This is a genomic window from Actinoplanes nipponensis (genome assembly GCF_016862275.1).
In the GTDB taxonomy this organism is placed as follows: Bacteria; Actinomycetota; Actinomycetes; order Mycobacteriales; family Micromonosporaceae; genus Actinoplanes; species Actinoplanes nipponensis.
The window spans coordinates 57,672-113,606 of the sequence record NZ_BOMQ01000031.1 but is presented as its reverse complement, the minus strand read 5'-3'; the positions used below and the strand labels follow the sequence as shown (position 1 = coordinate 113,606).

The window sequence follows — 55,935 nt, the reverse complement described above, 5'->3', positions numbered from 1 at the left end:
CGGCGCGGACCGCCGTACCGATGGCCCGCGCGGCGTCCGCGCCCGCCACCGTGGGATTTCCCGGGCCGGCCGAACCGCGGCCGACCACCGCGCCGGCGCCGGTCGCCACCACCGCGCGCGAGGCCGTCCCGCCGGCGTCCACGCCGAGCACCAGCTTCATGCGCCAGATCGAAACATAGAAACTTTTTGTTGACCAGAGACCACAGTGGTCGTAATTTTCATCGGCACAGGACATCGATGAAAACGAGGACCAGGTGACGGGTGAGAGCGGCGGGCTGCTGGTGCGGCTCCGCATCGAGGGACCCAGCATGCCGGAGGCGCTGGCGCGGATCGCCGAGACCATCCTGGCCGATCCGGAGACGGCCGCGCACGCGAGCATCGTGGACCTGGCCGAACGGTCCGGCACCTCGACGGCGACGGTCACCCGGTTCAGCCGGGCGCTCGGCTTCAAGGGCTACGCCAACCTGCGGGTCGCGGTCGCCACCGAGACCGGCCGGGCCGAGCAGGCCCGCTGGGAGACCGACATCAGCGGCGACATCCACCCCGGCGACCAGCTCGACAAGGTCCTCGACGTGATCACCGCGGCCGACAGCCGGGCCATCCAGGCGACCGCGTCCGGGCTGGACACCGCGGCGGTCGAGCGGGTCGCGGCGGCGATCGCCACCGCCGGGCGGGTGGAGATCTTCGGACTGGGCAGCAGCGGCACGGCCGGCAGCGAGATGGCCTTCCGGCTGGAACGCATCCGGGTCCCGGTGCGCTACCGCGCCGACACGCACACCGCGCTGACCAACGCCGCCCTGCTCGGACCCGGCGACGTGGCCATCGGCCTGTCGCACTCCGGGCGCACCCGGGAGGCGATCGAGACCCTCGCCGAGGCGGCCGACCACGGCGCCCTGACCGTCGCGGTGACCTCGTACGCCCGGTCGCCGCTGGCCGAGGTCGCCGACGTCGTGTTCGTGACCTCGGTGCACGAGACCACGTTCCGGCTGGCGGCGCTGTCCGCCCTGCACTCGCAGCTGCTGATCCTCGACCTCATCTACGTCGCCGTCGCCCAGCGCACCTACGAGCGGACCGCCGAGGCCCTCGAGCTGACCGTGCGGGCCGTCGACGCGCACCGGGTGCCCGAGCCGAACGCCAACCGCAAGCGACCACGGAGGGACAAGCCGCTGTGAGCATCACGAGCGCCGCCTACGCCGAGGCGGTCACCGAGGCCATCGGCCGGGTCGGCAGCACCCAACGGGACGCGGTGGCCCGGGCCGCCGACCTGCTGACCGCGACCCTGCAAGCCGGCGGGGTGATCCAGGCCTTCGGCTGCGGTCACTCCGAGGCGCTGGCGATGGAGATCGCCGGGCGCGCCGGCGGCCTGGTGCCGACCAACCGGATCGCCCTGCGCGACATCGTCCTGTACGGCGGCGAACCCGCGAGCGTGCTCACAGACCCGCAGCTGGAGCGCACGCCGGGCGTCGCGCACCGGCTCTACGAGCTGGCCCCGATCAAGCCCGACGACACGTTCGTCATCGCCAGCAACTCCGGCGTCAACGGCGCCGTCGTGGAGATGGCCCACCTGGTCAAGCAGCGGGGGCACGCGCTGATCGCGATCACCTCGGCGGACCACTCGGCGCGGGTCGACTCGCGGCACGCCAGCGGCCGCAAGCTGGGCGACCTGGCCGACGTCGTGCTCGACAACGGCGCACCGTACGGCGACGCCGCCCTGTCCTACGGCGACGGCGCGGTCGGCGCCGTCTCCTCGATCACCGCCGCCCTGCTGGCCCAGCAGATGGTCACCGAGGTGGTGGCCCGGCTGCTGCGGCTCGGCATCACCCCGCCGGTCTACCTCTCCGACAACGTGCCGGGCGGCCGGGAGCACAACCAGGAGCTCGAAGCGCGGTACGCCGGGCGCATCCGGCGTACCGCTTAGGGAAGGTCAGCTGATGAACCGATCCACCCTTGCCGAACCGTACCCCACCAGAAGAACTCTGTTGCGCACGGCGCTGACCGCCGGCGTCGCGGCGCCGCTGCTCGCCGGCTGCGTGACCGGCGGCGGCGGCGACGCCGACCCGGCCGCCGGCAACACCGGCGCCAGGACCGCCGACAACCCCCTGGGGGTCAAGGCGGAGACCCCGCTCGAGGTGGTGATCTTCAAGGGCGGGTACGGCGACGAGTACGCGAAGAACGCCGAGACGCTCTACACCCGCAAGCACCCCGGCGCGAAGATCGACCACCAGGGCGTGCAGAAGATCGGCGAGGCCCTCCAGCCGCGGTTCGTGGCCAACACCCCGCCCGACGTCGTCGACAACACCGGCGCCAGCCGGCTGGACATCGCCACCCTGGTCGCCGCCAGGCAGGTCGCCGACCTGGGCGCGCTGCTCGACGCGCCGTCCTTCGACGACCCCGCGGTGAAGCTGCGCGACACGCTGCTGTCCGGCGTGGTCGACGACGGCACGTTCGCCGGCGTGCCGCAGACGCTCAACTTCACCTACACCGTCTGGGGCCTCTGGTACTCCCGGTCGCTGTTCGCCGCCAAGGGCTGGTCGTACCCGAAGACCTGGGACGACATGCTCGCGCTGTGCGCCACCATCAAGGCCGCCGGCATCGCGCCGTGGACCTACCAGGGCAAGTACCCGGAGTACATCAACGACCCGCTGCTGAGCATGGCGGCCAAGACCGGCGGGCTCACGCTGGTCAAGGCCGTGGACAACCTGGAGCCCCACGCGTGGAAGGCGCCGGGGCTGATCGCCGCCGCCGAGGCCTTCGCGGAGCTCGCCGGCAAGGGCTACCTGATGGCCGGCTCCGAGGCGCTGTCGCACACCGAGGCGCAGGCCGCGTGGTCGAAGGGCAAGGCCGCCTTCATCCCGTGCGGCTCGTGGCTGGAGAGCGAGCAGAAGGGCGTCACCCCGCCCGCCTTCGACATGGTGATGGGCCCGGTGCCCGCCCGGACGGCCGGCGACCAGCTCAAGCCGACCGCGGTGCAGGCCGCCAGCAGCGAGTCGTTCCTGGTCCCGGCGAAGGCGAAGAACCCGGCCGGCGGCATGGAGTACCTGCGCATCCTGTTCTCCCAGCAGTCCGCGAAGGCGTTCGCCCAGTCGGCCGGCACGCTGCCCGCGGTGGCCGGCGCGACCGACGGGCTGACGCTGAGCAGCGGCCTCGGCTCGGTGCGCGACGCCGTCGCCGCCGCCGGCCCCGAGACCTTCACCTACCGCTTCCGCACCTGGTACGCCCCGCTGGCCAAGGCGCTCGACGACGCCACCGGCGAGCTGGTCAACAAGCGCCTCACCGCGGCCGGGTGGGCGCAGCGGGTCCAGAAGGCGGCGGACGCGGTCGCCCGGGACTCCACGGTGCAGAAGTACACCCGCTGATGCGGCACGGTCGGTGGCGGTTCCTGGCCGGCGCGCTGGTGCCCGCGCTGGTGCTGCACGTGCTCTTCGTGTTGTCGCCGTACGCGCAGGCCTTCTACCTGTCGCTGACCGACTGGACCGGGGTGGCCGGGGCGGCGCACTTCGTCGGGGCGGGCAACTACGCCCGCCTCGGCGGCGACTCGCTGTTCCTGGACGCGGTCCGCAACAACGCCGTGTTGCTGGCCGTGGTGCCGCTGGCCACCGTCGGGATCGGACTGTTCCTGGCCAGCATGATGCACCTCGGCGGACGCGGTGGCCGGCGGGGGATCGCGGGCTCCGGGGCGTACCAGATCGTCTACTTCTTCCCGCAGCTGCTGTCGCTGGTCGTCGTCGCGGTGCTGTGGGGCTTCGTCTACAACCCGAACACCGGGCTGCTGAACGGGGCGCTGCGCGCGGTGGGGCTGGGCGGGCTGGCCCGCAGCTGGCTGGCGTCGCCGGCGCTGGCGCTGGCCGCGGTGGCGGCGGTGCTGGTCTGGTCGTCGGTGGGCTTCTACGTGGTGCTGTTCAGCGCGGCGATCGACGGCATACCGAGGGAGCTGTTCGAGGCGGCGCTGCTGGACGGCGCCGGCGGCTGGGCCACCTTCCGCCGGGTGACGCTGCCGCTGGTCCGCGACTCGGTGCAGGTCGCGTTCGTGTACCTGGGCATCGCCGCGCTGGACGCCTTCGCCGTGGTGCAGGTGATGACGGTCGGCCCGGGCGGGCCGGACGGCGCGACCGAGGTGATCGGGCTGTCGCTCTACCGCAACGCCTTCCAGTACGGCAAGTTCGGCTACGCGTCGGCCATGGGGGTGGCCCTGTTCTTCGCCACCCTGACCCTGGCCGTGCTGGCGCTGCGGTCCGGCCGCCGGGACAGGCTGGAGCCGGCATGAACGCGGCCCCGCGCCGGCCCCGGCCGTCGGTCCGGACGTTCCCGGTGCACCTGGCCATGCTCGCCTGGGCGGTGGTGACCGCGCTGCCGCTGCTGTGGGCGGTGGTCAGCTCGGTCAAGACCGACGACGAGATCCTCAACGACCCGTGGTCGCTGCCCGCGTCGCCGCGGCTGGGCAACTGGTCGCGGGCCTGGACCGAGGCCAGCATCGGCCGCTACTTCCTCAACAGCGTGCTGGTGGTCGGGGGCGCCCTGGCGCTCACCATGCTGCTCGGCGCGCTGGTCGCGTACGCGCTGGCCCGCTACGAGTTCCGCGGCAACCGGTTCGTCTACTACACCTTCGTCGCGGCGATGTTCTTCCCGGTGTTCCTGGCGCTGGTGCCGCTGTTCTTCGTCGTGCAGCGGCTCGGGCTGCTGGGCACGTACCAGGGTCTGATCCTGGTCTATGCGGCGTATGCCGTGCCCTTCACGGTGTTCTTCCTGCACGCGTTCTTCCGCACGCTGCCCGCCGAGGTGGCGGAGGCGGCGTTCCTCGACGGCTGCTCGCACCTCGGCGTGTTCCGGGTCATGCTCCCGATGGCCCGGCCGGGCCTGGTGGCCGTCGGCATCTTCAATTTCCTCGGGCTCTGGAACCAGTACCTGCTCCCGCTGGTCCTCAATCCCGACCCGGACCGGTACGTCCTGGCGCAGGGTCTGGCCGCCCTGTCGGTCAGCCAGGGCTACCGCAGTGACTGGAGCGGTCTGTTCGCCGGCCTGACCATCGCCATGCTGCCGGTGCTGATCGCCTACGTCGCGTTCCAACGCCACATCCGCGCCGGTATGACCGCCGGCGCGGTCAAGTAGGTCCCCTTTCCCCCCATCCCGGAGGACCCCCATGTCCAAATTCCTAGGGTTGCTGGGTGTGACGACGCTACTGAGCGCCCTGGCCGTCGCCCACGCCTCCAGCGCATCCGCCGCCGACTGCGGCTACCTGTTCGACGACTTCTCCTACAGCTCGTCGAGCGACAGCGCGCTCACCGCGCACGGCTGGACGCCGCGCAGCTACGCCGGCGGCCCGGGTGTGCCGGGTGCGACCTGGTCGCCGGGCAGCATCACCTTCCCCACCGAGGGCGGGCAGAAGGTCATGCAGCTCACCGCCTCCACCGACGGCACGGGCGCCGGCACCAACCACGCCGAGCTCTACAGCTCGCAGAAGCGTTACCTGGAGGGCACGTACGCCAGCCGGGTCCGCTTCACCGACACCCCCACGGCCGGCAACGACGGCGACCACATCAACGAGACGTTCTTCACGATCAGCCCGCTCAACGGCGACCTCGACCCGACCTACAGCGAGCTGGACATCTCCGAGTACCTGCCCAACGGCGGGTGGGGCGAGACCGGCCCGATCAACTACCAGACGACCTGGTACACGTACCGCAACGAGCCGTGGTTCGCCGACAACGTGCACTCGGAGCAGCGCAGCAGCCTCGACGGCTGGCACGACCTGGTCGCGACGGTGGCGGACGGCCACGTGCGCTACTACATCGACGGCACGCTGGTGGGCGACCACTCGGGCAAGTTCTACCCGCGGCAGACGATGACCATCAACTGGAACCTGTGGTTCATCGACACGGCCGCGCACACCGGCGGGCGCAGCACCTACGTCGAGCAGGTGGACTGGGTGCTGTTCGCCAGGAACCAGGCGCTGAGCCCGGCCCAGGTGAGCTCGCGGGCGGCGGCGTACCGGTCGGCCGGCAGCGCTTTCGCCGACACAGTGGACACCTCGAGCGGCTGCTCCACACCGCCCACCACACCGCCCACCACGCCGCCGGTCACCCCGCCCACCTCCCCGCCCACGACACCGCCCTCCCAGGGCGACTGCAGCACGGCGCCGGAGTGGGCGTTCGCGACGGTCTACCAGGGTGGACAGACGGTCAAGCACGAGAAGAGCCGCTACGGCGACCCGGGCGGCCCCGCCTCGGGTGAGGGCAAGCACCTGTGGAAGGCCCGGTACTGGACGCAGGGCTCGGAACCGGGATGGACGCAGCAGTGGCAGGACCTCGGCCACTGCTGACCGGGGCACCGGGGGCGTCGCCGGCCGGTGGCGCCCCCGCTCAGGTGAGCCAGCTCCAGCACTGCCAGCCGATACCGGCCACCCCGGCCGTGGTCAGCAGCGCCAGGTACGCCACCACCAGCCGGACATCGCGCAGCACGCACTTCGACCGGCGCAGCCCCGCCCGCCGGGCCCGCAGGTAGCCGGCCAGTGCCAGGGCGGCGAAGGCGGCGACCGCCAGCGGCCCGGCCAGCCAGGCCAGGGCCGCCACGGTGGCGTACACGCACAGCCGCAGCGGATCGGCCGGAGGGCTGCTCATCGCCGCGCCACCGCCCGGGGCAGGCGCTGCGCGGCCAGCTGGGGCCACGCCTGCACGGCGCAGAACGGCGCGCACTGGTCCCGGTCGTCCTTGCGGGTGGCGACGTGCACGCAGCACTGCAGCAGGCGTTCCTCCACCATGGTGGCCATGTCCATGAACGGCTTGACGGTGATCCGCTTGACCCGTTCGGCCAGCATCCGGCGCAGCCGGGCCCGTCCCCCGGGCAGCGTGGAGGACGCCATCGCCGCGAGCGTGCCGATGCCGAGGTCGCAGTTGGCGCAGATGTCGCGCCACAGGTCGCCGACCCGCGGATGCGACAGCGACGACTGCTCCGACAGCAGACCGAGCAGCGAGTCGCGGACCGCCCGGCGCAGCTCCGCGGGCAGGTCGGAGTCGGCGATCCGGTTGGCGACGGCGTCGGGCGCCAGCTCCAGCAGCGCGAGCAGCCGGTCGTGGCCGACCAGGGCGGTCAGCGAACGCCACTCGCCGGCGTCGTCGCGCAGCAGGTAGCCGACCGAGCAGCAGTGCGGGTGCGAGCAGGGGAGCGCGGTCAGGTCCCGCCAGGTGACCAGGTCCCCGGTCTGCGGGCCGAGCCGGGCCAGCACCCCGGTGTGGGTGAGGCGCCGGCCGGCGTCGATCGCCGCGGAGCGGCCGGAGCCGAACTGCGGCTGGATCGACACGCCGCCGACGTACGGGGTGTCCAACGCCCGCTTGACCACCGCGCCGATCTCCTCGTCGTTGACGCCCAGCGCGGCCGTCATGGTCAGCGTGGTGAAGATCCCCCGCGCCGAGAGCCGCTCGACCGCCTGGTCCTTGACCCGCCGCAGGTCGGCGCCGCGGTGGTGGCGGTGTGCCCGCTCGCTGATCCCGTCGTACTGCAGGTAGACCTCGACCCGCTCGCGGTGGGCGGCCAGCAGGTCCAGCAGCGCGTCGTCGCGGGCGATCCGCAGCCCGTTGGTGTTGAGCAGGATCCGCACGACCTCGCGCGCGGCGACCGCGTCGAGCAGCTCGGCCAGGTACGGATACAGCGTCGGCTCGCCGCCGGAGAGCATCAGCACGTCGAGGCGCTGGTCCTCGCGGGCGAGCCGGGCGTCCAGGCTGGCCAGCACGTCGGCGAGCGGCACGACGCCGGTCAGCGACGGTGACGACTCGGCGAAGCAGGTGGGGCAGCGCAGGTTGCACGAGTCGGTGAGGTCGGTCAGCAGGATGCAGGTGTGCTGCGTCTGCATCTCCGGCAGCCCGTCGAGGTACGCCGCCGGCACCGGGGCGAAGTTGCCGGCGAGGTCCGGCCGGTGCTGCTTGGTCGGGGCGGTCCACCGCTCCAGGTACGACAGGATCTCCGGGTCCTCGTCGTACAGGGTGCGCACCAGCCCGTGCCGGGCGCAGCCGCGCTCGAGCCAGACCTGCCCGTCGCGCACCACGAGCCAGCCGGCGAGCCGGGCGACCCCGGCCAGCGGCCGCTGCGGGGACTCCTCGTGGCAGTGCGGGCAGAACGCGGTGACGTAGCGGTGGATGCGGTCGCCGCGCAGCGGCATGCCGGTGCCCATCGGTGCTCCCTGGATCGGTGGTGGCGGGCGGCCGGTCACGATGCCGAGATCGCGGCCACGCAGATCCCGAACCCGACGACCGGCAACACGATCAGGCCGGCGGCCCAACCGATGAACAGCCCGAGCCCGAGGCCGCGATCGCCCTTGACGATCAGCACCGTGCCGGCCGTGGTGACGGTGGCGAACAGCACCAGCTGGCCGAGCAGGCTGCCGCCGATGAACAGCTGGCCGAGCCCGTCGCCGGTGGCCCACAGCACGACGGCCAGCAGCCCGGCGACCAGCAGGTGGCCGAGCACGGCGAGCCCGACGCCGCTCCAGACGGCCCGGGCGCGGATCGGCCGCGGGGGCGGCGGCCCGGCCGGGATCACGCCGGCACCTGCGGCCGGCCGGCCGCGGGCCGCCGCCGCAGCGCCGCGACCCGCCCGGCCAGCAGGGGAGCGCAGGCCAGCAGGAACCACTGGGGCCGGGTGAGCCCCGCGGCCACCACCTCGTTGCCCCGGACGAACTCGACCGCGAACCGGAACCCGGCGTAGCCGGCCAGGTAGGCGGTGAACAGCGCGTCCGGGCGGGTGATCCGGTCGCGGGCCAGGACCAGCGCGGCCAGGGCGAGCAGATGGAAGGCGATCTCGTACGCGAAGGAGGGGTGCAGCGGCACGCCCGGGACCGCGTCCACGGTGACTCCCCAGTCGCCGCCGGTCGGGGTGCCGGGCAGCTCGGTGAGCAGGCAGCCGATCCGTCCCACGGCCATGCCGGCCGCCACCGCGGGCGCGAACAGGTCGCCGCTGGGCGCGGTGTACCCGCACAGCCGCTTGGCCACCAGCACGCCGACGTACGCGCCGGCCAGGCCGGAGAGGATGCTGCGGTTGCCGTACGCCCACTGCTCGGCGAGGGTGGCGTTCTGCCGCAGGTCCAGGTGCTGCAGCCAGGCGCCGAGCCGGCCGCCCAGGGCGCCGCCGACGAGCACCCCGGCCACCAGGTACCAGAGCCGTTCGTCGCGGCGGTCGCGCCGGCGTACCTCGGCGGCGAACACCAGCCCGCCGACCGCGAGGCCGAGCGCGACGAAGGCGTCATGCGTACCCGCAGGCATTTGCCCGATATGCACCGAATCAACATATCGCATGGACCGGGTAGCGTCGGCCGACGTGCGCCTACTGACCTTCAACGCGCTCATGCGGGGTGACGTCCGGCCGCGGCTGCACGCCCTCGGCGCCGTCCTCGAGCGGTCCGGCTACGACGTGGTGTGCCTGCAGGAGGTGCTGCTGCCCGCCCACGCCACCCTGCTCCACCGCCTGGCCCGGCACTACGGCCACCACGCCTGGTCCGGCGCCGGGCTGCTGCACGGCGGGCTGGTGCTGCTCTCCCGGTGGCCGATCCACGCCGCCCGCTTCAGGCGGTACCCGCGCACCGGCGCGGTCCGGCCGGAGTACCTCATGCGCAAGGGTGTGCAGCTCGCGGTCGTGGAGACGCCCGGCGGCCCGCTCGCCATCGTCAACACCCACCTGTCGGCCAACCGCGACGGCGACTGGTCACCGGCCGGTCGCCACACCCGGATCGCCCGCGCCGAGCTCGGCCACCTCGCGGGGGAGCTGGCGGCCCTGGACCCGGCGCTGCCGGTGGTGGCGGTGGGTGACTACAACCTGCCCCGGGACGCCGTCACGCTCACCGAGTTCCTGGCCGCCACCGGGCTCACCGACGCGCTGGCCGGGGACACCGCGCCGACGTACCGACCGACGCCCCGGTGGCCGGCGCCGCCCGCCCTCGACCACGTGCTGCTGCGGTCCGCGCCGGGGCGGGAGCTGATCGCGCGGGCGCGGATCGTGTGGCGGGATCCGGTGCCGCTGGCCGGTGGCCGACAGGGCTACCTGTCCGACCACTTCGCCGTGGAGGCGACCGTTTCTCACTGACATGCATCGGTGTCTTCCGCGAATCCCGGGTCACGACCGCCGCGGGAGCACCGCGAGGTGGAACTGGAGCGGTCTCCACCGTGAGAACGTCCGGGGCGACCACCGGGCCGCGGATTGCGACGCGCGTCCCCGACCCCGCCGCGCGCCGCCCGCCGGCCGCCCGCGGGCAACCCGGATCCCCTCCGGGTTTTGTCGTACCCGTCCGATACAAATACGTCCCGCTCGATCGTGAGGGAGGACTGGTGGTGACAGAGGACGGCGTCGCCTACGAGCGGCGCAGCGCAGTGCCCGTGATCATTCCGGTGCGGCCCCGGAAGCTGGCCGAGGTGCCCTTCGTGGAGCTCGCCGAGGGCCGGTTGCAGGGCGTGGTGTCCAGCCGTTCCGACCCCCGCCGCCTGTACGCCTCGTCGATCACCGCGCGCCGGCACGGGCTGAGCTGCCACACCAACAACAACCGGCCGTGCGGCTCGCTCGGCGGGGGACAGCCCTGCAAGCACATCGGCGCGCTGATCGACGCCGCGGTGGCGCGGTACGGTCTCGCCCGGGTGGCCCACCATCTCGAGGCCGACCTGCCCGAGGACGGGGCAGACCTCGGGTCCGGCCTGCGCCCCGGCACCGCGCCCGACCGGGCCGCCGAGGTGTTCAGCAGCTTCCTGCGCCACCTGGCCCACCTCGACCTGCCGCCGAGCACCGAGCCGCTGCCGGAGCTGCAGTGGTTCCCGGCGGCCGCGGCGGTGCGCTGATGCTCGCCGCGGCCCTGGGCGCCCGGCCCGCCGGGCTCGGCGAGGCGCTCGCCGCCGTCGACGGCCTGGACGACGCGCTCGGGCACGGCCTCGCCCACCTCGACCAGGCGCGGGCCGCCCGGCTGGAGCCGCTGGCCGCCGCCTGCGCGGGCTCCCCGCTGGCCGGCCGGGTCGCCGACGCGGTCGCCGGGATCGTCGCGGGCACGGTGACCGACGATCACCTGACCGCGCTGGCCGGCGCCCGTTCGGCCCTGCTCGGCGCGGCCCACGACGCCCTGCTCGCCGAGGCGGACGCCGCCCTCGGCCGGGCCCGCGAGCCGTGGTCCGCCGCGACCGTCCCGGCCCGGCCGGGTCACCTGCCGGCCGCCGGCCGCTCGTGGCTGCGCGAGCTGGCGCTCACCGGCTGGCGCCGGGCCGGCGCCGAGCTGGTGGGCAGCGGCGGGCGCACGGTGCAGGCGCTGATCGCCGAGCCGGCCGCCCGGCGCCTGGCCGTCCTGCTCGAGGGGTTCGCCGCCGAGCTGCGGGCGGCCGCGCCGGTGGCTCCGGCGGCCCGCATCCCGGCCCGCCGCTGGGCCGACCTGTGGGCCCGCGCGCTGCTGCTGGGCCGGGGCGGCCTCGCCACCGCCGGGACCGTCGACGCCGACGGCCGGCTGCTGCTCCTCGGGGCCGACCTGCACGAGCATCCGACAGTCGTCCACGCGCAGGTGCACGGCCTGCTGGAGTCCCCCGGCCGCGGCGTGCGCCTGGTCCGCACGGCGGTGGCGGCCGCCAAGGTGGACGCCGTCAGCGGCCCGTCCGTCTGGCGCCGGCTCGCCGCGTTTCCGGTGCTGCGGGCCGCGCTGGCCCGCCATCGGGCGATCGAGGTGTCCGGCCTGCCGCTCACCCCGGGCGGGGACCTGATCTGGCAGGAGTCCCGGGCCGCCCTCGGCGGGCCGGCCGACCCTTTCGTGACCGCCCGGGTGCGGCTGGCCGCGGCCGTCGCCGCGGCCCCGCCCCCGCTCGACCGGCATCCGGTGGCGATCGCCGAGCCGGTGCTGCTGGAGGGGTACGCGGCCGGGCAGTCCACCTTCGACCTCGGCGGCGCCGAAATCGCGGTGGATCTCGACCGGTTGCCCGCGGCCGGCCCGCTCACCCCGGCGCTGGTCGCCGCCTCCACGTCCTGCCTCGGGCTGCTGCGCTGGGACGCCGGCTGCTGGGCGGTGCAGCCGCTCGCCGTGCGGGCCGCGGCCGGCCGGCGGCCGGTCACCGCGCACACCGGCGACTGGGCGCTCGGCCCCACCGGGGCGAGGGCCGCCGGGGCGGAGGCGGCCGCGGGGACGGTGGTCGACGTCCTGCGCGAGCGCGCCGGAAGGCTGCTCCGACAGTGAGCCCGACCCGGAACAGGCGACAGGTCCTCTACTGGCGCCTCCTGGCCCGGTTGTTCGACCCCGAGGAGCACGCGGCGCTGGAATCGGCGAGCGTGGCCGTCGTCGACGATCTCGGGCTGCCACCGCCGCTGCTCGACCCGATGGTCTCGGTCGACACCGTGGTGCAACGGTTCCCGCGGCTCGACTCCGCGCTCGACGGCCTCCTGACCACCACGGAGGACGACCGCGCGGGCGAGGCGCGCCGGGCGGTGCTGGCCGCCAAGCTGCTGCTCAACGTCTTCGCCACCGGATCCGGGGAGGTGACCGCCGCGCAGCTCGCCCGGTGGCAGGCGGACGCGGGCCGCTTCGAGCGGGCGCTCGGCTGCGCGCCCGGGCAGCTGCGCGGGCGCGCCGCCGGCGCGGCGGCCGCGGCGGGCGGCGGCGCGCCGGCGGACGACCTCGCCGCCGTCCTCGCCGGGCTCGAGGGCGACCTGGTCCGGCGGATGCGGCTGCGGGAGGTCCTGGCCGATCCCCGGCTCGCCCGGCGGCTCCGGCCCGGCCTGGCGCTGATCGAGCAGCTGCTGCGGGACAAGGACAACCTGGACGGCGTCGCCCTGGCCAACGCCAGGGCGCTGATCCGCCGGTTCGTCGACGACGTGGCCGAGGCGCTGCGCGGCCAGGTGGCCCGGGCCGCCCGCGGCCCGGCCGACCGGTCCGTGCCGCCCCGGCGGGCGTTCCGCGACCTCGACATCGACCGCACCGTCTGGCACAACCTGCCCCACTGGAGCCCCGCGGACGGCCGGCTCCACGTCGACCGGCTCTTCTACAAGCCCACCGCGAGGCGGGTGCCGCCGGCCCGCCTGATCGTGGTGGCCGACCAGTCCGGTTCGATGGTCGACTCGCTGGTCAACTGCACGATCCTGGCCTCCGTCTTCGCCGGGCTGCCCCGGGTGGACGTGCACCTGATCGCCTACGACACCCGGGCGCTGGACCTCACCCCGTGGGTGCACGACCCGTTGGAGGTGCTGCTGCGCACCAGCCTCGGCGGCGGCAACGACGGGCCGGTCGCGCTGGCCGTGGCCCGGCGGAAGATCACCGATCCGCGGCGCACGGCGCTCGTCTGGATCTCGGACTTCTACGAGTACGACCGCTCGGCGCCGCTGTTCGCCGGCCTGCAGGCCGTGCATCGCTCGGGGGTGCGTCTCATCCCGGTCGGCTCGGTCACCAGTTCCGGCGCCCGGAGCGTCAATCCCTGGTTCCGCCGCCGTTTCGAGGAGCTGGGCGTCCCCGTGCTCTCCGGCCACCTCAGCAAGCTCGTCGCCGAGCTGAAGTCCTTCGTCGCCTGACGGTTCGAGGAGATCCCGCCATGAGTGAGATGCTGCGCGCCCCCGCCGAGGTCGAGTACGCCGCCGAGCTGGACTGGCTCGAGTCCGTCGACGACGGGCCGAAGCCGTTCTCCTGGCGGCTCAGCCCGAAGATGGTGCGCCTGTTCGTGCTCGGCTCGGACCGCGCCGACGGCCTCGACCGGCCGGTCCGGCCGAAGTGGTTCGGCGACCGCGGCATCGTCGAACGCGCCGTCGTCACGCTCGCCTCCGACCGCGGCCTGCTGCTCGTCGGCGACCCCGGCACGGGCAAGAGCTGGCTGGCCGAGCTGCTCGCCGCCGCCATCAGCCGCACCTCCACGCTGGTGGTGCAGGGCACCGCCGGCACCACCGAGGACCACGTCAGGTACTCGTGGAACGTCTCGATGGTCATCGCCCACGGCCAGTCCCGCGCGTCGATGATCCCGTCGCCGATCATGACCGCGATGCGGGAGGGCGTCATCGGCCGCTTCGAGGAGCTGACCCGGACCACCGTCGACGTGCAGGACGCGCTGATCTCCATCCTCTCGGAGAAGTACGTCGCCGTCCCGGAGCTGGACGAGGACAACATCGTCTTCGCCCGGCCCGGCTTCTCCATCATCGCCACCGCGAACAGCCGCGACCGGGGCGTCCACGACCTGTCCTCGGCGCTCCAGCGACGCTTCAACTTCGTGCGCATCCCCACGGTGACCAACCGGCGGAGCGAGGCGGAGATCGTCCGGTTCCGCACCACGGACCTGCTGCGCCGGCACCGCATCGCCCTGGAGGTGCCGCCCACGCTGCTCGACGTCCTGCTGCAGAGCTTCGCCGACCTGCGGGCCGCGGCCGCCGCGGCGACCGGCGACGACGAGCGGCTGGAGTCGGCGCTGTCCACCGCCGAGCAGATCGGCGTGCTCGAGGACGCCGTCCTGCACGGCAGCTTCTTCGGCGCCGGCACCGGCGCGCTGAGCGCGGAGACGCTGGCCGGGTCGCTGGTCGGCGCGCTCGCCCGGCGCAGCCCCGAAGACCTGGCGATCCTCAACAAGTACTGGCACGGGGTCGTCGAACCGCGCAGCCGGGACCGCGGCGGCGACTGGACCGGCTTCCTGGAGGGCGGTCGCCGGGCGATCGCCGCGTTGTCGTGAGTGGCCCGTTCGCCGCTCTACGGGCCCAGCTGCTCGCCGCGGCGGAGGCGCTCACCGGCGGCCCGGCGGGGCTGCCGGAGATCCTCGCCGGGATGGTGGACGACGTCGACCACGTCCTGCGCGAGCCCGTGGAGATCTTCCCGGTCTGCCATCACTCGCCGGCCTCCGCGCTCGCCCTGGTGCGCCGGCTCCGCGCGCGCCCACCGAAGGTGATCTACCTGGAGCTGGGCGAGGACCTGGCGCCGTTGCTCACCGAGCTGCGCCACTGCCGGCTGCCGGTGGCGCTGCAGGCCTTCGCCGCCGAGCCCGACGGCCTGCCCGCGGCGGCGGCGCCGCTCAGCCTCGTCGTGCCGCTCACCGAGGCCTCGGCGGAATACCAGGCGATCGCGTACGCGCTGGCGGACCCGGGGGTGGAGCTGGTGCTGGTCGACCGCTCCACCGACCACGTCTTCCAGGGCCGGCCCGAGCCGGACCGGCCCGGCGAGGCGGTGGGCGTGGAGATCGGCGGGCTCCGGCCGCGCCTCGCCGAGCTGGAGGAGCACCTGCTGCGCCACGGCCGGGTGCGGCACTGGTCGGAGTGGTGGGACCAGTACGTCGAGCAGCCGCTGGCCGGCGCCGACCACGCGACGTACCGGCAGGTCATGGTGCTGATCGGCAGCCTGTTCCGGCGACTCGCCCCGCCCGGCACGCGGCGGCACGCGACCGACGAGGACCGTGAGCGCCACATGTGGACGCGGATCCGCGCACACCTCGACGCCACCGGCGCCGACCGCGCCGACTGCCTCTACGTCTGCGGCGCCTTCCACGCCGCCAGCCGCCTGCCCGAGGCGGGCTCGCACCCGGCGGCGCCCGGCGTCACGATCACCGCGCGCACCGCCACCCGGTGGCGGTACGGGCTCGTCCCGGCCAGCCACTCCGCGATCGAGGCGCAGTTCGGGCTGGCGCCCGGCTCGGTTTCCCTGGCGGCGGCGACCTGGGAGCGGACCCTCCGCAGGACGGGGCTCACGCCGTTCACCCCGGCGGGACGACGGGCCGTCCGCCGGCGGCTCCCCGAGGCGCCGGCACCGCCCGCCACCGCGGCCGCGACGGTCACCGACCAGCTCACCGGCTACCTGCGCCGGCCGGCCGCGCCGGACGGGCTCGACGAGGAGGAGCTGCGCGGCTGGTGCGTGCAGCTGGTCCGGCTGGCCCGGCGTAACGGGTATCCGGCCGGCACGGCCGACGCCATCGCCGTGTTCGAGACCTCGGTCCTGCTGGCCGGCCTGCGCGGACGGGCCCGGCCCACCCCGTACGACTTCCAGGATGCGGCGGTCACCTGCGTCGAGAAGGAACGGGTGCCGGGACGCCGCGACGTACGCCGGCTCTGCGAGATCCTGCTCGGCGGCGACCGGACCGGCCAGGTCGGTTACGCCGCCCTGCCCCCGCTGGCCCGCGACGTCCACGACCGGCTCGCCCCGCTCGGGTTCGACCTCGAACGGCGCGCCGTGCAGCGCGCGCTGCTCGACCTCACGGCCCGGCCCGAGCTCGCCGCCTGCTCCGACCTGCTCTGGATGCTCCGCTACCTCCTGCCCGACCGGGTCGTACGCCCGATCACGGGCTCGCGCCGGCTGGGCGCGGCGTCCCTCCGGGAGAGCTGGGACCTCGACCTGGGCCGCCACCAGCGCGCCGTCATCGAGCTGGGCTACGAGGGCGTCACCGTCGAGCAGGTTCTCGAGCAGCGCCTGCGCCGCGCCGTCCGGCAGCCCGGGGCCACCGCCGCGACCGCGCTGCGGGCGGTCGAACACTCCCTGCTGTTCCTACGCAGTCCCCGGCTCACCGACGATCTCGGCGCGCGCGCCGTCGAGCTGCTGGCCGCCGAGCGCACGGTCGACGACGCCTCCACGGTGCTGCGGCGCCTCCGGCGACTGCTGGCCCACCACCGGGCGACCGCACCGGCCCTGCCGGCCTGGTGCGAGCGGTTCGTGGCCGAGGGGTACGCCCACTACTGCACGCTGCTGCCCACCGCCTTCGCCGGGGAGGAGACCGGGGCGCGGCAGGTCGGCGCGATGCTCGGCTTCCTGTTCACCCTGGAGGGCCTGGCGCCCGCGTTCGGCTGCGACCGTACCCAGCTGGAGCTGGCCGTGCGGCAGTCGCACCCGCGCGACCCGGTGAAGATCGCCCTGCTCTGGGCGGCCCGCCACCAGCTGGGCCTGCTGCCCCTGGCCGACCTGCGCGCCCGCGTCGACGACCTGCTCGGCAACCCGCTGGTGCTGCCCGCCGTCCCGCAGTACGTCAGCGGCTTCGTCCTGGCGCTGGAGCCGGTCCCCCGGCTGGCGCCGTTCGTCGTCGAGATGCTGTCGCAGGCGTTCGCCCGGCTGCCGGACCCGGTCCTGCTGCCCTGGCTGCCGCGGCTGATCGCCACGCTGCGCACCCACGCCGCGGAGCTGGTCCCGGTGGTCACCCGGGAAGCGGGACGGACCTTCCCGGCCACCCTGGCCGAGCTGGACGTGTGGACGGCGCCGTGGCACGCGCGAGCGGAGCCGGGCGCCGCCCGCACCACAGCCGGCTCCGGTGCCGCGGCCGCCGGCGCCCTGCTGGCGGCTCATCCGGCGGCCACCGACGCGGTGGCGGCGCTGCTCGGGTGCGCGGGGGAGTGGTCGCCGCGGGGCGAGCGGTGCTCATGACCGGCGCGCTGCCGCACCCGGGTGCCCGGCAGCCGGGGCATTTGCTATCGTTTCCTGCGTCGCCGGGGCATCGCGCCGGAGGGACAAGCGGACGTAGCGCAGCTGGTAGCGCATCACCTTGCCAAGGTGAGGGTCGCGGGTTCGAATCCCGTCGTCCGCTCTCTGTGGGGGCGGCTCCCTCGGCACCCCGGTCAGAAGGTGGCGATCGGGTTGACCGGGCTGCCGGACGCGCCGGCGAAACGGACCGGCGCGACGGCGAGGTGGAAGTCCCACTGGCCCAGCTCGGCCGCCGTCGTCGCGCACGCCTCCAGGTCGCAGTTGTCGAGCAGCCACAGTCCCATCGCGACGAGGCTGACCGCGTGAACCGGCATCAGCACGTCCGGGTATCCCGACGGCTGGACGTCCTGCGGGGTGTCGGCGCCGATCAGGGCGACCTCCCGGTCCCGCAGCCACGGCAGGCAGGACGCGTGCCAGCCGGCCTGGGTGAAACCGCCGGCCGCGCCGTTGTCGTGCCGGAAGCGGCCGTAGCCGGTCCGCAGGAGCACCGCGTCGCCGGAGCGCACCCGCACGCCCTGGCGACGCTCGGCCTCCTCGAGATCGTCGGGGAACACACCTTGCCCCGGCTCCAGCCACGGCACCCCGCGGACCCCCGCGACGTCCAGCAGGACACCCCGCGTGACGATGCCGTTCGCCGCCGCCGTGACGGCCGCCCACGCCGACCCCGTCGCGGCGTCGACCGACGAGTGCGACCGCCCGTTGTAGGTCGTGCCGTCCCAGAACAGGTGGCACGGCGAGTCGACGTGGGTGACGGTGTTGCCGTGGAACGTGATGCCGATCCGCTCGGTCGAGAAGCCCCAGCGCCGGTCGGCGTGGAAGGCGGCCACCGGCATGTTCTCGGCGCCGGGCATGTCGGCGGCACACGGGCACGTCGTCGTCGACCGCTCCATGTCCTCCGGCGCGGCGACCTCCCACGCGCACGACACACTCCGGCCGTGGCGCACGGAGCGCGCCGCCGCCAGCCGGACGTCGTCGGTGATGTGGTTCAGGGTCCCGAGCTCGTCCTCGTCGCCCCACCGCCCCCAGTTCGACAACGTGTCGAAGTAGCCGAGCACGTCGTCCTGGGTGGGCAGCGACCGCCGTGTTGTCATCCCAGCATCGACTCCTCCGGGCCCGCGGTACGGGGCACCGCGGGAAGGGTATCCGCCGACGCGGTCCGGGTCCGGCCACCACACCGCCACGCCCACGGTGACGTCAGCACTCCAGCCGGGGATCGTCAGGGCGGTGAAGGACCAGCCGTGGTCGCGGCGCCCTTTTGCTCCGCGGGCGGCTGAGGTGCGCTGCTGGGCCGTGTCGTCAAAGGGTCATAGCCACTGCAGCAGTGCGGCGATGGTGATGGTGGCCTGGAACGACGTGCTGAGATCCGAGCGTTCCGGGATGGTGTGGGCGATACCGCGGCGGCGCAGGTATGGCGGCCATGACCTGCTCGGAGGGGGTGCAGTCGTTGACATTGCCGCCGGAGAGCACGAACGCCAGGACCCGGCCGGCGCCGTCGCCGGCCAGGTGAATCTTGGTGGTCGGTCCGCCACGGGATCGTCCGAGGGCGTGATCCGGTTCATCCGTTTCCGGCTGCCCCTTTTTGCGCCCGCGGCGTGCTGGTGGGCCCGCACAATTGTGGAGTCGACCGAGACCAGCCAGTCGATATCAGCGTTCGCGTCCGCGGCGGCGTGGGCGGCGGCGAGCGTCGTGGCGAACGTGCCGTCGCGGCCCACCTGCGGAAACGGGTGTAGATCCCTTGAGGACACGGCTAGGCCGGCGGTAGGCCGTACCCCTGAACCGCCGCCATGAGCAGAGCCGTCAGCACCGGTTTGCCGGCCTCACTGACGTACGCGATGAGGCGTTGGAATCGCCCGCTTATCCGGGCGTCATCGGGCTCGGCCGCCTGCGCCTCGCGCTGCAGGTCGGCCAGCAGCCCGCCCAGTTTCTCCCGGTCGTGCGCATCCAGCCCGGAGTGGGGCAGCTCGCTGAGCACGCTGTCGGTGAATCGCTCGATGGCGCCCCGGTGGACCACCATCTCCTGGGTGCCGCCGGAGCTGCCGACGTTCACCTGGCCCTGATTGTTGGGGATGGAGACGGATATGGAGCTCTCCGGACGCCGCACATAGTCACTCACAGATCCTCCGTACAACTCTCTGCAGTCAATGCCTTGGGGGGTCAGCCGAACGCCCGAGGCAGGCGGCCGGCGGGGCCGATGCGGCCGGGGGTAGTCCGGCGGCACGGCGCCGGAGGCCGGGTATGCCGGTCGTTCCGGACGGACCACCCCGTCGCGGCCGGCGACCAGTCCCTTGCGGCGGAGGTAGTCCAGGGCCTCGCGCAACTCCTCGGCCGAGAAGGGATCACCCTCGAAGTGGCCGTCCATGAACAGCCCCCGTCCTGCCGCATGCTGCGGCTGCCGGTACAGCCACCGCACGATCTGGTCGCGGGCGGCCGCCGCGCGCAGGACGGGTTCCTGCCGGCGCCGGCGCCGGTTCACCACGTCCCGGCGGCCCTTGTCCGTGAGGCCGACGGTCAGGCCGTGGGCCGCCTCGAGGTGAGGAAAGCTCTCCAGTCGACCATCGTCGCAGAGGGCCCGGACGGCCTTCGGCCAGGAGCCGTCGCGGGCGTGCTCGGGCTGTCTCTCCGCGAGGAAGTCGTCGAGACGGGACGCTTCGGGCGGCGGCTCGGTCAGGAAGTCCAGCAGCTCGTCGTCCCGGCTCGGCTCGCCGTGGCGGGTGAGGAGGCAAGGGGGACCGGGGCGAGGGTTGCCGGCCGGGTGCCGGTCGTGGAGCCAGTCGAGGAAGAGGATCTGCATCCTGTCCGTGTCCATGGCATCCCCCTTTCGCTCGCCCCACTGGGGCAGCGACGCGGAGCCCTTGGCGCCGGGCCCGCAGAAATCAGCGTCTTACACCGCCGGGCGCCGCGCAAGCGTGGCGGAACGCGCCATCCGGCCCGAGTGCTCGGCGAGGGGCACGGCCGAGGCCGGTCGAGCAGCCCGGGTGCGGCGGCCGGACCGCCGCACCCGGTGGCCGCGGTCAGGCCGAGCTGCAGGCCGGGCCCAGCGCGCCGGCCGTACCGGTGCCCTGGAAGCCGAACTCCGTGGCCTGGCCGGCGCCCAGCTTGCCGTTGTAGGAGACGTTCGAGAACCGGACCGCGCCGCCGGAACCGGTCCGGTCGGCGTTCCAGGAGCTGGTGACGGCGGCGCCCGCGGGCAGGGTCAGGCCGACGGTCCAGCCGTTGATCGGCGACGAGCCGGCGGTGACCTTCACGGTGGCCACGAACCCGCCGGCCCACTGATTGACCGACACCGTCGCGGAGCAGCCGGCGCCCGGCGCCGGGGAGCTCGGCGGCGGGTCGGTCGGCCCGGGCGCGCTGGGGGACGGCGCGCTGGGGGACGGGGCGCTGGGTGACGGGGCGCTGGGTGACGGCGAGGGCGGGGTGGAGGTCGGCGGGGTCGAGGTGAGCACCGGGGTCGTCCAGTCCCGCCACTCCGCCAGGTTGCCGGCCGCCCGGCTGGAGATCCGCATCGCGCCGGCGGCGGTGCCCGTCCGCAGCAGGAACTTCTGGATGTTCTGCTGCAGCGGGGTCCGCCACTCGGGCCGGTTCGCGCAGTGGGTGCCGTCCTGGACGTCGGACCAGTAGGTGATGTCGGCGCCGGCGCCGAGGGCCCGGTAGACCTCGGCCCCGCCCAGCGCCGCCACGCTCGCCGACCTCGGGCCCAGGTTCGCGATGTGCGGGTTGTCCATGATGAACAGCCCGCGCGGCGCGACCATCGCCACCATCTCGTGCGTGTCCACCGGCAGCCGGGCCGGGCTGCCGGTGAACGGGCCGAAGGCGTCGCCGAGCCACGGCTGCTCACCGTAGGCGCTGCTCAGGCTCTGCGCGCCCTCGCCGGGGATGCCGCGGAAGATGGGCACCCCGGCGCTGCCCGACTCGATCGGCATGGTCAGGGCGATGCGCTGGTCGAACGCGCCGATCACGAACGCGCCCTTGCCGAAGCGGGAGCACCCGGTGACGCCGGTCGCGTCCGCCCGCAGGATGCCGCCGCCGGACTGCTCGATGACGTCGATGATCCGGCTGACCCCCCAGGCCCAGGCCATGAGCAGGCCGGTGCTGCTGGACGAGCCGTACACGCTGTAGAACGCGCCCTGCTTGGCGGAGCGCGGCGTGCCCTCCTTGCCGACCGCGTACGGGTCGTAGTTGATGACCGCCGCGCCGGCGGCCTTGATGGCGGCCGTGTCGGCGCCGAATCCGCCGAGGACCACGACGGCCGGGAACGGCCCGGTGCCGGCGGGCAGTTCGACCTTGGCGGAGAAGGAGGCGCTCTTGCCGTTGTGCGACACGTTCACGGTGATGCCGGTGCTGGAGACCGTGCCCGTGACCCCGGCCGGCTTGGCGGGCTTCTCGCCGTAGACGAACTTCTCCGCCAGCCTCTTGATTTCCTCCCGCCGGCACGGCCAGTCGGCGGTGGACGAGATGCGCGTGCCGTTCAGTCTCGTGAAGGGGTCGGGGAGCTTGGCGACGGACGGCAGCGAGCCCGCGTCGGGCAGGCTCGGGACGGCGCAGCCGGCTCCCTCGTCCTCCACGCCGGCGGCCTGGACGGCGGCCTCGGCGGGCGGGGCGGCCGGGAGCAGGGTCGCCACGCCGGCGACCGTGAGCGCCGCTATCGCCAACGCGGCGATCGTCGAGCGGATGTCAGAGCGGCCCGGGCTGGTGGTCACGAGGCCCTCCTTCCAGGGGATGGCGGAGCGGCGACCCTCGGCCGAGGGCCGGAAGTTTCGGGGGTACGGCGATGGAATCGCTCCCATGGTGGCCGGCTCCAGTGTCGGGTAGCCCATCGACCAAAGTCAATCTGACCAGGGGTGCGGTGACCGAAACTTCCGGCCGCCCGGCCCGGCCCGGCGCTCGGGGACACGTCGTGTCGTACCCGGCGCGTAATCTCTCGGCATGGCTGATGCTGAGGACGTCCGTCGCCTGGCGCTGGCCCTGCCGCACACCGTGGAGATCGAGAGCGACGGCTTCGACTTCCGGGTGGCGGGCAAGGGATTCGTCTGGTCCTATCCCGAGCGCCACCCCGGCAGGCCCCGGGTGATCCGCACCGACATCGCGGTGCTGTTCGTGGGCGACGAGGCGGAGAAGCAGGCGCTCCTGCTCGGCGAGCCGGAGGTGTTCTTCACCGCGCCCGGCTACGACGGCCTGCCCCTGGTGATGCTGCGCCTGGCGGAGGTCACCGTCGAGCGGCTGAGCGAGCTGATCACCGACGCGTGGCGCATGCGCGTGCCCGAGGAGCAGGCCGACGAGGTCGCCGCCGTCCGGGATTAGGGGGAAGCCGCCGGCGGGCGCTACGACCCGAAGGCCAGTTCCACCGGGCTCGAATAGTTGTCGACGGCGTTCAACGTGCGCACCGAGAACACGTGGCCACCACCGGCCGGCGCGTCGACGACCGCCGACGTGCTGCCCACCTCGGCGACCCGCTGCCCGTCCAGGCGCACCTCGTAGCCGGCGGTCGGCGGCGCCACGAACGGCGACTGGGCGGCCGGCGCGATCCACGACAGCCGCACCAGCCCGGCCGCCGGGACGTCCGCACGCAGGCCGCTGGGCGCCGCCGGCACCTCGTCCCCGCGCCAGATCTGGCCCAGCGACCGGAACGCCGACGCCGACACGTTGCCGGCCGCGTCCACCGCGCGCACTTCGAACACGTACACCCTCGGCGGCAGGGTCCCGCCGGTCGAGTAGACGTACCGCGGCTCGGTGACCGTCGCGCGCAGCTGGCCGCTCTCGTACACCTCGTACCGGACCGGGCCGTGGTCGTCGGCCGACGCCGCCCAGGTGAGCGTGAGCCCCGCGGAGATGTCGAAGGCCAGCGGCCCGGGCCGCCCGGGCGCCGTGTGGTCGGCCGGCGTGCCGGCGCAGTCGGCCCCGTTGAGCGTGCAGTTCTCCGGGGTGCCCAGCCCGCTGGCCACCCAGCCGAACGTCGTCGAGGACCCCGGCGCCAGGCGGGCGTTCCACGACTCGTTGGTGACGGCGTAGTGGTCCCCGGTCCGGGTGAACACGCCGCTGTACGAGCTGGTGACGCTGGTGCCGGCGGCCAGGTCGAACTCGACCCGCCAGCCGTCGACGACGGCCGCGGAGTCGTTGCGGACGGTGATGCTGCCGACGTAGCCGGACGGCCACTGGCCCAGGCGGGTGAAGACGGCCACCGCGGAGGCGGGCGCCGGGGCCGCGGCGACGGCGGCGGTGGGTGCGAGGACGGCGCCGGCGCTGAGCAGGAGCGTCGCGGCGATCCGGGCGGGAGACGTCATATCGACGAAGTTATATGGATGACGACCGCGACCGAAAGGGAATCCCGTATATCGGCTCACGCTCCGGGTGCCGGTGCGGCGCGATGTGGTTCGGTGGGGGCGCCCGCGGCTACGGGGCCCCCACCGGTATCCGGCGTCACCCCAGATCCTGGGAGGCCCCGTCGGAGCGGAACACGCCGGTGTTCCTGCCTCACCATTGAACGAGACGCGCTATCCCGCCCGGATCCGCAGGACGACGTATCTTGCGTACGCCCCCGGCCGGCTCGGGGCGAGCGTGCCGGTGATTGTTGCCGGATCCATCGGCATCAACGCAGAAGCGTTGCGGGGGCTTTCGGACTGCGAGACTGACGGGTGCCCGCATCGGGCCGGCGAGCGGCTACTCGTCGGGATGACGCGACGCGGGCATGACGACACCCCAGATCCAGAGTCCATCCCGGCGTCGATGTGCGGGCGGGAGAGGGGCTCGACGAAAGGCCCACAGCGCGCGTGCGGCGTGGACCCGTCCGAAATGGACCGCTGGAGGAACCGCTGGGAACGGGCCCGGGCGGAATACCAGGTCCAAGGCCTGGCCCGGAGGGGCGCTCCCGCTGCCGAGCAGATCCGCGTCATGATCGGCGTTTCCTCTCCCCTCCTGAGGGGCGCATTGGCCATCGCGATGACTGAGCAGGGCATTGCTGTGGTCGGGCTGCCGACGAACGTGATCGAGGCGGCGTCCGGCGCGGCGGCGCTGGATCCCGCCGTCCTGGTCGCCGACCTGCGTACCCCGGCCGATCTGCGAGGCCTGCTGACCTTCGCGACCATGTGCCCGGGTTGCGCGATCGTCGCCGTGACCGGGTCGGAGACGCCGGCCTGGCTGGGCACCCGTTCGCACCTGTTCGGGGGGCTCGTCTCCGCCGACTCCCACCCGATCGAGCTGGCGGCCGGCATTCGGTCCGCGGCGGCACGCCGGCGGCGTGCCGGGCGCCCAACGGCGGAGGTTCGGGTCGTCGAGATCCGGCCTGCCGAGGCCGTGGAGGCCGCCGGGGCTGCCCGGGCCGCGACCTCCACGGGCGACTTCGCCGAGGCCAGTCGTCAATGGCGTCGCGCGCTGGACCTGACATCGCATGACATGACCGAGCGCACGACGATGCTGCAGCACGCCGCTGAAGCCGCGTACCGGCACGGCGATTACCCGCGGGCGCTCGCGCTGCTCACCGAACTGGCCGACCGACCCGACAACCCGAGCCAGTGTGACGTGCATCTGCGCCGAGCCCGCTGCCTGGCGGCCGCCGGGCGCGCGATGCTCGCCGAGGCGGAGTACGAGCTGGCCATGGACGCCTGCGATGTCACGCCGCAACACCGAGCTGCGGCGACGGCTCATCTGGCCGAGCTCCTCCTGTACCTGGGCCGGTACGCCGACGCGAACACGAAGGCCCGCGTCGCCCTCGACCTTGTCACGCGTTCCGCGTCAACCACCGATCTGGTCCGAGCCAGCGCGGCGTTCGGATACAGTTCGGCCTTCCTCGGCGACCCGTACGTCGGTTTGAGCGTGGTTCGGCGGGCTGTGGCTCTCGCCGAGCGCTCCGGGCACCCCGACGATCTCGGTGTGGCCTACCTGCACCTGGCCGAGCTGCTGGCCGGGCCGCTCAACAACGTCGAGGAGGGCGTGCTGGCCGCCCGCCGTGGCGCCGATCAGTTGTCCAGGCTGGGAGCCGGCCCCACTTATCAGGCACGCCTTCTCGCCGTGGCCGGCAACTGCCTGTTCCGCGTCGGACAATGGGCCGAGGCCGAGGAGGTCCTGGAAGCGGCGATGCGGCTGCGTCCGTCCGGCGCCGACACTGTCGAGCTGCTGCTCGCCCGGTGCCGGCTCTCGGTCGGCGTCGGCGACGCGGCTGCCGCCAACCGCGACCTCGACGCGGTCGCGACCATCACCGCGAACGAAGGCGCCCGGCATGTCATGCCGATGCTCACCCTCCGGGCCGGCCTGGCCATCTGGCAGGGCGACTTCAAGGGCGCCCGGGACACCGTCCAGCGAGCCCTCCTCGATGCCGGCGCCGACGACTTGATCATTCTCGGCGTGTTGGCGTGGCACGGTCTGCGCGCCGAGGCGGCGGCGAGCGCTGCCGGCGAGCCGGTGGCCCCTTGGGCGGTCCGCCGCCTCGGCGCTGTCGTGTCGCGGATAGCCGACGGCGTCAGCAACGCTGCCCTGCCCGTCCGACAGATCATCGACGCTTACCTCGCCCTCTGTCGCGCGGAGACGAGCAGGATCGACCAACGCCACGATCCTGAACCCTGGGCCAAGGCGGCCACCGCGTGGGACCGCCGTCATCAGCCCTATCCTGCGGCGTATGCGCGGCTCCGCTATGCCGAGGCCACTCTCCGTCGCAGTTCCAGCCGGATCTCCGGGACACGGGCCCTGCGTCAGGCGCACGCGACAGCAATGGCGATGGGGGCCCGGCCCTTCGCCGCCGAGATCGGGGAGGTCGCCCGGCGGTACCAGGTGACGCTGGGCGATGACGCCAACGCGACGCTGCACCCGATTTCCGGGTGCGGTCGTGGCGGCGAGCTGGGCATCCTCACCCAGCGGGAGCGTGAGGTATTGGCCGCGGTGGCCGAGGGGCTCACCAACCGGGAGATCGGCGAACGCCTGTTCATCAGCGAACGCACGGTCGGCGTCCATGTCGGCCACATCTTCGACAAGCTTCAGGTCCGCACCCGGGTCCAGGCCAGCCGGATGTACCTCACCGCGGCCTGACCGTGGCGGCGGGACGTTGCAAACGTATCCGCAAACGGTCAACCCGGCCCGTCTCTGGCTATGCTGGCGCCGTCGACCGCCCACCCCGGGCGGCCGCGGGCAGCGAGGGAGTGGCGCGGGTGCGCACGACCGTCCATGACGTCGCGAGCGCGGCCGGCGTCTCGGTCTCCACGGTTTCCCGGGCGCTCACCGGCGGCCGGGTCAGCCCGGCCACGCGCGAGACGGTGCTGCGGGCCGCGGAGCGCCTCGGGTACCGGCCCAACCGGGCGGCGCAGGGGCTCATCACCGGCCGGACCGGCAACCTCGGGCTGATCGTCCCGGACCTGCGCAACCCGTTCTTCGCCGACGTCGCCAAGGGCGTGACCGCCCGGGCCCGGTCGGTCGACCACGGCGTGTTCATCAGCGACACCGACGAGGACGTGGCCGCCGAGCTGGAGGCCGTCGCCTCGCTGGGCCGCAACACCGACGGTCTGCTGCTCTGTTCGCCGCGCGCCGGCGACGCCGAGTTGCTGGAGGTGGCGGACCCCGCCGCGACGGTGCTGGTGCACCGGCGGGTGCCCGGCATGCTGTCCGTGGTGGCCGACATCGCCGACGGCACCCGGCAGGCGATCGGGCACCTGCGGGCGCTCGGGCACCGGCGCGTCGCCTTCGTCGCCGGGCCCGAGGACTCCTGGGCCGGGCGGCAGCGGCTGGCCGGGCTGGCCGGCGACGACACCGAGATCGTGCGGGTGGGTCCCGTGGCGCCCTCGTTCCAGGGCGGGGTGCTGGCCGGGGACCTGGTGCTGGCCGGCCCGGCCACGGCGGTGCTGGCGTACAACGACCTGGTCGCCGTCGGTCTGCTGCACCGCCTGGCCGCCCGCGGTGTCGCGGTGCCGGAGCGGATGAGCGTGGTCGGCTACGACGACATCAGCCTGGCCCTGATGAGCCATCCGCCGCTGACCACGGTCACGGTGCCCAAGGAGCGGGCCGGGGTGGCCGCCCTGGAGCTGCTGCTGCGCCGCATCGGCGGCGCGGGCGGACCGGGCCGCCCGGAGGCCGCGCCCCGGGAGGCCGGGATCACCCTGCCGACGAGCCTGGTCGTCCGGGCCTCCACCGGGGTCGCGCCGTCCTGACCGGTGGCCTCAGGTCACGGCGCCGAGCTGCCACGGCACGAACTCGTCGCGGCCCAGGTCCAGTTCCTCGCTCACGGTGGGCCGCCCGGACGCCACGTCCAGCACGGCCCGCAGGATCTCGTCGCCCACGTCCTCGATGGTGGCCGTGCCGTCGGCGATGCCGCCCGCGTTGAGATCCATGTCGTCGCGCATGCGCTCGTACATCGTGGTGTTCGTCGCGATCTTGATGCACGGGACGGGCTTGGTGCCCAGCACCGACCCGCGCCCGGTGGTGAAACAGACGACGGTGGCGCCGCCGGCCACCAGCCCGGTCACCGAGACCGGGTCGTAGCCGGGGGTGTCCATGAAGGTCAGCCCGGCGGCGGTCACCCGCTCGGCGTACTCGTAGACCGCGGTCAGCTCGGCGGTGCCGCCCTTGGCCACGGCGCCCAGCGACTTCTCCAGGATGGTGGTCAGGCCGCCGGCCTTGTTGCCCGGCGACGGGTTGTTGTCCAGGGTGCCGCCGCCCGCGCGGACGTACCGGTGCCACCACTCGATGCGCTCGAGCAGCCGCCGGCCGACCTCCTCGCTGACCGCGCGGCGGGTCAGCAGATGCTCCGCGCCGAAGATCTCGGGCGTCTCGGCCAGGACGGTGGTCGCTCCCTGAGCGACCAGCAGATCGGAGGTACGGCCCAGAGCGGGATTGGCCGTGATCCCGGAGTACCCGTCGGAGCCGCCGCAGTTGAGCCCCAGCACCAGCGCCGACGCCGGTACGGTCTGCCGCCGCCGTTGCGCCACCCGGGCCAGCAGCCCCTGCACCGCGGCGACCCCGGCCCGCACGGTCGCCCGGATGCCGCCCTGCTCCTGGATGACCAGCTGCTCGACCAGCGTGTCGGCCGGGCGCTCGCCGCCGGCCACGCTGTCCACGCCGATCATCTCGCAGCCCAGGCCCAGCACCAGGATCGCGCCGATGTTGGGGTGCGCGGCGTACCCGTGCAGGGTGCGCCGCAGCAGCCGGCCGCCGTCGCTGGCCGGCACCAGCCCGCAGCCGGAGTCGTGGGTGAGCGCGACGACGCCGTCCACGCCCGGGAAGGCGGCCAGCGCCGGACCGCGGAACTGGTCGGCGATCATCCGGGCCGTCGACGCGGCGCAGTTGACCGAGGTGACGATGCCGACGTAGTTGCGGGTGCCGACCGAGCCGTTCGCGCGGACGTAGCCGGCAAACGTGCGGAGGTCGCCGGCCGGCGCGATCCGCACGCGGGCCGTGCCGAACTCGTACGCGTGGTCGACGGACTCCATCGCCAGGTTGTGTGTGTGCACGTGGTCGCCGGGCCGGACGGCGGTCGTCGTCCGGCCGATCGTCTGGCCGTACTTGAGCACGCGCGCGCCCGGCGGCAGCCCGCGGAGGGCGACCTTGTGGCCCTGCGGGACGGTCGCGGTCACGGTCAGCCGGTCGTCGCCGTGCCGCAGCTCCAGGCCGGGCGCCAGCTCCCGCAGCGCCACCGCGACGTCGTCGCCGGGGGCCAGCAGCAGCGCGTGGTCGGTGAGCGGGGCAGGGTCGCGATCAGCCATGGGGATGCTTTCCTCGCCGGGCACTGAAAATTTGCGGGAACGTTTCCAGGCGGTATCATCGCACGCAGTCGATGCGTCGTCCACCGGCGCCGGGCGAGGGGTGAGGACCGTGCACGAGATCCTGCGGCAGTTGGGTGAGCACGCGCTCGTGCCCGTGGTGGTGCTCGACGATCCGGCCGCCGCCCTCCCGCTGGGCCAGGCGCTGGTCGACGGCGGGCTGCCCGTCGCCGAGGTCACGCTGCGCACCCCCGAGGCCCTCAAGGGCATCCAGGAGCTGGCCGGGCACGGCGGCCTGCTGGTGGGCGCCGGCACCGTGCTGACCCCGGACCAGGTCGACCTGGCCGTCGCGGCCGGCGCCCGGTACGTCGTCTCGCCCGGCCTGTCCCGCGCCGTCGTCGAGCGCTGCCGGTCGGTCGGCGTACCGGCACTGCCCGGCGCGGTGACCGCGACCGAGGTCCAGGCGGCCGTCGAGCTCGGCCTCGAGGCCGTGAAGTTCTTCCCGGCCGCCACCTCCGGCGGTCCCGCGGCCGTCGCCGCGCTGGCCGCGCCGTTCGCGGCGATGCGCTTCGTCCCCACCGGCGGCATCGACGCGGGCAACGTCGCCGACTATCTCGCGCTGCCGGCCGTGCTCGCGGTCGGCGGCTCCTGGATGGTGCCGCGCGCGGCGGTCCGCGCCGGCGACTTCGCCCGCGTCCGCGAGCTGACCAGCCAGGCCGTCGCCGCCACCCGCGGACGTTGAGAGAGGTCCACCATGCCGGTTCTGCCGCTCAGGCCCGCCGAGTCCTGCCGCTACGACGCGGTGAGCCTGGGTGAGGTGATGCTGCGCCTCGACCCGGGGGAGGGGCGCGTCCGCACGGCCCGCTCCTTCCGCGCCTCCGAGGGCGGCGGCGAGTACAACGTCGCCCGGGGGCTGCGGCGCGTCTTCGGGCTGCGCACCGCCGTCGTCACCGCGCTGGCCGACAACGAGGTGGGCCGGCTCGTCGAGGACTGCATGCTGACCGGCGGGGTCGACACCAGCTACGTGCGGTGGATCCCGTACGACGGGGTGGGCCGCGCCGTCCGCAACGGGCTCAACTTCACCGAGCGGGGCTTCGGCGTCCGCGGCGCGGTCGGCGTCTCGGACCGCGGCCACACGGCGGCGTCGCAGCTGCGGGCGCAGGACGTCGACTGGGACCACCTGTTCGGCGAGGTCGGCGTCCGCTGGCTGCACACCGGGGGGATCTTCGCCGCCCTGTCGGACACCGCCGCGGAGACCACCCTGGCCGCCGTCCACGCCGCCCGCCGCCACGGCACCGTCGTCTCGTACGACCTGAACTACCGCCCCAGCCTGTGGAAGGCGGTCGGCGGCACCGCCCGGGCCCGCGAGGTCAATTCCGGCATCGCCCCGCACGTCGACGTGATGATCGGCAACGAGGAGGACTTCACCGCCTGCCTCGGCTTCGCGGTGGAGGGGGTCGGCGAGGACCTGCGCGACCTGCGCAGCGCGTCCTTCGCCCAGATGATCAGCAAGGTGGCGGCCGAGTATCCGCGCCTGCGGGTCATCGCGACCACCCTGCGCGGGGTGCGCTCGGCCACCCGCAACGACTGGGGAGCGCTGGCCTGGTCGGCGCCGACCGGCGTGCTGGAGGCGACCCACCGGGCCGACCTGGAGATCCTGGACCGGGTCGGCGGCGGCGACTCGTTCGCCGCCGGGCTGATCTTCGGCATCCTGCAGGGCGCGACGCTCGCGGAGGCGGTCGAGTACGGCGCCGCCCACGGGGCGCTCGCCATGACCACCCCCGGGGACACGTCGATGGCCACCAAGGCGGAGGTGCTCGCGCTGGCGGCGGGTGGGGGAGCCCGCGTCCAGCGCTGAGGTCCCGCCGGTGCGCTGACGGTGCATGACCGTGACCACACTCACCGCTACGATCGTCGGGGGTCCGGGGCTACCGAAGGGCATGCGATGGCCAGTATGACCACGTGGACCGGCTGGGAAGCCAATGCGCTGCGCAAGGCGCTCCGGATGAGCGTGACCGAGTTCGCGGAACATCTCGGCGCGGCGCGGCGCACGGTGGCTAAGTGGAGCAGCCGAGGCCGCGAGATCCAGATGCGCCCGGAAATGCAGGCCGCGCTGGACACGGTGCTGGCACGGGCATCGGCCGAGGTCCGCGAACGCTTCGAGCAACTCCGGTCTGCAGACACCGGCGATGCGCCGGCATCCCACCGCGAAGCCCGCGCGGTGTCGGACATCACCTCCGTGGTCGCAACCGGCGAAGGGCACCGCGGCGAGCCTGATCAGGAGGGTGGCATGCAACGGAGGGAGTTTCTCACGGATGCGGCCTCAGGGTGCGCCGCGGTTGTCCCGGCCGTCGCACGCCTGCTCGATGCCCTGCTGGCCACAGGTCGTGTTCCGGTCGAATCGGACGCACCGCCGTCGCTGCGGGATCTGGCTGTGCGGGTCGCCGCTGTGAAACGTGACTACCAGGCCTGCCGGTACCACAGTGCCCGTGAACAACTGGTCAGTCTCTTACCGCTTGCCGCCGCGGCTCGGCTTCACCTGACCGGCGATGGACTGTCCGACCTCGAAGTGCTCTGCGCCGACATGTATCACGTGGTGGCCAGCCTGCTACTCAAAAGCGGCGATCGGGCGATGGCGCTGGTGGCGGCCGAACGCAGCACCCGGTCCGGGTTGGACAGCGCAGATCCCGTCGCGGTCTGCGCCAGCGCGCGCATCATGACCCACGCCCTGATGGAGAACGGTCACAACCGCCAGTCGGTGGCGTTGGCGCAGACGGCCGCCGCCAACGTGGAGCAGGCCACGCGGCTCGGTTCCGTGGACGCCGTGGCCGTCTACGGGGCGCTACTGCTGCGAGGCTCGATCGCGGCGGCGCGGGCCGAAGATCGATTCGCGGCCTGGTCGATGCTGAACGAGGCTGAGCGCGCCGCCGCCCGGCTGGGCCGTGACGGCAACGACCGGTGGACCGGCTTCGGCCCGAACAATGTGTTGCAGCATCGGGTTGCCGTGGCTCTCGCTCTCGGCGACGCCGGCAAGGCGATCACCTTTGCGCGGCAGGTGCAGATTGACAAGATTCTTCTCACCGAGCGGAAGGCGTCACTGTTCGTCGACGTGGCGCAGGCGTACACGCGATGGGGTCGCCACGAGGAGAGCCTGTCGGCCTTGCGGACCGCGTACGGGATCGCCCCGGAAGAGATCCGTTCCCGCCCGGCGGTGCACCGCATCGTTACGGACCTGGCTGCCCTGTCCCGGGGTCACACCCGTAGCCAGGTCATCGACTTCGCCGCCGGCGCAGGAGTCAGCTGGTGAGTGACGGCCATCTCCGGATAGTCGTGTGCGGTGCGGGACCCGCTACCGACGTCCACCGGCTGATCGAGATCGCTCACCAGCATTCGTGGACGGCGGCGGTGACGGCGACGGCGACGGCACTGCCCCTGCTCGACGTTCCCATGATCGAGCACCTGACCGGCAACCCGGTGCGTACGTCCTACCGCACCTCCGGGCGGCGAGTGGTGCCACCGGTGAACGCCGTGATCATCGCTCCGGCCACCTACAACACGATCATCAAGCTGGCCCTCGGGATCGCCGACACCTACCCGTTGACCTCGGCCGCCGAGCTGGTCGGACGCGGCATCCCCACCGTGATCGTGCCGTACGTCAACGCCGCACTGGCGGCCCGCCTGCCCTTCCAGCGCGCCATCGTGGATCTGCGCGCCGAGGGTGTCCGCGTGCTGTGCGGCCCGCGCGACGACTGGGAACCCCACCCGCCGGGCGCCGGCCTCGAAGCGCGGCGGACCTTTCCTTGGCTGAAGGCGTTCCAGCTCGCACAGCGGGCCGCCAGCCGCCAGGTGCACCCTTAGCGCACCGGCAGGGACATGCTGGGACATCCCCGGCCGTCATGGATACGGGTTAGCTCTCAGCATGCGATGCCCTCACCTGACGCAGAGCCCGATAGCCGGCAACCGCGACGTCCTTCGGCACCTGGCCGAACAGGTCGCCGACTGCCTCGCCGATCGCGGCTACGCATTCGTCGAAGAAGACCGGATCGAGGGACTGGCAGCGACGCTGGGATCTTTCCTCGCGTCGGCCGGCATCCCGATCAACCCGCCTGACGCGCCGGTCGGTACCCCGGGCGTCGGCTGTCCATGAATGCGGTTCACGGCCGTCGACCGCTCACCCGCCCGCGAGCAAACCGGCAATCAGGTCCTGCAGCGGCTCCAGCAGCTCGTCCTCGCCCGCCGACGCCAGCGGCTCCATCGCGGCCGCGGAGCGCAGCAGGGCGATCCCGAGCGCGGCGGACAGCGCGATCTGGGCGCGCAGCAGCACCTGCTCGGCGCCGGGGCCGTCCGGCGGCCGGCCGGCGCTGGCGGCCAGGCGTTCGGCGAACGAGCGCAGGATGCCCAGCCGGATCTCGTCGGCGCGCTCGTCGCCGGAGGAGCGCAGAAGCAGCAGCAACAGGCTGGGATGCCGGCCCGTGTGCGGGCCGGCGAGCTGCCGGGCGATGGCGTGCGGCACCTCGTCGAGGGGCACATCCGCCGACACCGTCCGGCCGAGCTCGTCGTCGGCGCCCGTGAGGCACGCCTCGAACAGGCCCTCCTTCGACGAGAAGTAGCGGTTGATCAGGGCGACGTTCACCCCGGCCTCGTCGGCGATCTCCCGCACCGTGGTGGCGGAGTAGCCCTGGCTCGCGAACCGGCGCCGGGCGGCGTCGAGCAGCAGCTGCCGGGTGCCGGCCGCGTCCCGGCGCCGAGGGGTGAGTGTCGTCATGGCTTCCTTCCGTTGCGTCACCAGCCTAGCCGCGCCCGGTGTGACGTAAACAATCGTTGACTTTCGGGTCGGGCGGCCGATACTAAGTCAGCAAGCGTTTACATCAGCGTTCCTCTCAAGGTCGGGATCCCATGACGCAAACGATCGAGGAGTCGCGCCCCGCGGCCTCCGCCTCCCCGCAGCGCCACGGCGCCGGCGCCACCCTGCTGGTGGTCTACCTCTCGCTGGGCGGCCTGGCCTTCGCGGTGCTCCAGTCGCTGGTGGCTCCGGCGCTGTCCACGATCGGGCGGGAGCTGGGCGCCTCGACCGCGGACGCGAGCTGGGTGATCACGGCGTACCTGCTGTCGGCGTCGGTGCTGACGCCGATCCTCGGCCGCCTCGGCGACATGGTCGGCAAGCGCCGGGTGCTCATCGCCGTGCTGGCCATCCTGGCCGGCGGCACCTTGCTGGCCGCGCTGGCGCCGAACCTGGTCGTGCTGATCGTGGCGCGGGCGCTGCAGGGCGCGGCCGGGGCGATCCTGCCGCTGTCGATCGGCATCGTGCGCGACGAGCTGCCGCACGAGCGGGTCGGCGTCACCGTCGGCCTGCTGTCGGCGATCTTCGGCGTCGGCGCCGGGGTCGGCATCGTGGCCGCGGGCCCGATCGTCGAGCACCTGTCCTGGCACTGGCTGTTCTGGCTGCCGCTGGTGCTGGTCGTCGTCGCGCTGCTCGGGTCGATCTTCGGCATCAAGGAGTCGCCGGTCCGCACGCCGGGACGCCTGGACGTGCTGGGCGCGGGCATCCTGGCGGTGGGGCTGGTGGCGCTGCTGCTGGCGGTCAGCAAGGGCCAGGCCTGGGGCTGGGGCGAGGCGCGGACCGTCGGCCTGCTGGTGCTCGGCGTCGTGACGCTGATCGTCTTCGTGCTGGTCGAGCTGCGGGTGCGCGAGCCGCTGATCGACATGCGCCTGATGAAGGTGCGCGGCGTGTGGGCCACCGACCTGGTCGCGCTCATCCTCGGCTTCGCCATGTTCGGCACGTTCCTGCTGGTGCCGACGCTGCTGCAGCTGCCCGCGGCGACCGGCTACGGCTTCGGCAAGTCGGTCTCCCAGGCGGGCCTGTTCCTGCTGCCCACGGTCGCCATGATGGTCGTCTTCGGCCCGCTGGCCGGCCTGCTGGACCGCCGGTACGGCCCGAAGGCGCCGATGCTGATCGGCGCGGTCCTGGTGGTGGTCGCGTTCGCGCTGCCCGCCCTCGGCCACGGCGCGATCTGGCCGGTGCTGGCCTCCGGCGTGCTGACCGGCGCGGGGATCGGCTTCGCGTTCGCCGCCATGTCCAACGCGATCATCGAGAGCGTGCCGGCGGCGCAGACCGGGGAGGCGACCGGGGTCAACGCCATCGCCCGGACCATCGGCAGCAGCATCGGCACGGCGGTCGTGGCGGCCGTGATCTCGTCGCACAGCACCCCGCGGGGACTGCCCACCGACGACGCGTTCACCTACGGCTTCTGGGTCTGCGCGGCGGTCGCCGTGCTGGCCGTCGCGGCCTCGCTCGCCCTGCCCTCGGCCCGGGCCGCCGCGAAAAGCCGCCGGCGCTGACCCCGGCCGTTCCGCCACGGGGCCGCGGACACCTGACCGGTGACCGCAGCCCCGTCTTCATATGGATGTGCTTGAATATCTGGGAGCGCTCCCAACTCCCGAGGTAGGCCATGAAGAGACGACTCACCATCCTCGGCGCCGCCGTTCTGGCCGCCGCCGCCTCCGTTCTGTTCTTCGTCGGTCCCGCCTACGCGGCGACCGGCTTGCACGTCAGCGGCCGTGACATCGTCGAGGCGGGCGGCCAGCCCTTCGTCATGCGTGGCGTCAACCACGAGCACACCTGGTTCGCCGGCGAGACCGACTCCTTCGCCGACATCAAGGCCAAGGGGGCCAACACCGTACGCGTCGTGCTCAGCGGCGGGCGCTGGACGGCCAACAGCGCGAGCGACGTCGCCGCGGTGATCGCCCTGTGCAAGCAGAACAGGCTGATCTGTGTGCTGGAGGACCACGACACCACCGGGTACGGCGAGGACGGCGCCGCCGTCACCCTGGACCAGGCGGTCAACTACTGGATCGGTCTCAAGAGCGTGCTGGTGGGCCAGGAGGACTACGTCGTCATCAACATCGGCAACGAGCCGATCGGCAACACCGACCCGGGCCAGTGGACCGCCGCGACCGCCGCCGCGATCCAGAAGATGCGCAGCAACGGCTTCGAGCACCTGCTCATGGTCGACGCGCCGAACTGGGGCCAGGACTGGACCTACGTCATGCGCGACAACGCGCAGACCGTGCTGGACGCCGACACCCGGCACAACACCGTGCTCTCCATCCACATGTACGCGGTCTTCAACACGGCCGCGTCGATCACGTCCTACCTGGACACCTTCCGGAGCAAGGGCTGGCCGCTGGTCATCGGCGAGTTCGGCTGGCAGTTCGCCGCGGGCGAGGTGGACGACCAGACCCTGATGGCCGAGGCGGTCCGCCGGGGCATCGGCTACCTGGGCTGGTCCTGGGCCGGCAACAACGACCCGGTCCTGGACATGACGGTCGGCTTCGACCCGAACCGGCTGACCACCTGGGGGGAGCGGGTGTTCAACGGCCCCAACGGCATCCGGGCCACCGCGCGGGAGGCCGCGATCTTCGGCGGCGGCGCGACGACCCCGCCGACGAGCACCCCGCCGACGAGCACTCCGCCGACGAGCACTCCGCCGACGAGCACTCCGCCGACGAGCACCCCGCCCTCGACGCCGCCGCCGGCCGGGGGCGGGTGCACGGCCACGTACGCGGTCACCGGGCAGTGGTCCGGTGGCTTCCAGGGTGAGGTGCGGGTGAGCGCCGGCGCCACCGCCGTCAAGGGCTGGACGGTGACCCTGGCCTTCCCGAACGGGCAGACCGTCACCCAGGCGTGGAACGCGACGGTGACCGGCGGCGGATCCACCGTGACCGCACGCAACGTGAGCTACAACGGCAGCATCGCGGCCGGCGCCGGCACGACGTTCGGCTTCCTCGGGTCGTGGACCGGTGCCAACGGCGTACCGGCGCTGACCTGCTCGGCGACCTGACCGGGTCCGGGCCGGGCGCCGTGCGCGGCGCCCGGCCCGCAGATCACGAGCAGTGCTTGTCGACGGGCGCGAGCCACTGCTTGAGGGTGGGGCCCAGCGTCGTGTTCACGTCCTGCTGAGTCTTGATCTTGCTGAAGGTGCGGGCGTCGGCGGCCTTGGCCGCCAGCTGGTCGGCGGCCTTCTTGCCGTCGGCCCGCATCACCGGGTCGGTGCTGGCCTGGGTGACCGCGCTGATGGCGGTGGCGAACGCGGTCAGTGACTTCTTCACCTGCTGCTGATCCGGCTTCTCGTCGCCCGCGTGCTCGCGGGTGGCGACCAGCTTGGTCAGCGCCTCGGCGTACGGGGCCATGTGCCGGCTGTAGACCTGGCCGAGGGCTTCGCACGCGGACCGGGCCGACGCCTCGGCGCTGCGCTGCGCCGCGGGTGGCGCCGACGCGGCGCCGACGCCCACCCCGGGCTCGCCGGGGGCGGGGTTGGTCGCGGTGCCGCACGCGGCCGCCGAGAGCAGCACGCCGCTGATGATGAGGGCCTGCACGGCCTGACGCATCGGTTCCTCCTGCTGAGCATGGCGGTCGGGGGCGGGAGCGTTCCTGGGAGCGCTCCCATGACCGTCCTGCACCATACGTCGCGGCTTTGCGCCCGTCTAGAGACGCTCCTCGATTCCCTGGATGTCGCCATCCGGGCGGCACCCGGCTATGTGCGGGTTGCCCGGCGGGCCGGCCGGCCAGTGGTGCTCGTCGGGCACGAGGCGCCGGGCGGCGACTGCCCGGCGGTGCTGGCCGACAACCGGACCGGGGTCCGGCAGGCCGTCGCGCACCTCGCCGGGCACGGCGGCGAACGGCGGCGGCGTGGCCGTCGCCAAGGCCCTCATCCGGGCCGGGATGCTCGCGACCGCCTTCGTGCTGGGCACCGGCCGCGACGCCGTCGGCCTGCTCGGCCGGCTGGCCGAGGCGGGCTACGAACTGGCGATCGAGCTGCTGGGGTCGCACGACCGCGATCCCCGCGGGCTGGCCTGGATGGGGCGCACCCGGGCGCTCGGCGGCTTCGACCCCCACGAGGGGCACGACCGGGTGCGCGAGGCCATCACGGCGGCCGTCACCCAGCCGTTCACCGTCGACGGGCGCCGGGTCGAGGTCGGCCTGAGCATCGGTGTGGCCCTGTCCACCGACGGCTCCGCCGACCCCGACCATCTGCTCCGGGAGGCCGACGCGGCGATGTACCGCGAGAAGGCGGCCGCCCGGCGGCGCTGAGCGGGGTCAGCCGGCGCTGCACACCGTGCCGTTGAGCGTGAACGCCTGCGGCAGCACGTTCGGTCCGCTGTAGCCGGCGACGAAGCCCGCGGTCGCCGTGGCCCCCGGGGCCAGCGTGGCGTTCGGTTCGCCGGTCACCTTGACGTCGCGCCCGGTCTGCGTCCAGGTCCCGCTCCAGCCGCTCTGCACGGTCTGCCAGCCCGTCGGCCAGGTGAACGTCAGGGTCCAGTCGGTGAGCGGGACGGTCCCGTTGTTGGTGATCTCGACGGCGCCGACGAAGCCGTTGCCCCAGTCGCTGGTGTCGCTGAGCCGTACCGCGCAGGTGCTGGTGGCCGGGGCGGTGGTGGAGAAGGTCAGCGGCGACGACGACCACGACACCCGGCCCGCGGTGTCCCGGGCCAGCACGGTGACGGTGTAGCGGGTGCCCGGGCGCAGGTTGCGGACCGTGAGCAAGGTTCCGGCGGTCTCGCCGAGCTGCTCGCTGATCACTCCGTTGCTGCGGTACACCTCGTACTTGGCGATGGGGTCGCGGCCGGGCCGGGCGGCCGGCCAGGAGATCGTCGCGGTGCGGTCGGTGACGGCGCCCGCGACGGGCAGGCCGGGCGCGGTGGGAGCGCCGCCGCCGGCCCGGGCCGGGTGCAGGGTCACCAGGGTCAGCGAATACGGCGCCAGCGTCTGCTCCGCCGCGGTCCCCGCCGGGGCCGTGACCGGCGTCCCCCCGTTGCCCAGCGAGATCACCGTCGGCGCGGCGCCGGTGGCCGGCTCGTAGCCCTGGTAGTCCAGGGTGGCCGTCCGCTCGTTGTCGGGGTCCCGGTTGATCAGCAGCACCTGCAGGTCGCCGTTCGGCCGGCGGGCCGCGTGCGCCGCCACCAGCGGGTCGTCGGTGCCGGCGCCGACCAGCTGGTCACCGGGGTGGACGAACGACGACATCATCGTCAGCGCGTGGTACGGGGCGAACGGCGTGTTCAGCGGCGGCTCGCACACCGACCCGTCCGCCGTGCAGTTGCCGCTGGAGAGCATGCCGTAGTCACCGTAGTCGCGCTGACCGGCGACGGTGGAGACGGTGCCGATGCCGTTGTGGACGTTCCACCACTGCACGGTGAAGACGCCGTTCTCCAGCAGGTCGCTGTAGGCGTCGGCGAGGAACAGGGCGCCGGGCTGGGTGTTCGGTCCGACCCCGACGTTGGTCTCGGTCAGGCTGATCGTGATGCGGCCGGCGCCGGGGCCGGCGTACTGGTCGATCTGCCGGCGCAGCAGGTACATCGCGTCGTCGACGTGGCTGGTCCGGGTCAGCGACTCGGCGGCCGACCCGCCGCCGGGGTACCAGTGCACGTCGACGAAGTCGATGTGGGCCCCGGCGCGGGTGAGCACCTCCTTGTTCCAGGTGCCGGCGTCGCCCTCGCCGACCAGGCCGTCGGGCCAGTTGCCGGGCATGGTGAGCACCGCGCCGATCTTGATGTCCGGGTCGACGGCCCGCATCGCGTCGGCGAAGGCGACCACGCCCGCGGCGTACGCGGCCGGGCTCTTGTCGGCGTGGTCGTCGGCCTCCCACGCCGCGCCGTAGTGGCCGTTGCCGTAGTTCTCGTTGCCGATCGTCCAGTACTTCGCCCGGTAGCCCTTGTCCTTGGCGTGCCGCACCCAGCCGGCCGCCTCCTCGGCGGTGCCCGTGCCGTAGTTCGCGATGATCATCGGCTCGGCGCCGACCCGCGCGGCCGAGGCCATGAACGTGTCGAAGTCGGTGTTCGGGGCGACGTAGCCGCCGGGCGCGGTGTGGTCGCGCCAGTGGTAGATGTCGGCGTACGAGCCGCCGGGGTAGCGCAGCATCCGCACGCCGGCCGCCTTGAGCAGGTCGGAGGTCTGGGCGGTGCCGAGGTTGGTGTCCCAGATGGCGTCGTTGACGCCCAGGGCGGTGCCGGGGACGGTGGCCAGGCCGGCGCGGGCGTTCACGGTCACGGCGACGGGGGTGGCGGCGGCGGAGGCGGTGGGTGCGGCGATGACAGGGCTGGGCGCGGCGAAGCTGACCAGCGCACCGGCGCCGAGCAACAGCGCACCCCGGGCGACCCGGTGGAAGATCGCGGACGGCATGGCCTCTCCAATCGAGGAGAACGGGTGAGTGGGAGCGCTCCCATACTCGGCTGGGCAGTGAGCGGTGTCAATCTCTCCCGACGCCCCGGAAGAACTATGTTTACGAACGGTCGGTCTTTTTATAGGGTGTGGCCATGACGCACGACGGCCGGCTCATCCGCGGGGAGCGCACCCGGGCCGCCGTGCTCGACCAGGCCCTGCTGCTCACCACCGTCGCCGGGCTCGGCGGCCTGTCGCTCAGCCAGGTCGCCGACGCCCTGGGCGTCAGCAAGTCCGGCCTGTTCGCGCACTGGCGGTCCAAGGAGGCGCTGCAGCTCGCGGTCATCGACCACGCCCGGGCCCAGTGGACCGACCGGATCATCCGCCCCGCGCTGCAGGCGCCGCGCGGACTGCGCCGGTTGTGGGCCGTGCACGACACCCGCCTCGGCTTCTACGAGGCCGAGGTCCTGCCCGGCGGCTGCTTCTTCGCCAACGCCCACTTCGAGTTCAACGCCCGCCCCGGCGTGATCCGCGACCGGCTGGCCGCGGAGCTGACCGACTGGATGACGTTCCTGACCGGCGTGGCCGCCGACGCGGTCACGCTCGGCGAGCTGCGCGCCGGCGCCGTCGCCGAGGACATCGCCTACCAGACCGAGTCCCTGGGCGTGTGCGCCGTGATGCAGGCGCCCGTGCTGGGCCGGGCGCCGACCTTCCGCCGTGCCCGCCGCGCCCTGCTCGACCACCTGCGCCCGCTCGCCACCGACCCGACGATCCTCCCGGAGCCGACATGACCACCGTGACCGAAGCCGCGCCGTACGGCGACGTCGTGCCCATGCCCGTGCACTTCGACGACCTGGACGCCATGGGCGTGCTGCACAACGCCCGCTACGCGGTGCTGGTGGAGCGGGCGGTGGTGCACTGGTGGGCCGAGCGCGGCGTCTCCTTCTCGGGCGGCCGGCCCACCACCCCGGACGCCTTCAACGTGGTCCGCGAGTACGCGATCACCTTCCACCGCCCGGTCCGCGGCACCGGCGCCGTCGGCGTGCACTTCTGGCTGGAGAGCATGGGTACGACCAGCGCGGACTACCGCTTCCGGGTGATCTCCACCGACGGCGCCACGGTGTACGCCGAGGGGCGCCGGGTCAACGTCCGCCTCGATCCGGCCACCATGCGCCCCGTCCCCTGGACCCCGCACGGCCGCGACCTGGGGTCGGCGCTGCTGCGCGGCTGACCCGTCGCCCGGCGCGGCGCCGGTTCCGGTCCCCCGTGCGACCGGAACCGGCGCCGCCCTCCCCGTTCAGATCGCGATGAGCAGGGTCTGATGGATGTGGTCGGCCAGCCGGTCGGCGACCGGCAGCGCCTCGTCGGCGTCCCACGGGAAGTGCACGCCGAGGTAGACCCGGCTCCGGCCGTTCTCCCGGGCGGCCTCGGAGAACGACGTGAAGCCGCGCTTGACCCCCACGGCGAACGGGTCGTCGGTGCCGAGCTGGAAGGACTTCTCGTCGGTGCCGAAGAAGTTCGCCATCATCCGGCCGTGCGCGGCGCTGAACGTGGCGTGCCCGGAGATGTAGGCCGGGAACGCCGGCGAGAAGCGCGCGCCGCCGTACGTGGCCGACAGCGGCTGCCACAGCGGGTCGGCCGTGGTGTCGCAGTTGCCGTCCAGCGCGGCCAGCTGGATCGCCGTGTCGGGGCGCCACAGGTCGAACTCGGTGTCGTACTTGGCGTCCCACGCCACCACCGCGGCGTCGGCCATCGCGATCGCCACCAGCGCGTACAGGTGGGCGGTGGCGTCCAGGTCGAGCCCCTCGTCGACGGCCAGCGCGCGGGTCAGCTCGAACAGCTGGCCCGGCGGCTTGTAGGTGCCGTCCAGGTCGTTGGCCCAGAAGTGCGCGATCTCCGTCTGCTCGGGCGTGCGGGTGGCCGAGTCGAACCGGCCGAGCTCCTTGACCTCGTTGAGCTGGCTCGCGTACTCGTCCGAGGCGAGCAGCGAGGCCAGGTCCGCGGCGCCGCCGGGCGCCGGCGGGCGGAAGGTGGCCAGCCAGTTCTCCATCGACTCCCCGCGGGGCAGGGAGAACGGCCGGACCCGGCCCCAGCGCGGGGTCACCGGCGCGGTGACCGCGTTCACCGGCCGCCAGGCGCCCGGCGCCGTGCCGATCGGGTACGGGCTGTCGTCGTCGTGACCGTCGTTCGCGCGGTCGGCGATGATCGCCAGGGCCGCGCTGTCGCCGATCCGGCGGCCGGCCAGCACCGCCGCGCGCTGCGGTCCGGGCGCCGGGAGCGGGCCCTCCCGCTGCGCGAGCTCCGCGTCGAAGGTGGCGCTCTGCTCCGGGAACAGCGTGGTGAGCACCCGGTGCGCCGCGCGGTGCACGGCGGCCTCCTTGTTCTCGGTGCCCGCGGCGCCGAGCCCGCCGAGGTACGGCGCGTGCGTCGGCGTGATGGCCACGACGGCGTCGTGCACGGCGATGTGCAGGATCGCCCCGGCCCGGGCGATCGGCCCGGGCGCGCCGCCGCGCACCCGGATCGCCTGCAGGAAGGTCGCGTTCCAGTCCAGCACTGCGTTCATGGGTCTCCTCCTCTTCAGCTACTCGGCGGGGGCCGCCGAGCCGGTCGATGTCGGTGCGGGCGGACGGGTGCGCCCGCTGGGCACCCGCAACGCCGCGGGGCCGCCCCCGGCCCGGGGCCGGGGCTGTCGCTGGTAGGTGATCCGGACGGTGCGCAGTGCCCAGCGCATCCGCGGCACCGCGATGTCCGGGTGGTCACCGAAGGCGGCGGCGACCTCCCCGGCGCACCCCTTGGTGCCGCCGTGGCGGCGCACGGCGTTGCGGATGGCCGCCGCCACCTCGGCGCCGACCGGGACCGGCCGGGCGGGCAGGTCGCTCACGAACAGCGCCTCGGCCCGGGCGACGGCCAGGAGATCGGTTCGGGTTGTCATGGCGTTCAACTCCTTCGGCTCGGCGCCGCCGGGCGGCGGTCGGTCGGGCATCGTCGGGTGGGTCGGGAACCACAGTGGCGGCCGGCCCTGCAGCGATCACTGCACCGCCTGCTGCACCGGCCGCTGCACCCGTGCCGTTGCGCACACGGAGGAAGCCGGCCGCCCCTGCGGGGGCGACCGGCTTCGCCGGAAGTGCTGCGCCGTGCGGTTGCCCCACGCAGGAGGAGCTACCGCGGCGACCGCTTGATACGTCCGCTACCCGGATGGTGGCCGGCGCCTACGCGCGGCCGGGCCGGGCGCCGGTCAGGTCGCGGGATACAGCGAGTCGATCAGGCCGGCGTACCGCTGCTCGACCGAGCGCCGCCGCACCTTCAGCGACGGCGTGAGGTCGCCGCCCTCGACGGCCAGGTGGTGGTCGAGGACCGCGAACTTCTTGATCGTCTCCCAGGGGGCCAGCGTGGCGTTCAGCTCGTCGACGCAGGCGCTCAGCGCGGCCGTCAGCTGCGGCGAGCGGACGATTGCGGCGTAGTCGGCGTCGCCCAGGCCGTGCCGGGCCGCCCAGCCGGCCACCGCGTCCGGGTCCAGGTCGATCAGGGCGGTGATGTACTTGCGGCCCTCGCCGTGCACCAGGATCTGGCCGGCCAGCGGGCAGATCCCCTTGAACCGGGCCTCGATCGTCTGCGGCGCCACGTACTTGCCCGTGGAGGTCTTGATCAGGTCCTTCTTGCGGTCGGTGATCCGCAGCGACCCGGCGGCGGTGATCTCGCCGATGTCGCCGGTGTGCAGCCAGCCGCCGGCCAGCGCGTCCGCGGTCTCCGCGGGCCGGCCGTGGTAGCCCTGCATCACCCCGGCCCCGCGCACCAGGATCTCCCCGTCGCCGGCCAGGGCGACGCGGGTGCCGGGCAGCGGCCGCCCCACGGTGCCGTACTCGGGCCGGCCGGGCCGGTTGAAGAACGTGGTCGCGCAGGTCTCGGTCAGCCCGTAGCCCTCCAGCACGGGCAGGCCCACGGCGTCGAACCACTCGGCGATCTCCGTCGACAGGGCGGCCGCCCCGGAGATGAAGAACCGCAGCCGGCCGCCGAACCGGCTCCGGACCCGGGCCAGGACCAGCCGGTCGGCCACCCGGTGCTGGGCGGCGAGGAGCGCGCCGGGGCGCCGTCCCTGCCGGCGCGCCCGGGACATCCGGAGGCCGACGCCGATGCCCCAGCCGAACAGCCGGGCCGTCACCGGGTTGCCCTCGCGCACGGTGGCCAGGACCCCGGCGTACACCTTCTCGAAGATCCGGGGGACGGCCGGGACGATCGTCGGCCGGACCACCGGCAGGCGGGCCACCAGCCGGCCGACGTCGCCGTCCACCGCGAACGCGAAGCCCACGGACAGCTGGCAGGACAGCAGGGCCTTGCCGAAGGCGTGGGCCAGCGGCAGCCAGAGGTAGCCGAGGTCGCTGGGGTGCAGGAAGCCCATGGCCCGGATGGCCAGGCCCTGGTAGACCCAGCTGCGGTGGGTGACGCGCACGCCCTTGGGCAGCCCGGTGGTGCCGGAGGTGTAGATCAGCGTCGCCAGGTCGTCGGGCCCGATCGCCGCGCACGCCTCGCGGACCGCCTCCGGCCGGGCGGCCAGCAGCTCCCGGCCGGCGGCGCGCAGGGCGCCGAGGGTCAGCACCCGCGGGTCGTCGTCCGGGGCCGTGCCGTCGATCAGGACGGCGTGCTCCACCGGGGACTCCGCGGTGAGCACCCGGCCGAGCTGCGCGGCCTGCTCGACCACCGCGAACCGGCTGGCCGAGTCGGCCAGGATGTGCGCGACCTCCGCGGGGGAGCCGGTCGGGTACACCGTCGTGGTGGCGCCGCCGGCGCACATCACCCCGAAGTCGGCCTCGATCCACTCGGTCCGGGTGCCGGCCATGATCGCCACCCGTTCCTGCGGCCGCAGGCCCAGGCCGAGCAGCCCGGCGGCGATCTCGGTGACCGCCGTGCCGGTCTCGGCCCAGCTCTGCGACCGCCAGTCCGGGCCGGCGCCGGGCCGCCGGTACGCCTCGGCCTCCGGCGTCCGGGCCACCCGGTCGAGGAACATCGCGCCGAACGACGCCGGCTCGGTGCGCTGCAGCTCCGCCAGGAGGTCTTCCTCGGCGGTGCTCGCGTGGCAGCTCGTGGAGGCCGTCACGGTGCTGGTCGGCATGGATGTCCCTCTCCGTCGGTCCCCCCATCATCCGCCAGGGCCGCGACGGCCGTCACGAGGTCGGCGCCGGGGCACCGCGGGGGGTGAATCAGGCCGGGGCCGCCGCGGCCAGCGGGCGCCACTGCTCGGAGCCGAAGACCTCGTAACGGATCCGGTCGTCGGCCACGCCGCGGCGGTGCAGGCCGGCGCGGACCGCCTGCATGAACGGGACCGGGCCGCACAGGTAGACCTCGGCGCCGGGCCGCAGCGGGACGGCGTCGGTGTCGATGAAGCCCTGGTACGCGCCCGGGACGCCCGCGGCCCGCTCGTACCAGACGAGGGAGGTGCAGGAGGCGAGCCGCGAGCGGTGACCGGTCATGTCCAGGCGCAGCGCGTGACGGTCGGGGCTGCGGTCGGCGTGCACGAGGGTGACGTCGCGGGTCGGCTGGGTGCGCGCGACCTGGTCCAGGATCGCGGCCATCGGCGTGATGCCCACCCCGGCGCTGATCAGCACGAGCGGGTCCGTGCCGGGGCGCAGGGTCAGATCGCCGTACGGGTGGCTCAGCAGCAGCCGGTCGCCGGCGGTGACGTGGTCGTGCAGGTAGCCGGAGACGACGCCGTCCGGGGCGCCCCCGGCGCCGCGGACCCGGCGGACGGTGATCCGCAGGGTGGCGCCGGTGGCCGCCTGGGACAGCGAGTACTGCCGCAGCTGGCGGTGGCCGTCGGGCAGGTCGGCGGCGACGGTGACGTACTGGCCCGGCACGAAGGAGGGGGCCGGCCGGCCGTCGGCGGGGGTCAGGATGAACGACATGGTGTCGTGCGCCTCGGCGATCCGGGTGGCCACCACGTACTCGCGCCACGGGTCGGCGCCGTCCACCCCGGCCTCGGCGTAGAGGCGCGCCTCGCGGCCGATCAGCCGGGCGGCGAACAGCCAGTACACCTCGTCCCAGGCGGCGGCGACCGCGGGGGTCACCGCGTCGCCGAGCACCGTGCCGACCGCGCCGAGCAGGTAGCGGCCCACCATCGTGTACTGCTCCGGGCGGATGCCCAGGGCGCAGTGCCGCTGCGCGATGCGCTCCACGATGTGGTCGAAGACCGCGGCGTCCGGCCCCGCGCCGACCAGGTGCGCGGCGAAGGCGGCAACCGCGCCGCCCAGCGCGCTGCGCTGCTCCCCGGTGGCCTGCGCGCCGCGATTGAACAGGTCGAGCAGCTCCGGGTGCTCGCCGAGCATCGTGTCGTAGAACGTGCCGGAGATCTGGTCCAGGTGCCGGCCGACGACCGGCAGGGTGGCCTCGATGACCGGGGCGCTGGTGGCAGAGAGCATCGTTTCTCCAGGTGTCGGGGATGGACCGGTCAGAGCCGGCCGAGGCTGAGCAGCACCTGCCGGGCGGGCGGTGCGGCCAGGTCGCCGACCGTGATCGGGTCCAGGGCGGCGTAGAACGCCTCCTGGGCCCGGCCCAGCGCCCCGCGCAGCCGGCAGCCCCGGCTCAGCGGGCAGGCCGTCTCGCCCTCGCAGTCGACGACCTCCGTCGCGCCCTCCAGCTCGCGGACGAGGGCGCCGATCGACGCCGTGGGCGCCGACGCGGCGAGGCGGACCCCGCCGCTGCGGCCCCGGACCGTCTCCAGCAGACCCAGCCGCTGCAGCCGCTGGACCACCTTGGCCAGGTGATGCCGCGGCACGGCCAGGGCGGCGGCCAGCTCGTCGATGGTGAGCCGGTCGGTGCGGGCCGCGCCCAGTATGAGCACGCGGAGGCCGATGTCCGTGGAGCGGTTGAGGCGCACCGGATGATCCTAAACAGAATGAGGAGTCTGATACTCCTCTTTATGGGACTCATCACGCCGGCGCGCCGCGGCGCCGCTCCGGGTCAGGGCAGCCGGACGACGTCGGCGATCACGGCGCCGTCGGCGGTCAGCCGGGTCGCGGCCGGGCTGTCGAAGACCACCATGGCCAGCTTGTCGCCGGGCCGGCCGATCAGGCCCATGCCCTCGGCGTGGTCGTCGCCCTCGCCGTAGGTGATCTCCAGCTCCCGGGTGAGCGTCTCGCCGCGTACCACCGCGGGCATCTCGACCCGGGCGGCCCCGTGCCAGCGGTGGATCCGCACCGGCCCGTCCAGGCTCATGGTCGGCCCGGCCAGCACCAGCAGGTCGTCGCCGTCCGGGCAGAGGTCGCGGACGCCCAGGCCGCCCAGGTCCAGCACGTGCTTGCGGTACGCCAGCCCGTCGTCGAACGGCCGCAGCCGCAGCCGTCGCGGCTCAGCCGGATCCACGTACGGCCGCAGCTCCAGCACGAAGGCCCACCCGCGCAGCACCGGGCCGCGCAGGCCGAGGTACACCCGGTCGCCGCTGACCGCGATGCCCTCGACGTCCAGGCCGTTGTCCTTGCCGGGGATGGCCAGGAAGGGGACGAGGTGCGGGTCGTGCCGCAGCAGCGTGCGCAGGCCGTCGCGTTTGTCGAGCTGGGCGGCCAGGTGCCGCTCGCCGGCCACGACCAGTTCCGGCACCGGGGTGGGCAGGCCGTCCACCTCGGCGATCGGCAGCCGGACGAGGATCTGCCGGTTGTCCTGACCCTGCACCCGGGCCAGCCGCCGCAGCGCCTTGTCGCCGGTGTGGTGGTCCTTGATCCGCTTGCGCCGCAGGCTGTGCGAGCCGACCGCCCACAGGAAGTGCCCGGCCCGGGACAGTCCCTCGATGTCCGCCTCCTCGTCGGCGTCCTCGCCGGGCAGGTCGATGAAGTCGGCCAGCCGGAAGGTGCGCTCGTCGGCGTACTCGGTGGGGTGGTCGAGGTCGTCGGCCACCAGGCGTTCCAGTGTCGCCGTCTCGTCGCCCGCCACCCAGAGCACCCGGCCGTCGACGCGGACCGCGGACAGGTTGGTGTGGGTGGCGGCGGCCCGGGAGAGGTCGCCGAAGCGCAGGCGGACCGTGTGTACCAATGTCATGGCGACATGGTGACACCGGGACGCCCGGCCGGGTCGCACCGCGGCCGGAAAGGAACTTTACCGGTTCAGGAGGCATTGACGGTCATCGCTGTAGCGGCCTACCGTGCCGGGTGTCGGGAGAGACTGCTGGAGGTCGCCATGCCCCACCGGACCCGGTTGCTGCGCGCCGTTGCGGCGGCCCTCCTCACCACCGTGGCCGTCGTCGCCCCCGCGGCCGCACCGGCCGCCGCGGCACCCTCGGCGGCACCGCTCGTCTCCACCCCGCCCATGGGATTCAACGATTGGAACGCCTTCGGTTGCGAGGTGGACGAGCGCCTCATCCGCGAGACCGCCGACGCCATGGTCGGCGCCGGGCTCGCCGCGGCCGGCTACCGGTACGTCAACATCGACGACTGCTGGTCGGCCAGGACCCGCGACGCGGACGGCCGTTTGGTTCCTGATCCGGTTAAGTTTCCCGCCGGGATCCGGGGAGTCGCCGACTACGTGCACGCCCGCGGGCTCAAGCTCGGCATCTACGGCGACGCCGGCACCCTGACCTGCGCCGGCTACCCCGGCAGCCTCGGCCACGAGGACATCGACGCCCGGACCTGGGCCGAGTGGGGTGTCGACTACCTCAAGTACGACAACTGCAACAACCAGTCGGACGGCTCGCAGGCCGACTACGTGCGCCGGTACACCGCCATGCGGCAGGCGCTGGACCGCACCGGCCGGCCGATCGTCTACTCCATCTGCGAGTGGGGCACGTCCCGGCCCTGGGAGTGGGCCCGCGGCGTCGGCGACCTGTGGCGCACCACCGGCGACATCAGCGACAACTGGGCCAGCCTGCGGTCGATCATCGCGCAGAACGCGCCGCTGTACCCGTACGCCGGGCCCGGGCACTTCAACGACCCCGACATGCTCGAGATCGGCAACGGCGGGATGACCGCCACCGAGTACCGCACCCACCTGAGCACCTGGGCGATGATGGCCGCGCCGCTGATCATCGGCACCGACCTGCGGACCGCCTCGGCCGAGACGCTGGCGATCCTCGGCAACCGCGAGATCATCGCCGTCGACCAGGACCCGCTCGGCCGCCAGGCCACCGTGGTCTCCGACCACGCCGGGCTCATGGTGCTGGACAAGCCGCTGGCCGGCGGCGACCACGCGATCGCGCTCTACAACGCGACCGACCACCTCGCCGCGGTCGGCGTCCCCGCCGCGGACACCGGGCTGCCGGCGGCGCCGGCCTACCGGCTGCGGGACCTGTGGACCGGCCGTTCCGTGCAGGCCGCGGCCACCATCGAGGCGGCGGTCCCCGCGCACGGCACCGTCGTCTACCGGGTCCGGCCCCTGCGCGGCCCCGAGACCGTCCCGCCCGCCGTCACCGTGGCCGCCACCCTCCCCACGGTCGTCCCCGGCGCCGACTCCACCGCGGCGCTCACGACGACCGTCACCAACCGCGCCCCGGCGCCCGTGCGGCGGGTCGCCGTCACCGCGCAGGCGCCGGCCGGGTGGGTGGTCACGCCGGCCGGGCCGGACGCCCAGCCGCGGCTGGGCCCCGACCGGAGCCTGGCGACCCGGTGGACCGTGCGGGCGCCGGACGACACCCCGGCGGGCCGGTACCCGATCACGGTGACCGCCCGCTACACCTGGGGACGGGGCCGCGCCGGCGCCACGTCCAGCGAACTGGTCGCCACGGTGGTGACCGCGCCCGCGGCGGGCCGGTGGGCGCTGAGCAAGGTGCCCGCGTACGCCACCGCCAACGGCCTCGGCCCGGTCGAACCCGATCAGAGCAACGGCGGCGCCGGGATCGCCGACGGCAACCTGATCACCATCGGCGGGCGGCACTACACGCGCGGACTCGGCACCGCCGCGCCCGCCGAACTCGTCTACTACCTCGGCGGCGCCTGCACCCGGCTGGTCACCGACGTGGGCGTCGACGACGAGGCGCCGGCCGCGGCCCCGGCCACCTTCACGGTCGACGCCGACGGCGCGGTCGCCGCCACCAGCGGCCCGCTCGGCTCCGGCGCGGCGCCGGCGACGCTGACCGCCGATCTCACCGGGGTCCGCTGGCTGCGGCTGGTCACCACGGGCGCCGCCGGCGCCCACACCGACTGGGCCGACCCCGTGCTGTCCTGCGGCGGCGCCGGACCGGACGACCCGGTACGGCCCGTCCGGCAGACCATCTTCTCCTTCGAGGACGGCACCGACGGGTTCACCACCGCCAACCCCGGCACCGGGGGCGCCGTGGCGCAGTCCGCCGCCTTCCACACCGACGGCTCGTCCGGGCTGCGGGTCGAGACGCCGGTGCCGGGCAACTGGTTCGGCGCCCCGGTGCCCGCCTCGCTCGACCTCGGCGGCCGCTCCGGGCTCGCCTTCGACCTGCGCACCGGGGACGTGGGCAGCGTCGGCGAGATCGCCGTCCAGGTCGGCGACGCGCTCACCTGGTGCCAGGCCGGCCGGTGGGCCTGGACCGACCCGCACCGCAGCCGGACCATCACCGAGTCCTTCGACGACATCGAGTGCCCCTCCGGCGTCACCCTCGACGTGACGCGGATCCGGGTCGTGTGGGTCTTCCTCAACTCCGGGGGAGTGGTGCACATCGACCAGGTCCGCGCCGAATGACATCCACCCGTGTAGATGCGCCGCGGCCCGTCACGTGGTACTCCGGTGGTGGAGGAGGGGGCCATGACGACGACACCGGAGTTCGGCCGCGGATCGGGCGTGTTCCGCCGCAAGCCGGTCGAGGAGATCGCTGACGAACGGGCGACGGACCTGTCCCGCACCCTGGGGCTGTGGCAGCTGACCGCCATCGGCATCGGCGGCATCATCGGCGCGGGCATCTTCGCGCTGGCCGGCGCCGTGGCCCACGAGACCGCCGGCCCGGCCGTGCTGATCTCCTTCCTGGTGGCCGGGGTGGCCAGCGCCGCCGCGGCGCTGTCCTACGCCGAGTTCGCCGGCATGATCCCGAAGGCCGGGTCCGCCTACACCTACGGCTACGTCGTGCTCGGCGAGATCGTCGGCTGGTTCATCGGCTGGGACCTGCTGCTGGAGTACATCGCGATCGTCGCGGTCGTGGCGATCGGCATCTCCGGCTACTTCGCCTTCCTGATGGCGGAGATCGGCGTGGACCTGCCGGCCTGGATGCTGGGGGCGCCCGGCAGCGGGGACGGGCACGTGGTGGACCTGTTCGCCGTCCTGCTGTGCCTGCTCATCGCCCTGCTGCTGAACATGGGCATCAAGGCGGCGGCCCGCGCGGAGACCGTCGTGGTGGCGCTCAAGGTGGCCGTCGTGCTGCTGGTCGTGGTCGTCGGCTTCTTCCACATCAAGACGGCCAACTACCGGCCCTTCTTCCCGTACGGCGTAAGCGGGTCGATCACCGGCGCCGCCACGGTCTTCTTCGCCGTCTTCGGCTACGACGCGATGAGCACGGCCGCCGAGGAGTCCCGGGACGGCCGGCGGCACCTGCCCCGGGCCATCATCTACTCGCTGGCCGTCTCGATGGTGCTGTACGTGCTGGCCACCCTGGTGCTGACCGGCATGCAGAACTACCGGGAGATCGACCCGGAGAGCGGCTTCTCCACGGCGTTCGCCTCGGTCGGGCTGTCCGGGCTGGCCGACGTCATCGCGATCGGCGCGATCATCGGCATCCTCACTGTCATGTTCACCTTCATGCTCGGCGTGACCCGCGTCTGGTACGCGATGAGCCGCGACGGCCTGCTGCCGGCCTGGTTCGCCAAGCTGCACCCGGTGCGCCGGGTGCCCAGCCGGGTGACCTGGATCGCGGGGGTGGCCTCGGCGGTCATCGCCGGGCTGCTGCCCATCCGGGAGGCGGCGGAGCTGACCAACATCGGCATCCTGCTGGCGTTCGTGGTGGTGTGCGTCGCGGTGATCGTGCTGCGCTACCGGCGCCCGGAGCTGCCGCGCACGTTCCGGCTGCCCGGGATGCCGGTGATCCCCGCGCTCGGCGTGCTCTTCTCCCTGTGGCTGATCACGTTCCTGTCCCCGGTCACCTGGCTGCGCTTCCTGGTGTGGTTCGTGCTCGGCCTCATCGTCTACTTCGGCTACAGCCGCCGGCACTCCCTGCTGAACCGCTCCGAACGGCCGGCCCGCTGAGCGCGGCGGATCCCTCCTCCTACCATGGGGCGATCCTGGAGGAGGACCATTGCCGACCCGCAGCCTGACCCAGAGCGAGGCCGAGACCCGCGCCGCGCTGATCTCCGTCGAACGCTACGACATCGCCGTCGACCTGACCGACCTGCCGACCGGCCCGCTCGTGCGGTCGGTGTCCACGGTGACCTTCGCCTGTCGCGAGCCGGGGGCCGAGACGTTCGTCGACTGCGCGGCCGAGGTGGTCGCCGCCACCCTCAACGACCGCCCGCTCGCCCCCGCCGCCGACGGCCGGATCGTCCTGGACGGCCTGGCCGGGCACAACGTCCTGCGGGTGGAGAGCGTGCAGGCCGACACCGCCACCGGCGAGGGCGTGCACAAGGCGGTCGACCCGGCCGACGGCGAGGTGTACGTCTGGATGTCCTTCGAGCCGGACGAGGCGCGCCACGTGTGGGCCTGCTTCGACCAGCCGGACCTCAAGGCGCCGCACGCGTTCACCGTGACCGCGCCGGCCGGCTGGACGGTGACCAGCAACTCCGGCCGGGCCCGGGTGGAGGAGCGGGGCACGGCCCGCCGCTGGACCTTTGCCGCCACGCCGCCGCTGTCGCCGTACAACACGGTCATCAACGCCGGCCCGCTGCACGAGATCCGCCGCGAGGTCGACGGCTGGGACCTGGGCGTGTTCGCCCGCCGGTCGCTGGCCGCGATCCTGGAGCGCGACGCCGGCGAGATCTTCACCCTGACCGCGCAGGGGCTCGGCTTCTACGGCCGGGTCTTCGGCATGCCGTTCCCGCAGCGCCGGTACGACCAGGTCTTCATGCCCGAGTTCGGCGGGGCGATGGAGAACTACGGCTGCGTCACCTGGTCCGACGCCTTCCTGCGCCGGGCCGAGCCCACGCCGGCCGAGCGGGAGCTGCTGGCCAAGGTGCTGCTGCACGAGATGGCGCACATGTGGTTCGGCAACATCGTCACGATGCGCTGGTGGGAGGACCTCTGGCTGAACGAGGCGTTCGCCGAGTTCGCCTGCCACTGGGCCGCCGAGCGCGCGACGGCGTACTCCGACGCGTGGGCCAGCCACCTCGCCGACGGCAAGCTCACCGCGTACCTGGCCGACCAGGGTCCGATCTCGCACCCGATCAGCGTGGCCATCGCCGACGTGGCCGAGGCGGCCTCGATCTTCGACGCGATCACCTACCCCAAGGGCGCCTCGGTCCTGCAGCAGCTCATGACCTACGTCGGCGAGGACAGCTTCGTCGCCGGCATGACCGCGTACTTCGCCCGGCACGCCTGGGGCAACACCACCCTGCAGGACCTCGTCGACGTGCTCGGCGCGGCCGGCGGGCGGGACCTGAACGCCTGGCGCAAGGGCTGGCTGGAGACCGCGGGAACCGACCGGCTGATGCTGGAGCGCGACGGCGGCGCGCTGGTGCTGACGGCCCGGGGACCGGGCGGCGGTCCGCGGCCGCAGGTGGTCGGGATCGGCGCGTACCGCCGCGACGGTGACCGGCTGACCCGGACGGCGCTGGTGCGGGTGGAGGTGCAGGGCCCCCGGACGCCGGTCGAGCTGCCCGCCGGGGCGGACTTCCTGCTGGTCAACGACGACGACCTGACCTTCGCCAGCACCCGCCCGGCGGCCGGCGACACGGCCGGGCTGCTGGCCGCGGCGCCCGCCCTGCCGACCGCCCTCTCGCGGGGCGTCGCGGTGGCCACGGTCTGGGACATGCTCATCACCGGGGAGCTCACCGCCGGCGATGCGCTGGGGTGCGTGCTGGCCGTGCTGCGCGCCGAGACCTCCGACGCGGTGATCGAGCCGTACCTGACGATGGCCGGCGACATCGCCGAGCTGTGGGCCCCGCCCGCCGAACGGGCCGGGCTCACCGCCGCGGTGGCCGCGGCCGGCCGGGACCTCAGCGAACAGCGCGGCCGGCGGCGGGTCGCCCTGCGCGCGTTCGCCCGGGCGGCCGGGAGCCCGGCCGAGGTGGCCTGGCTGCGGGAGCAGGCCGGCGACGACGCGGACCTGGGGTGGCGCGCGCTGGTGCGCGAGGCCGCGCTGGGCGGCGAGACCGCCGGCGGGGTGGCTGCCCTGCTCGCGCGCGATCCCGACCCGGACGCGCCGTGGCGGGCGCTGGCGGTGCGCGCCGCGGCGCCGGACGCGGGCGAGAAGGCGGCCGTGTGGCAGGCGCTGGCGGTCGACCGGTCGGTGCCGGTCAGCTCGGCCGGGCCGGTCGCCGCGGCGTTCTGGAGCCCCGGTCAGGACGAGCTGCTGGCCCCGTACGCCGGCCGCTACCTCGACCTGCTGCCCGGCCTGGACCGGGGCGGCATGATCCCGGCCATGGGGTACACCCGCCGGCTGTTCCCGCTCTTCGGCGTCGACGAGGCCTTCCTCGACCGGGCCGGGGCGGCGGCCGCGACGGCCGCCCCGGTGGTCCGCAAGACGCTGCGGGAGCGGGCGGACCTGGTGCGCCGGATGCTGCGCTCGCGCGCCGGCGGTAGCCGCTGACGGCCGGACCGTCAGCCGTGGGCGCCCGGACCGCGATCACCGCGGCGCGGACCGGTGCGGGCGCATGACCGCCCACACCACCTTGCCCCCGCGCGCCGGCCGGGCGCCCCAGGCGCTGGCCCGGCGGTGCACCGTCCACAGCCCGCGGTCGCGGCCCGCCGGGCGGCGACGGACGGGCTCGTCCGGCTGCACCAGCCGGGGCAGCCGCGGGTCGCCGTCGCGGACCGACAGGTAGAGGCCGGCCCCGCGGCGGAGCACGGTGACCGCCAGGTCGGTGCGGGCGTGGTCGACGGCGTTGGCCGCCAGCTCCGCCATGACCATCCGGCCGGGCGCCGCGATCGCCGGGAGGCCCCAGGCGTCGCAGGCGGCCACGACCAGGTCGCCGGCGGCGGCGACCGACGAGCGCTCGGGCGGCAGCGGGCTCAGGTGCAGGCGCTCGGTCTGCGGCAGGCGCGTGGCGACGGCGGCCCGCGCCTGCCAGGCGGTGGCGAACAGCGGCAGCTGGTGGACCGCGCCCAGCGAGCGCAGCCGGCCGGCCAGCTGCCGGGCCGGCGGGATGCCGGCGACCAGCTGGGCCGGCGGCCGCAGCGAGGCCGCCGCCCGGGCGGCCGCCAGCCACATGTTGGCGCTGGCGGCGTCGGGGTCATTCAGCCCGCTCAGGTCGACGACGATCGCCGGGGGATGCTCGGCCAGGCACCGGCGCAGCAGGTTGTACACGTCCAGGCCCATCCGCCGGCTCCAGCGGCCGTGCACGGTGACCTCCAGCACCGCGGTGTCGCAGTCCCGGGTGACGGTCAGGCCGGGGAACTCGTTCTCGCCACGGTCGAAGAAGTACGGAGGCTCGCCCTCCATGCCGCTGCCTCCTGCTCGAACCGGCGTCGTCGGCACGCCTGGTCCGAAGTCTGGGAGTCGCGGTGAGAACGGTCAATGCGGCGGCGGAAGTCTCATCCGATCGAGCCCGCATGCAGCAGGCATCGCCCCGGCGCGGCCGTCGATCCGGGCCGGCGCGGCGCCGGCCCGGATCGGGGCCCCGGGGATCAGGCGGTGGCGCAGGTGACGCCGTTGAGGACGAAGGCCGCCGGGCGTGGGTTGGTGCTACCGCGGCTGGCGTTGAAGCCGAAGGTCACCGTCGCCCCCG

General features: G+C 73.9%; 49 protein-coding genes, 1 tRNA gene and 2 pseudogenes (2 of these 52 running past the window's edge). 29 read left to right on the top strand and 23 right to left on the bottom strand.

The window, feature by feature from the left end; translation table 11 throughout:
* Nucleotides 1-160: the 5' end (the start) of an N-acetylglucosamine kinase gene (locus Ani05nite_RS14135; RefSeq protein WP_203768559.1), read on the bottom strand. 797 nt of this gene lie to the left of the window's left edge; only the first 160 of its 957 coding nucleotides appear in the window; its start codon is at nt 158-160; its stop codon lies off the left edge, out of view.
* A gap of 94 nt (nt 161-254) precedes the next feature.
* On the opposite strand from Ani05nite_RS14135, the gene Ani05nite_RS14130 reads away from it, so the two are divergent.
* The 6 genes from Ani05nite_RS14130 to Ani05nite_RS14105 are packed head-to-tail and all read left to right on the top strand — an operon-like array spanning nt 255 to nt 6,316.
* Nucleotides 255-1,172: a MurR/RpiR family transcriptional regulator gene (locus tag Ani05nite_RS14130; protein ID WP_203768557.1), complete on the top strand. Its 918-nt coding sequence runs from the start codon at nt 255-257 to the stop codon at nt 1,170-1,172.
* A complete protein-coding gene (locus Ani05nite_RS14125) occupies nt 1,169-1,918 on the top strand; it encodes a sugar isomerase domain-containing protein (RefSeq protein ID WP_203768555.1) in 750 nt (249 codons plus the stop codon). Before Ani05nite_RS14130 ends, Ani05nite_RS14125 begins: the two co-directional genes overlap by 4 nt.
* Before the next feature lie 13 nt (nt 1,919-1,931).
* Nucleotides 1,932-3,356 (top strand): N-acetylglucosamine/diacetylchitobiose ABC transporter substrate-binding protein, encoded by a 1,425-nt coding sequence (gene ngcE, locus Ani05nite_RS14120; RefSeq protein ID WP_203768553.1) that lies wholly within the window; start codon nt 1,932-1,934, stop codon nt 3,354-3,356.
* On the top strand, nt 3,356-4,264 hold the full coding sequence (locus Ani05nite_RS14115; protein WP_203768552.1) for a carbohydrate ABC transporter permease: 909 nt from the start codon (nt 3,356-3,358) through the stop codon (nt 4,262-4,264). The genes ngcE and Ani05nite_RS14115 overlap by 1 nt, the downstream gene beginning before the upstream one ends.
* Entirely contained in the window at nt 4,261-5,106 is an 846-nt protein-coding gene (locus Ani05nite_RS14110; RefSeq protein ID WP_203768551.1) for a carbohydrate ABC transporter permease, read from the top strand. The genes Ani05nite_RS14115 and Ani05nite_RS14110 overlap by 4 nt, the downstream gene beginning before the upstream one ends.
* A gap of 31 nt (nt 5,107-5,137) precedes the next feature.
* On the top strand, nt 5,138-6,316 hold the full coding sequence (locus Ani05nite_RS14105; protein ID WP_203768550.1) for a glycoside hydrolase family 16 protein: 1,179 nt from the start codon (nt 5,138-5,140) through the stop codon (nt 6,314-6,316).
* A 40-nt stretch (nt 6,317-6,356) separates the two neighbouring features.
* Here Ani05nite_RS14105 and Ani05nite_RS14100 read toward each other — a convergent pair whose 3' ends face one another.
* From Ani05nite_RS14100 to Ani05nite_RS14085, 4 genes are read right to left on the bottom strand one after another with little or no spacing between them, the layout of a single operon-like run.
* Complete coding sequence (locus Ani05nite_RS14100; RefSeq protein WP_203768549.1) at nt 6,357-6,614, bottom strand: hypothetical protein; 258 nt, start codon at nt 6,612-6,614, stop codon at nt 6,357-6,359.
* Complete coding sequence (locus Ani05nite_RS14095) at nt 6,611-8,161, bottom strand: radical SAM protein (protein ID WP_203768548.1); 1,551 nt, start codon at nt 8,159-8,161, stop codon at nt 6,611-6,613. The genes Ani05nite_RS14100 and Ani05nite_RS14095 overlap by 4 nt, the downstream gene beginning before the upstream one ends.
* Before the next feature lie 35 nt (nt 8,162-8,196).
* Nucleotides 8,197-8,529, bottom strand: coding sequence for a hypothetical protein (locus tag Ani05nite_RS14090; RefSeq protein WP_203768546.1), 333 nt, complete (start codon nt 8,527-8,529; stop codon nt 8,197-8,199).
* On the bottom strand, nt 8,526-9,248 hold the full coding sequence (locus Ani05nite_RS14085; RefSeq protein WP_203768544.1) for a prolipoprotein diacylglyceryl transferase: 723 nt from the start codon (nt 9,246-9,248) through the stop codon (nt 8,526-8,528). Before Ani05nite_RS14085 ends, Ani05nite_RS14090 begins: the two co-directional genes overlap by 4 nt.
* A gap of 31 nt (nt 9,249-9,279) precedes the next feature.
* Between Ani05nite_RS14085 and Ani05nite_RS14080 the strand changes: the two genes are divergently transcribed.
* The 7 genes and pseudogenes from Ani05nite_RS14080 (at nt 9,280) to Ani05nite_RS14050 (ending at nt 17,462) form a co-directional block, all read left to right on the top strand.
* Complete coding sequence (locus Ani05nite_RS14080; protein WP_203768542.1) at nt 9,280-10,065, top strand: endonuclease/exonuclease/phosphatase family protein; 786 nt, start codon at nt 9,280-9,282, stop codon at nt 10,063-10,065.
* A 245-nt stretch (nt 10,066-10,310) separates the two neighbouring features.
* Nucleotides 10,311-10,808: a hypothetical protein gene (locus Ani05nite_RS14075; RefSeq protein WP_203768580.1), complete on the top strand. Its 498-nt coding sequence runs from the start codon at nt 10,311-10,313 to the stop codon at nt 10,806-10,808.
* Nucleotides 10,808-12,175, top strand: a complete 1,368-nt coding sequence (locus Ani05nite_RS14070; protein WP_203768540.1) for a hypothetical protein — start codon at nt 10,808-10,810, stop codon at nt 12,173-12,175. The genes Ani05nite_RS14075 and Ani05nite_RS14070 overlap by 1 nt, the downstream gene beginning before the upstream one ends.
* Nucleotides 12,172-13,500: a vWA domain-containing protein gene (locus Ani05nite_RS14065; RefSeq protein ID WP_203768538.1), complete on the top strand. Its 1,329-nt coding sequence runs from the start codon at nt 12,172-12,174 to the stop codon at nt 13,498-13,500. The genes Ani05nite_RS14070 and Ani05nite_RS14065 overlap by 4 nt, the downstream gene beginning before the upstream one ends.
* Before the next feature lie 20 nt (nt 13,501-13,520).
* The gene (locus Ani05nite_RS14060; RefSeq protein ID WP_203768536.1) at nt 13,521-14,639 is read left to right on the top strand and encodes an AAA family ATPase; all 1,119 of its coding nucleotides are present in this window, start codon (nt 13,521-13,523) and stop codon (nt 14,637-14,639) included.
* A pseudogene (locus Ani05nite_RS14055) lies at nt 14,636-17,290 on the top strand (DUF5682 family protein); the annotation flags it as partial. The gene Ani05nite_RS14060 and the pseudogene Ani05nite_RS14055, both read left to right, overlap by 4 nt.
* Nucleotides 17,291-17,389: 99 nt before the next feature.
* Nucleotides 17,390-17,462: transfer RNA gene (locus tag Ani05nite_RS14050), tRNA-Gly, on the top strand.
* 31 nt (nt 17,463-17,493) lie between these two features.
* Here Ani05nite_RS14050 and Ani05nite_RS14045 read toward each other — a convergent pair.
* The 4 genes and pseudogenes from Ani05nite_RS14045 to Ani05nite_RS14030 form a co-directional block, all read right to left on the bottom strand.
* Nucleotides 17,494-18,450 (bottom strand): cyclase family protein, encoded by a 957-nt coding sequence (locus Ani05nite_RS14045; RefSeq protein ID WP_239129890.1) that lies wholly within the window; start codon nt 18,448-18,450, stop codon nt 17,494-17,496.
* A gap of 292 nt (nt 18,451-18,742) precedes the next feature.
* Nucleotides 18,743-19,091: pseudogene (locus tag Ani05nite_RS42370) on the bottom strand (transposase); the annotation flags it as partial.
* A 15-nt stretch (nt 19,092-19,106) separates the two neighbouring features.
* The gene (locus tag Ani05nite_RS14035) at nt 19,107-20,150 is read right to left on the bottom strand and encodes a hypothetical protein (protein WP_203768533.1); all 1,044 of its coding nucleotides are present in this window, start codon (nt 20,148-20,150) and stop codon (nt 19,107-19,109) included.
* 220 nt (nt 20,151-20,370) lie between these two features.
* A complete protein-coding gene (locus Ani05nite_RS14030; RefSeq protein WP_239129889.1) occupies nt 20,371-22,056 on the bottom strand; it encodes a glucuronyl esterase domain-containing protein in 1,686 nt (561 codons plus the stop codon).
* Between the two features lie 226 nt (nt 22,057-22,282).
* Between Ani05nite_RS14030 and Ani05nite_RS14025 the strand changes: the two genes are divergently transcribed.
* Nucleotides 22,283-22,657 carry an MmcQ/YjbR family DNA-binding protein gene (locus tag Ani05nite_RS14025; protein ID WP_203768531.1) on the top strand — a complete coding sequence of 125 codons (375 nt, stop codon included), beginning with the start codon at nt 22,283-22,285 and terminating at the stop codon, nt 22,655-22,657.
* A 20-nt stretch (nt 22,658-22,677) separates the two neighbouring features.
* Here the strand turns inward: Ani05nite_RS14025 and Ani05nite_RS14020 are convergent, their stop codons facing one another.
* Nucleotides 22,678-23,637: a cellulose binding domain-containing protein gene (locus Ani05nite_RS14020; RefSeq protein WP_203768530.1), complete on the bottom strand. Its 960-nt coding sequence runs from the start codon at nt 23,635-23,637 to the stop codon at nt 22,678-22,680.
* A 196-nt stretch (nt 23,638-23,833) separates the two neighbouring features.
* Between Ani05nite_RS14020 and Ani05nite_RS41845 the strand changes: the two genes are divergently transcribed.
* Entirely contained in the window at nt 23,834-26,371 is a 2,538-nt protein-coding gene (locus Ani05nite_RS41845; protein ID WP_275410546.1) for a LuxR C-terminal-related transcriptional regulator, read from the top strand.
* Nucleotides 26,372-26,490: 119 nt separating this feature from the next.
* On the top strand, nt 26,491-27,483 hold the full coding sequence (locus Ani05nite_RS14010; protein ID WP_203768529.1) for a LacI family DNA-binding transcriptional regulator: 993 nt from the start codon (nt 26,491-26,493) through the stop codon (nt 27,481-27,483).
* Nucleotides 27,484-27,492: 9 nt separating this feature from the next.
* Here the strand turns inward: Ani05nite_RS14010 and Ani05nite_RS14005 are convergent, their stop codons facing one another.
* The gene (locus Ani05nite_RS14005; protein ID WP_203768527.1) at nt 27,493-29,034 is read right to left on the bottom strand and encodes a UxaA family hydrolase; all 1,542 of its coding nucleotides are present in this window, start codon (nt 29,032-29,034) and stop codon (nt 27,493-27,495) included.
* Between the two features lie 109 nt (nt 29,035-29,143).
* Here Ani05nite_RS14005 and Ani05nite_RS14000 point away from each other — a divergent pair, with 109 nt between their 5' ends.
* The 5 genes from Ani05nite_RS14000 to Ani05nite_RS13980 all read left to right on the top strand — a co-directional run bounded on the left by Ani05nite_RS14000 (nt 29,144) and on the right by Ani05nite_RS13980 (nt 33,178).
* On the top strand, nt 29,144-29,773 hold the full coding sequence (locus Ani05nite_RS14000; protein WP_239129888.1) for a bifunctional 4-hydroxy-2-oxoglutarate aldolase/2-dehydro-3-deoxy-phosphogluconate aldolase: 630 nt from the start codon (nt 29,144-29,146) through the stop codon (nt 29,771-29,773).
* A gap of 12 nt (nt 29,774-29,785) precedes the next feature.
* The gene (locus Ani05nite_RS13995; protein ID WP_203768525.1) at nt 29,786-30,889 is read left to right on the top strand and encodes a sugar kinase; all 1,104 of its coding nucleotides are present in this window, start codon (nt 29,786-29,788) and stop codon (nt 30,887-30,889) included.
* Nucleotides 30,890-30,976: 87 nt separating this feature from the next.
* Entirely contained in the window at nt 30,977-32,338 is a 1,362-nt protein-coding gene (locus tag Ani05nite_RS13990; protein WP_203768523.1) for a helix-turn-helix domain-containing protein, read from the top strand.
* On the top strand, nt 32,335-32,889 hold the full coding sequence (locus Ani05nite_RS13985; protein ID WP_203768521.1) for a flavoprotein: 555 nt from the start codon (nt 32,335-32,337) through the stop codon (nt 32,887-32,889). The genes Ani05nite_RS13990 and Ani05nite_RS13985 overlap by 4 nt, the downstream gene beginning before the upstream one ends.
* Before the next feature lie 61 nt (nt 32,890-32,950).
* Nucleotides 32,951-33,178, top strand: coding sequence for a hypothetical protein (locus Ani05nite_RS13980; protein WP_203768519.1), 228 nt, complete (start codon nt 32,951-32,953; stop codon nt 33,176-33,178).
* A 24-nt stretch (nt 33,179-33,202) separates the two neighbouring features.
* Here the strand turns inward: Ani05nite_RS13980 and Ani05nite_RS13975 are convergent, their stop codons facing one another.
* Nucleotides 33,203-33,796 carry a TetR/AcrR family transcriptional regulator gene (locus Ani05nite_RS13975; RefSeq protein ID WP_203768517.1) on the bottom strand — a complete coding sequence of 198 codons (594 nt, stop codon included), beginning with the start codon at nt 33,794-33,796 and terminating at the stop codon, nt 33,203-33,205.
* Between the two features lie 131 nt (nt 33,797-33,927).
* Between Ani05nite_RS13975 and Ani05nite_RS13970 the strand changes: the two genes are divergently transcribed.
* A complete protein-coding gene (locus Ani05nite_RS13970; RefSeq protein ID WP_203768515.1) occupies nt 33,928-35,370 on the top strand; it encodes an MFS transporter in 1,443 nt (480 codons plus the stop codon).
* A gap of 110 nt (nt 35,371-35,480) precedes the next feature.
* A complete protein-coding gene (locus Ani05nite_RS13965; RefSeq protein WP_203768513.1) occupies nt 35,481-36,872 on the top strand; it encodes a cellulase family glycosylhydrolase in 1,392 nt (463 codons plus the stop codon).
* Nucleotides 36,873-36,915: 43 nt separating this feature from the next.
* Here Ani05nite_RS13965 and Ani05nite_RS13960 read toward each other — a convergent pair whose 3' ends face one another.
* Together Ani05nite_RS13960 and Ani05nite_RS13955 are read right to left on the bottom strand one after the other, a co-directional pair.
* Nucleotides 36,916-37,419 carry a hypothetical protein gene (locus tag Ani05nite_RS13960; RefSeq protein ID WP_203768511.1) on the bottom strand — a complete coding sequence of 168 codons (504 nt, stop codon included), beginning with the start codon at nt 37,417-37,419 and terminating at the stop codon, nt 36,916-36,918.
* Between the two features lie 96 nt (nt 37,420-37,515).
* Nucleotides 37,516-37,743: a hypothetical protein gene (locus Ani05nite_RS13955; RefSeq protein ID WP_203768509.1), complete on the bottom strand. Its 228-nt coding sequence runs from the start codon at nt 37,741-37,743 to the stop codon at nt 37,516-37,518.
* Here Ani05nite_RS13955 and Ani05nite_RS13950 point away from each other — a divergent pair.
* Nucleotides 37,721-38,122, top strand: a complete 402-nt coding sequence (locus Ani05nite_RS13950) for a diguanylate cyclase domain-containing protein (protein WP_203768507.1) — start codon at nt 37,721-37,723, stop codon at nt 38,120-38,122. The two genes, Ani05nite_RS13955 and Ani05nite_RS13950, sit on opposite strands and share 23 nt — an antisense overlap.
* 6 nt (nt 38,123-38,128) lie before the next feature.
* On the opposite strand, the gene Ani05nite_RS13945 is transcribed toward Ani05nite_RS13950, so the two are convergent.
* On the bottom strand, nt 38,129-40,207 hold the full coding sequence (locus Ani05nite_RS13945; protein ID WP_203768505.1) for a cellulose binding domain-containing protein: 2,079 nt from the start codon (nt 40,205-40,207) through the stop codon (nt 38,129-38,131).
* 134 nt (nt 40,208-40,341) lie between these two features.
* On the opposite strand from Ani05nite_RS13945, the gene Ani05nite_RS13940 reads away from it, so the two are divergent.
* The gene (locus Ani05nite_RS13940) at nt 40,342-40,977 is read left to right on the top strand and encodes a TetR/AcrR family transcriptional regulator (protein ID WP_203768503.1); all 636 of its coding nucleotides are present in this window, start codon (nt 40,342-40,344) and stop codon (nt 40,975-40,977) included.
* On the top strand, nt 40,974-41,417 hold the full coding sequence (locus tag Ani05nite_RS13935; protein WP_203768501.1) for an acyl-CoA thioesterase: 444 nt from the start codon (nt 40,974-40,976) through the stop codon (nt 41,415-41,417). Before Ani05nite_RS13940 ends, Ani05nite_RS13935 begins: the two co-directional genes overlap by 4 nt.
* A gap of 66 nt (nt 41,418-41,483) precedes the next feature.
* Here Ani05nite_RS13935 and Ani05nite_RS13930 read toward each other — a convergent pair whose 3' ends face one another.
* From Ani05nite_RS13930 to Ani05nite_RS13905, 6 genes are all read right to left on the bottom strand, one after another.
* Nucleotides 41,484-42,749, bottom strand: coding sequence for a vanadium-dependent haloperoxidase (locus tag Ani05nite_RS13930; RefSeq protein WP_203768499.1), 1,266 nt, complete (start codon nt 42,747-42,749; stop codon nt 41,484-41,486).
* An 18-nt stretch (nt 42,750-42,767) separates the two neighbouring features.
* Nucleotides 42,768-43,118: a hypothetical protein gene (locus Ani05nite_RS13925; RefSeq protein WP_203768497.1), complete on the bottom strand. Its 351-nt coding sequence runs from the start codon at nt 43,116-43,118 to the stop codon at nt 42,768-42,770.
* Between the two features lie 303 nt (nt 43,119-43,421).
* Nucleotides 43,422-45,293, bottom strand: coding sequence for an AMP-dependent synthetase/ligase (locus Ani05nite_RS13920; RefSeq protein WP_239129881.1), 1,872 nt, complete (start codon nt 45,291-45,293; stop codon nt 43,422-43,424).
* A gap of 88 nt (nt 45,294-45,381) precedes the next feature.
* Nucleotides 45,382-46,596: a globin domain-containing protein gene (locus tag Ani05nite_RS13915; protein ID WP_203768495.1), complete on the bottom strand. Its 1,215-nt coding sequence runs from the start codon at nt 46,594-46,596 to the stop codon at nt 45,382-45,384.
* A 29-nt stretch (nt 46,597-46,625) separates the two neighbouring features.
* Nucleotides 46,626-47,054 carry an RrF2 family transcriptional regulator gene (locus tag Ani05nite_RS13910; RefSeq protein ID WP_203768493.1) on the bottom strand — a complete coding sequence of 143 codons (429 nt, stop codon included), beginning with the start codon at nt 47,052-47,054 and terminating at the stop codon, nt 46,626-46,628.
* An 83-nt stretch (nt 47,055-47,137) separates the two neighbouring features.
* Entirely contained in the window at nt 47,138-48,208 is a 1,071-nt protein-coding gene (locus tag Ani05nite_RS13905; protein WP_203768491.1) for a DUF3616 domain-containing protein, read from the bottom strand.
* 138 nt (nt 48,209-48,346) lie between these two features.
* Between Ani05nite_RS13905 and Ani05nite_RS13900 the strand changes: the two genes are divergently transcribed.
* The 3 genes from Ani05nite_RS13900 to pepN all read left to right on the top strand — a co-directional run bounded on the left by Ani05nite_RS13900 (nt 48,347) and on the right by pepN (nt 54,797).
* Nucleotides 48,347-50,812: an NPCBM/NEW2 domain-containing protein gene (locus Ani05nite_RS13900; protein WP_203768489.1), complete on the top strand. Its 2,466-nt coding sequence runs from the start codon at nt 48,347-48,349 to the stop codon at nt 50,810-50,812.
* A 63-nt stretch (nt 50,813-50,875) separates the two neighbouring features.
* Complete coding sequence (locus Ani05nite_RS13895) at nt 50,876-52,303, top strand: amino acid permease (protein WP_203768487.1); 1,428 nt, start codon at nt 50,876-50,878, stop codon at nt 52,301-52,303.
* Between the two features lie 49 nt (nt 52,304-52,352).
* A complete protein-coding gene (gene pepN, locus Ani05nite_RS13890; protein WP_203768485.1) occupies nt 52,353-54,797 on the top strand; it encodes an aminopeptidase N in 2,445 nt (814 codons plus the stop codon).
* Nucleotides 54,798-54,833: 36 nt separating this feature from the next.
* Here the strand turns inward: pepN and Ani05nite_RS13885 are convergent, their stop codons facing one another.
* Both Ani05nite_RS13885 and Ani05nite_RS13880 read right to left on the bottom strand, forming a co-directional pair.
* Nucleotides 54,834-55,649, bottom strand: coding sequence for an ATP-binding protein (locus Ani05nite_RS13885; RefSeq protein ID WP_239129879.1), 816 nt, complete (start codon nt 55,647-55,649; stop codon nt 54,834-54,836).
* A 185-nt stretch (nt 55,650-55,834) separates the two neighbouring features.
* On the bottom strand, nt 55,835-55,935 hold the 3' end of the coding sequence (locus Ani05nite_RS13880; protein ID WP_203768483.1) for a glycoside hydrolase family 3 N-terminal domain-containing protein. The gene runs 2,353 nt beyond the window's last position; the window shows 101 of its 2,454 coding nt (coding positions 2,354-2,454); its start codon lies off the right edge, out of view — the gene reads right to left on this strand; its stop codon occupies nt 55,835-55,837.

Coding starts and splice junctions, on each gene's coding strand:
- Ani05nite_RS14105 (WP_203768550.1), top strand. CDS start 5,138: ATGTCCAAATTCCTAGGGTTGCTGGGTGTGACGACGCTACTGAGCGCC.
- Ani05nite_RS13975 (WP_203768517.1), bottom strand. CDS start 33,796: ATGACGACACTCACCCCTCGGCGCCGGGACGCGGCCGGCACCCGGCAG.
- Ani05nite_RS14070 (WP_203768540.1), top strand. CDS start 10,808: ATGCTCGCCGCGGCCCTGGGCGCCCGGCCCGCCGGGCTCGGCGAGGCG.
- Ani05nite_RS14020 (WP_203768530.1), bottom strand. CDS start 23,637: ATGACGTCTCCCGCCCGGATCGCCGCGACGCTCCTGCTCAGCGCCGGC.
- Ani05nite_RS13970 (WP_203768515.1), top strand. CDS start 33,928: ATGACGCAAACGATCGAGGAGTCGCGCCCCGCGGCCTCCGCCTCCCCG.
- Ani05nite_RS13915 (WP_203768495.1), bottom strand. CDS start 46,596: ATGCTCTCTGCCACCAGCGCCCCGGTCATCGAGGCCACCCTGCCGGTC.
- Ani05nite_RS13930 (WP_203768499.1), bottom strand. CDS start 42,749: ATGAACGCAGTGCTGGACTGGAACGCGACCTTCCTGCAGGCGATCCGG.
- Ani05nite_RS14045 (WP_239129890.1), bottom strand. CDS start 18,450: ATGACAACACGGCGGTCGCTGCCCACCCAGGACGACGTGCTCGGCTAC.
- Ani05nite_RS13905 (WP_203768491.1), bottom strand. CDS start 48,208: ATGACATTGGTACACACGGTCCGCCTGCGCTTCGGCGACCTCTCCCGG.
- Ani05nite_RS13990 (WP_203768523.1), top strand. CDS start 30,977: ATGGCCAGTATGACCACGTGGACCGGCTGGGAAGCCAATGCGCTGCGC.
- Ani05nite_RS13900 (WP_203768489.1), top strand. CDS start 48,347: ATGCCCCACCGGACCCGGTTGCTGCGCGCCGTTGCGGCGGCCCTCCTC.
- Ani05nite_RS14115 (WP_203768552.1), top strand. CDS start 3,356: ATGCGGCACGGTCGGTGGCGGTTCCTGGCCGGCGCGCTGGTGCCCGCG.
- Ani05nite_RS14100 (WP_203768549.1), bottom strand. CDS start 6,614: ATGAGCAGCCCTCCGGCCGATCCGCTGCGGCTGTGCGTGTACGCCACC.
- ngcE (WP_203768553.1), top strand. CDS start 1,932: ATGAACCGATCCACCCTTGCCGAACCGTACCCCACCAGAAGAACTCTG.
- Ani05nite_RS13940 (WP_203768503.1), top strand. CDS start 40,342: ATGACGCACGACGGCCGGCTCATCCGCGGGGAGCGCACCCGGGCCGCC.
- Ani05nite_RS14060 (WP_203768536.1), top strand. CDS start 13,521: ATGAGTGAGATGCTGCGCGCCCCCGCCGAGGTCGAGTACGCCGCCGAG.
- Ani05nite_RS13945 (WP_203768505.1), bottom strand. CDS start 40,207: ATGCCGTCCGCGATCTTCCACCGGGTCGCCCGGGGTGCGCTGTTGCTC.
- Ani05nite_RS13995 (WP_203768525.1), top strand. CDS start 29,786: ATGCCGGTTCTGCCGCTCAGGCCCGCCGAGTCCTGCCGCTACGACGCG.
- Ani05nite_RS13895 (WP_203768487.1), top strand. CDS start 50,876: ATGACGACGACACCGGAGTTCGGCCGCGGATCGGGCGTGTTCCGCCGC.
- Ani05nite_RS14095 (WP_203768548.1), bottom strand. CDS start 8,161: ATGGGCACCGGCATGCCGCTGCGCGGCGACCGCATCCACCGCTACGTC.
- Ani05nite_RS14025 (WP_203768531.1), top strand. CDS start 22,283: ATGGCTGATGCTGAGGACGTCCGTCGCCTGGCGCTGGCCCTGCCGCAC.
- Ani05nite_RS13885 (WP_239129879.1), bottom strand. CDS start 55,649: ATGGAGGGCGAGCCTCCGTACTTCTTCGACCGTGGCGAGAACGAGTTC.
- Ani05nite_RS13965 (WP_203768513.1), top strand. CDS start 35,481: ATGAAGAGACGACTCACCATCCTCGGCGCCGCCGTTCTGGCCGCCGCC.
- Ani05nite_RS13920 (WP_239129881.1), bottom strand. CDS start 45,293: ATGCCGACCAGCACCGTGACGGCCTCCACGAGCTGCCACGCGAGCACC.
- Ani05nite_RS14035 (WP_203768533.1), bottom strand. CDS start 20,150: ATGCAGATCCTCTTCCTCGACTGGCTCCACGACCGGCACCCGGCCGGC.
- Ani05nite_RS13935 (WP_203768501.1), top strand. CDS start 40,974: ATGACCACCGTGACCGAAGCCGCGCCGTACGGCGACGTCGTGCCCATG.
- Ani05nite_RS13955 (WP_203768509.1), bottom strand. CDS start 37,743: ATGAGGGCCTTGGCGACGGCCACGCCGCCGCCGTTCGCCGCCGTGCCC.
- Ani05nite_RS13925 (WP_203768497.1), bottom strand. CDS start 43,118: ATGACAACCCGAACCGATCTCCTGGCCGTCGCCCGGGCCGAGGCGCTG.
- Ani05nite_RS13960 (WP_203768511.1), bottom strand. CDS start 37,419: ATGCGTCAGGCCGTGCAGGCCCTCATCATCAGCGGCGTGCTGCTCTCG.
- Ani05nite_RS14005 (WP_203768527.1), bottom strand. CDS start 29,034: ATGGCTGATCGCGACCCTGCCCCGCTCACCGACCACGCGCTGCTGCTG.
- Ani05nite_RS13980 (WP_203768519.1), top strand. CDS start 32,951: ATGCGATGCCCTCACCTGACGCAGAGCCCGATAGCCGGCAACCGCGAC.
- Ani05nite_RS14085 (WP_203768544.1), bottom strand. CDS start 9,248: ATGCCTGCGGGTACGCATGACGCCTTCGTCGCGCTCGGCCTCGCGGTC.
- Ani05nite_RS14080 (WP_203768542.1), top strand. CDS start 9,280: ATGGACCGGGTAGCGTCGGCCGACGTGCGCCTACTGACCTTCAACGCG.
- Ani05nite_RS14110 (WP_203768551.1), top strand. CDS start 4,261: ATGAACGCGGCCCCGCGCCGGCCCCGGCCGTCGGTCCGGACGTTCCCG.